We start from the raw sequence: 57455 nt of genomic DNA on the forward strand, positions 1-57455 counted from the left end.
GGCGCGGTCGCGCTGACCGGTCTCGGCACACCGAACCAGATGCGCGAGTACGTCGAGGACGGCACCGTCACCGCGTTCGCGCTGTGGAATCCGGAGGAGCTCGGCTACCTGTCGGCGTTCGCCGCTGCCGCCCTCATCGAGGGGGACATCACCGGCGCCGAGGGTGACACCTTCGACGCGGGCGACCTCGGTGAGTACACCGTCGGGGCAGACGGCGTCGTGCTGCTCGGCGACCCGTACGAGTTCAACGCGGAAAACATCGCCGACTTCGACTTCTGAGTCGGCGGCTGGACGCCCCTGCTGCTTACGCGGCAGGGGCGTCTTGCTGCGTGTGGGAGATGCCCGGGTGTGGAGGTGTCAGTGGTTGCAGTCTCGACGCGGGTCGAACCGCAGCGGAGGGTGGGTGCGGGCGACAAGCGAGCGCAGGTCCTCGATTGTCGCGGAGGCCGCGCCCAGAGCACGAGCCTGCACGAGCACGTTGCCCAGCGCGGTCGCCTCGACGGGACCTGCCAGCACAGGAATTCCCGAACGATCGGCAGTGGCCTGACAGAGGAGCCGATTGAGTGAGCCACCGCCGACAAGGTGGATGCTGTCGATGATCCGTCCCGACAGTTCCGCCGCCGTCTGCACCGCATCCGCGAAAGCCTCCGCGATCGACTCCACGATCATGCGCGCGAACGCTGCCCGTTCCTCGGGGACGGGTGCTCCTTGGCCCCGCAGCACAGCGGCGATGCGAGCGGGCATGTCACCCGGGGTGCTGAGCGAGGGATCATTCGCGTCGAACAACGGGATGTCCCCGGTCACAGCGGATGCCGCAGCCAGGAGGTCCGGCAGATCGATCGCCGCGGCGTCCTCGGCTTCCCACGCGCGCACGGTCTCGCTCAAAAGCCAGAGCCCAGTGACGTTGTGCAGGAAGCGGTAGCGGCTGTCGACGCCGAGCTCGTGCGTGAAGTTGGCCTCACGTGCGGCATCCGTCAGCACCGGCTCGTGAAGTTCCACGCCGACCAGGCCCCAGGTGCCACAGGAGATGTACGCCGCGTTCGGCGACGAGAGCGGGACCGCGACGACAGCGGATGCGGTGTCGTGTGAGCCGACTGCGATTACCGGGAGTTCACGGCCGATGCGCTCCGCGATCTCGGGACGCAGCACGCCGATCACTGTGCCGGGGTCGACGAGATCGGGGAGGACCGCGGCGGGAATGCCCAGACGCTCAGCCAGCTCGGTGTCCCATTCACCGCTGCGAACACCGAGGAGCCCGGTCGTGGACGCGTTCGTCCGCTCGGCAACGCGGGCGCCGGTGAGAAGGTGCGCCAGGAGATCCGGGATGAGCAGAGCGGTGTCAGCATCCGCGAGTCGCGCATCGACGCGGTATTGGTAAAGCGTGTTGAACGGCAGGAATTGCAAGCCGTTACGGGCGTACAGCTCGTCGAACGGGACGATCTCGTGCACCTCGGCGACGCCGCGCTCGGTGCGCTCATCGCGGTAGTGGAACGGCTGAGCAAGCAGTTCGTCGTCCCGAAGCAGGCCGTAGTCGACTGCCCACGAGTCGATGCCGATGCTCTCGATTGCAGGTTCGCGGCGCACAGCTTCGGCGAGCCCTTCAAGGACGTGTTCGTAGAGCGCGTCGAAGTCCCAGTGCAGGCCATCCGGTCCCTCGACAGGGCCGTTCGGGAACCGGGAGACGAGTTCGAGCTCGAGGGTGCCAGGGCCGACGCGCCCGATCATCACTCGCCCGCTGGTCGCCCCGAGATCGACGGCCGCGACCGCGCGGATTCCTCCTGTCATCGCAGGAACGCCGCCGCGACGCCGGAGTCGACCGGAATGTGCAGGCCCGTCGTGCGAGTCAGTTCCGGGCCGGTGAGCACGTACACGGCATCCGCGACGTTCTCCGGAACGACCTCGCGCTTGAGGATGGTGCGGTTCGCGTAGTACTGGCCGAGGTCCTCTTCGGCGACGCCGTAGGTCGCGGCGCGGTTCGCGCCCCAGCCGGAGGCGAAGATGCCGGAGCCGCGGACGACGCCGTCGGGGTTGATGCCGTTGACGCGGATGCCATGCTCGCCGAGTTCGACGGCCAGCAGCCGCACCTGGTGCGCCTGGTCGGCCTTGGTCGCGGAGTACGCGATGTTATTCGGGCCGGCGAAGACGGAGTTCTTCGACGAGATGTAGATGATGTCGCCGCCGAGCTTCTGGTCGATGAGCACGCGCGCCGCGGCCTTCGAGACGAGGAACGAGCCCTTCGCCATGACGTCGTGCTGCAGGTCCCAGTCCTTCTCGGTGGTCTCCAGCAGCGGCTTCGAGAGCGAAAGGCCGGCGTTGTTTACGACGAGGTCCACGCCGCCGAAGGCGAGGACAGCATCGTTGAGAGCGGCCTGCACGGCATCGCCATCCGCGACGTTGGCGGCCACGCCGATCGCGACATCCGTGTTTCCGAGCTCGGCGGCCGCAGCCTGCGCTTTCTCCAGATCGAGATCAGCGACGACGACGCACGCGCCCTCCGCTGCGAGCCGGGTGGCGATGGCCTTGCCGATGCCGGATGCGGCGCCGGTCACGAACGCGATGCGGCCCTGGTGGGACTTCGGCTTCGGCATCCGCTGCAGCTTGGCCTCCTCCAGCGCCCAGTACTCGATGTTGAACTTCTCGGCATCCGAGATGGGGGAGTAGGTGGAGAGCGACTCGGCGCCGCGCATGACGTTGATCGCGTTGACGTAGAACTCGCCGGCAACGCGCGCGGTCTGCTTGTTCGCGCCGTAGGAGAACATGCCGACACCGGGGATCAGAACGATGAGCGGGTCAGCGCCGCGGATCGCGGGCGACTCGGCGGTCGCGTGCGCGTCGTAGTACGCCTGGTAGTCCGCACGGTACTCGGTGTGCAGCTCGTGCAGGCGAGCGAGCTGGTCTTCGACGGATGCCGTGGCCGGCAGATCGAGGATGAGCGGCTTCACCTTGGTGCGCAGGAAGTGGTCGGGGCAGCTGGTTCCGAGCGCGGCCAGCGCGGGCGCGTTCTCGGATGCCAGGAAGTCAAGCACCACGTCAGCGTCGGTGAAGTGTCCGACCATGGGCTTGTCCGTGGAGGCGATGCCGCGGATCGTGCCGGCGAGGGCAGCGGCGCGCTCGCGGCGCTCGGCCGGGGCCAGCGCCTCGAAACCGGCGCGCACACCGCCGAAGGGCTGGGCCTTTGCGTTCGCCGCGATGTAATCCGCTGCGGTGTTGATGATCCACAGCGAGTTGGCTTCGGCCTCTTCGGAGGTGTCGCCCCACGCGGTGATGCCGTGCCCGCCGAGGATGCACCCGATCGCCAGCGGGTGGGCTTCCTTGATCGCGGCGATGTCGAGGCCGAGCTGGAAACCGGGACGGCGCCACGGCACCCAGACGACCTTCTCACCGAAGATGGTCGGGGTCAGCGCCTCACCATCCGCGGCTGTCGCGATCGCGATGCCGGAGTCGGGGTGCAGGTGGTCGACGTGCGCAGCATCCACCAGGCCGTGCATCGCGGTGTCGATCGAGGGGGCAGCGCCGCCCTTGCCGTGCAGGCAGTAGTCGAACGCGGCGACCATCTCATCTTCACGTTCGATGCCCGGGTACACGTCGACGAGTGCGCGGAAGCGGTCGAGGCGCAGCACCGCGAGGCCCTGTTCCTTCAGCGTGCCGAGGTCGCCGCCGGAGCCCTTGACCCACAGCAGCTCAACCGGCTGTCCCGTCACGGGGTCGGTTTCGGTGCCCTTGGCCGAGGTGTTGCCGCCGGCATAGTTCGTGTTCTTCGGGTCTGCGCCGAGGCGGTTGCTGCGCGCGATGAGCGCGGCTGCGGTGGGGTTGGTCATGATCATGCCCCCCAGCCAGCCTGGGTGCCGCCGACGCGATCGGCGGCGATCTTCTCCTGGTAACCGGATGCCGCGTACGCGGCCATCGGGTCGCCGGCGAGGCCGCGGGACTCACGCCACTCGGCGAGGGCCGGGCGGACATCCTTGTAGAACGCGTCCATGAAGACAGCGTTCGCAGCCAGTACGTCACCGCTCTTCTGCGCGACGGCCAGCGCCGCACGGTCGACGAGCAGCGCGCGCGCCGTCATCTCCTGGACGTTGAGCACGGAGCGGATCTGGCCGGGGATCTTTTCCTCGACGTTGTGGCACTGGTCGAGCATGAAGGCCACGTCGGGGTTGTTCAGACCGCCGCCGCGAACGACCTCGAAGAGGATCCGGAACAGCTGGAACGGGTCGGCCGCGCCCACGATGAGGTCATCGTCGGCGTAGAAGCGCGAGTTGAAGTCGAACGAGCCGAGCTTGCCGAGGCGCAGCAGTTGCATGACGATGAACTCGATGTTGGTGCCGGGGGCGTGGTGGCCGGTGTCCAGGCACACGAGCGCCTTGTCGCCGAGGGCGGATACCTGCGCGTACGAGGTACCCCAGTCCGGAACGTCCATGTGGTAAAAAGCCGGCTCGAAGAATTTGTACTCCAGCACCATGCGCTGGTCGTCGCCGAGGCGTGCGTAGATCTGCTGCAGCGACTCCTGTAGGCGGTCCTGGCGTCCGCGCATGTCGGCCTGGCCGGGGTAGTTCGAGCCCTCACCGAGCCAGATCTTCAGGTCACGGCTGCCCGTGGCATCCATCACATCGATGCAGTCGAAGTGATGGTCGATCGCCTTCTGGCGGATCGCCGCATCCTCGTGCGTGAGTGCACCGAACTTGTAGTCGTCGTCCTGGAAGGTGTTCGAGTTGACCGTGCCGAGGGATACGCCGTGCTCTTCCGCGTGCGTGCGCAGGTCGCCGAAGTCGCTCATGTCCCACGGGATGTGCAGTGCCACGACGGGGGCGAGCGCGGTGTATTTGTGCACCTGTGCGGCATCCGCGATCTTCTCGAACGGGTCGCGCGGCGTGCCGGGCGTGCCATATACCTTGAACCGGGTGCCCGAGTTGCCGAACGCCCAGCTGGGCAGCTCGATCGACTGCTTTTCGAGTTCGGCGAGGATGTCAGGGGTGAGGATGCTCATGATCGATCGCTTTCTGCGGATGTGGTGACGGCGGAGAGCTGCTCCGCCAGGTTGAAGACTTCGGTGAGGGCGCTGGCGGCCTGGTCGGGACGACCCTCGAGTCCGATGAAGAACCGCGCCATCTCGGCTTCCCAGCGAGTGGCGATATCGGATGCCGAGAGATACGCCTGCGCGGCCGCGTCATCGTCGGTCTCGTAGTAGCCGATGAGAGCGCCGCCGTCGCCCAAGAAGAGCGAGTAGTTGCGGCGGCCCGCGGCCTCGATCTCGGCGAGCATCTCCGGCCGTACTGGAGAATGGCGTTCCAGATACTCGTCCAGGAGGTCGGGGCGGACCTGTAGGTGGAAGCAATGGCGCGTCATCGTGTCATGGTTCTTTCGAATAGCTCTCAAATGGCGAATGAATCGTTTCATTGTATGCCCATTCGACCTCGTTCGCAATCGGAGGTGAAAGGATGAACCATCCCGATCGGAAGGGATGCCGATGACTCACGGTCATCGCAGAGGGAAGGGACCGCAGTTGGCAGTCAGCGTACGAGACGTTGCGGCAGCCGCCTCAGTGTCGGTGGGAACTGTGTCGAACGTGCTGAATCACCCGGAGAAGGTGTCGCCGGCGACTGTCGAGCGTGTGCTGGCCGTCATCAGTGAACTCGGCTTCGTGCGCAACGACGCCGCACGGCAGCTGCGCGCCGGGCGCAGTCGAAGCATCGGCATGGTCGTGCTCGATGCCAGCAACCCATTCTTCGCCGCAGTCGCACGCGGAGCCGAGTCGCGCGCTGAGGAAGACCGGCTCTCTGTGTTGCTGGGCAACAGCGACGACGATGTCGTACGCGAAGATTCCTACCTCGAACTCTTCCGTGAGCAGCGGGTGCGAGGCGTGCTCATCACGCCCGCATCACACGCCGCCGAGAAGCTGGCACGTCTGCAAGAGGCTGGGATCCCCGTGGTTCTCGTCGACCACGAGATCAGCGAATCCGAGTTCTGCTCCGTATCCGTTGATGACGTCGAAGGTGGATACCTGGCAGCATCCCATCTCCTCGAACAGGGCCGTCGCCGTCTGTGCTTCGTCGGAGGTTCGTCGTCGATCGCCCAGGTCGCTCATCGGCTCGAGGGCGCACGGCGTGCCGTCGCGACGGTGGACGACGCAACGCTGGAGGTGATCGAGATGCCTGCGCTCACGGTTCTCAACGGCCGCGCAGCCGGCGAGGTCATTGTCGGCCGCGAGCCCGACCAGCGACCCGACGCGATCTTCGCCGCGAATGATCTGCTCGCGGTCGGTCTTCTCCAGGGGCTCACGATCTTCAGCACCCTCCGGGTGCCGCAGGACATCGCCCTGATCGGCTACGACGACATCGACTTCGCGTCGGCCACCGTCGTTCCGCTGAGCTCGATCCGCCAGCCCGCGGAGACGATCGGGCACACGGCGGTGGAGCTGCTGCTTAAATCGATCGAGGATCCGGACGGTGACTACGAGCGTCGCGTGCGGTTCCGTCCGGAACTCGTGGTGCGCCAGTCCACTGTCGGCTGAGGCGAGTGCTGGAGTGGGCTCGGTGGAGGCGGAGCCACTCACCTGCGCCGACGTTCACCTCGAGCGGAGAGGTATCCGCTCCGGTGAGGCGCAGTGGACGTGAGGTTCGATCCAGGTTCGCGAGCAGGATGATGTCGCCATCCTCGCCGCGCGCGCCGATGGCCCAGAGCAGTCCGTCCGGACTGCCGCCCCAGAGAAGCGTCCGTCCGGCCAGGGCAGCCACCTTGGTGATGGCATCCGCCACAGGACGGGGCATCCCCGAGGCATCTCGAAGTCCACGCGGACCCCAGGTCTCGAACCAGGCGAGGCTTGCCACGCCTGGAACTGCGAGGGCCGCAGCGCTTGCGATCGTCCAGGCGGCGAGTTCCCGGGCATCCTGACGTTCGTCGTCGGCGCCGGTGAATTGCGCGCCGTAGCCCTGACTCAGATCGGTCAGCGTCGGCGCCGACTGTGGCGTCGTCGCCACATTGTTGAAGCGCGGACGCAGCGTCACCGGACCGATGTGCACAGGGAGACCGGCCGCCATTTCGACCGTCTGTGTCGCGATCAGTCGTTGCATCGCCAGCGCCTCAACGAGCTGTTCGGTGTCGAGGGAGTGGAAGAGCGGTGTCGTGGTGATGGTGATGCCCTCGACGTCGTCGGGGATTCGGCGATGTTCACGGTTGAGCTCGGTGAAATGCGATCGCGCGCCGCCTCGGATCGGGATGGCCAGTCCAGCTGCGCTGAGTGCTGTGCGAAGCCCCTCGACGGCGCTGCGCTCGCTCACATGCAGGATGCTGTCGAACGCTGTGATGGCGATCACCCGGTGATCGGCGAGCGCGTGAGCGGCCTCAGCGAGAGGCGCCGGGTCTGCATCGGTGACGAGACGTACGTCCAAGGGGAGCCCGTCGGCTGCGGCTCTGGCGAGGGCAGCGCGCCACGTCGGGGTCGTCAGGTTCAACTCGACGATACGGAAGTCTCCGACCGGGCTTGATGGCTGCGGGTTCGGCCCATCCGGCGCAGTCGAAGCCTCGACACCGACCAGCGGGAACGCGCCGCCCTCGACGAGCGAGATCTCCGCACGGCGCTTTTGTGCAGCGGGTGGCAACAGTGGTGCGTCGAGCGTGATCACCTGGTGCACGCGCTCCCCGGCACGCAACGCGTAGGGGTAGGGGAGTGCAAGCGGCCGGCTGTAGGTCTTGAACGAGGCATCCGACCAGTTGCGCTGATCTTCCATCTCGAACACATCGCCATCGAATCGGAGCATCGTCGCACCGTCACCGTCACCGTCACCGTCCCCGACCTGCAACGCGCAGATGTCCATGATCGGCTGATGCGGGCTGATCGCATCTGGCAGGGCGGTGCGCTCAAGCGAGCCGTCAGAATGCGTTGCCGTGATGGCACGCCCAGCGTCTGATGGCGGATGCAGGACGACGAGCCCCACGCGGCAGGTGTCGAAGTCTCGCAGGTTCTCCGCATCCCAGTCGATGCGCAGGGCATCTCCCTGGAGATCAACGGTAAGCGTGGATATCACTGCGGCACCGAGGCCCTCGTGTCGCAGCTGGAGCACAAGGGACTCGGCACCGAGGTTGGCGTCGATGACACTCACCGGTACGGTGTTCCACCCGGCATCGCGCACGACGGCGCGCACTGCGCGGAGGATCACGACGTCGCCTCTACGGATGTCTGCGAGCTCGTCGCCACGCAGCGCGATCGTCCACCCGCCGGCCCGCCAGGTGGGCGCCGTCTCGCGCCACCAGACCGGCGCGCCGCTCCCGCTGTGGGTCACAGCGAAGTCATCCCGCCGTCCACCGCGAACAGCGCGCCGGTCGCGAACTCTCCGTCGGCGCTGGCGAGAAACACCATGATGCCTTCGACATCAGTCGGCGTTCCCGCACGACCAAGCGGGATACGCCCGACGATGGCGGCACGAGACTCAGGGTCTTCGGAGATCGTCGAGACGAGCCCGGTCTCGGTGTAGGCGGGAACCACTGTGTTCACTCGAATGCCGTCCGCGGCATATGCCGCGGCGACGGTGCGTGTGAGGCCGTGGATGCCCGCCTTCGAAGCGCTGTACGCAGTGAAGTCGGCACCTTCACCGTTGAGGCCGGTGGGGCTCCCGGTGAGGATGATCGAGCCGCCGCCCGCAGCCAGCATCGCCCGGACGGAGTGCTTCACTGTCAGGAAGGTGCCCGTCAGGTTGATGTCGATCGTGCGTCGCCACACATCGAGGTCGAGGTCGGCGATCTTGGCATCCTGGCCGAAGAGCTGCACGCCGGCATTCGCGACCACGACATCCGGGCTCCAGCCTGCAGTGACCAGATCCGCGAATGCGGCGGCGACGGAGGTCTCATCCGAGATGTCCATAACTGCCGCACGTGCAGTCTCACCGATGGATGCGGCGACTGCCGCCGCAGCATCCGCATTTCGATCGGCGATGATCACGCGTGCGCCTTCGCGGGCAAAACGGTCGGCGACTGCGCGACCGATCCCGGAGGCGGATCCGGTGATCAGTGCGGTTTTCCCGTGAAGGCGTGTCATGTCAGCGTGTGATTTCGTCGAGGTGGAGCATGCGGGCGAGGTTCTTGTCGAGTTCATCATCGCGGAAGATCTTCTTCCAGTCGTCCTTGATGATGCTCTCGCGGCCGTAGTCCATCGCGATGAGGCACGCGTCAGAGAACGGATTGTCGCCGCGCAGGCCGTTTGCGAGGGCGACCTGCGTGTGGCCGTAGAGGATGCTGCGCGCTGCGGCCTCCGGCACACCCATGGTGTTCACTGTCTCTTGCAGAGCCTCGTTGAGGAGTGCGCCGATCATGCAGGCGATGGTTTCCACGAGGGTCGGCTCGAGCTGGGCGAGCTGCTTGATGGTGACCCAGTGCACATCGATGACCGGCGCATAGATCGCGCGTACGGTCGCTTCGACGATGGCCCGCTTGGCCGGATCATCCGATTCCACTGCGGCGATGGCGTCCTGCGGGGCGGCGATGCCGCCGAATGTGTCGGCCCACTGCTCCGGGGTCTCGCGCTGCAGGAAGATCGACGGGTGGCACGGGTGGGCGACGGCCTGGATGACATCCGCTCTTGTAGTGAGGAGGCCCGCGTAGGCGGCGGCGGGGTCTAGCGTGAGCACGATTGCTCCGGCGCGCAGCTGTGGGACGATGTCTGCGGTGACGGGGCCGAGCGCAAGGTCGGGGACGGCGAGGACGACGATGTCGGCGTCGGCAACGGCTGCCGTGGCATCCGTCAGTTCGCGGCCGGCGTCGATGGTGCGCTGCCGGCCCGCGGGGGAGTTCTCGACGTACCAGACGGTGTGGTCGGTCTTCACCAGGTTGTTGGACACGCGCATGCCCATCTTGCCGCCCGCGCCGATGACGGCGATCTTGTAGTTGTCGCTCATAGTGTGCTCCTCAGGTGGTCTAGCGTGGCGCGGGTCCATTCCCGCTCGGTTCGGATGGTGGTCGCTGGGTCGTCCTGCCACGGCAACCAGTGCTCGACGATTTCGTTGATGCCGCGCTCGCGCGGACGCACAGTCGCGAGCAGGTGTGCGTAATCGTGCAGACCGGTGCCCATCTGCGCGCCGCTGTATGTGAACCCCACCCAGCCCGGCTGTCGGGCGAAGGCGAAGTCCTTCACATGCACGTTCTTGGTGAGCGCAGCCGTTTGCTCGACGCACGTGCGCGGCTGCTCGAGCTGGGCCGTGACGTTGGCAGGGTCGAGGCAGATCCCGAGTCGGTCGCTGCCCACGCGTTCGATGACGCCGATCAGATCGAGGGTGGGGACCTGTTCGTAAGTCTCGAGGGCGAGCATGACGTTGGCGGACTCGTAATCTCGGATGCTGCTGCGCAGCCACGTCTCGGCTTCGGCGAGGCTGGGGCGGGAATCCGGGCCGTAGAGCATGCTGCGCACGAGGTGCGCGTCGAAGATCTCCGCGAGCTTCAGGAAGCGGCTCAAATGTTCGGGTGCGATGGCCTTGGTGCCCAGCTCGATGGTGAGGCCGAGGTCACGGGCGGCGGATGCGGCGTTGCGCAGCTCGGCGTCGTTCATCTGCTCCAGCGGCGCGTAGTCGCAGATCTGGAACAGGTCGATGCCCTGCGTGCGGGTGTCCTCGAACGCACCGATGAGGCTTAGCGGCTGGGGCGCGCGATCGGAGTGCTGCCAGAAGTAGGCATAGGTGCCGAGACCGATCATGTTGCTATTTTGACAAACCGGTTGACCAATTGCAAGCGCGATTCTGCGCTGTCGGAGTAAGTTGGCTCTATGCCCGCATTTCCCGGTGATGGAGTCGCCGACATCACAGCCGCCCTGGGTTCGCTGCCGTCAGGGTCTCCGGTGTCCGAGGTCGCGCGACGGCTGATGGACCTTTTCACCAGCGGATCCGTCGCCTCCGGTGCGCGGTTGCCACCAGAGAGGCAGCTCGCTGCAACGCTGGGGGTGGGTCGTTCGGCGGTGCGCGAGGCGCTGGCGGCGTTGGAGATTCTTGGAATCGTGGATGTGCGCCCCGGATCCGGTACCTATCTGCGCGGTGCTGCGAGTGAACTTCTCCCACAGACGCTTCGGTGGGGGCTCCTGATCGGCGAGCGTCGCACTGCTCAGCTGCTCGAGTTGCGTGAAGGGCTGGAGATCTACGTTGCACGCCTTGCGGCGACACGTGCGGACGACGCGATTCTCGAGCGAATGGCACAGATCGTCGAGCGTATGCGCGCGACCGTGACCGAGCTGGCGGCGTTCGCGCGCGCTGATCTGGATTTTCATCATGCATTGGCGGAGGCTGCTGGCAATGAGACGCTGACCGATCAGGTCCATGTCGTCCGTTCTCTGCTTCAGGTGTACGCGGATCGCGCAGTGCATGATCGTGAGCATGCTGAGCGGGCGGTTGCTGAGCATGAGGCAGTGCTTGAGGCGGTGCGCGCGAAGGATGCCGACGGTGCAGCATCGGCGATGGCGGTGCACATGGCGACGGCGAGTGCACGTCTGCTCGCGGATGCCGAGCCAGTACTCGAGTAGCCGGTTCGCTCCGCTCTCTCTGAGCGGTTATGCTTGCTGAGTGCATCCGAGTTTTGGCCTGGATGCCTGGAGACGTCGCATAGTGGCCTAGTGCACCACCCTGCTAAGGTGGAGTCCTCTTACGGGGACCGAGGGTTCAAATCCCTCCGTCTCCGCAGAAAATACCTGGTCAGAAGCCTATTCCTGAGTTTTCTTGATTCAGATATGCTGGGTTCTGATCAGGAATCGGGGCTTTAGTGTCCGTGTAGTGTCCCGACTTTTTCTGAGCGGTCTCCGCGATCGCGAGTCGACGGACGAAGTCGCGGCGTTGTCCTTCGCCGAGAATATGCGCGTAGATCTTGAGGACCGTGCGGGGATCGGCCCCGAGGTGCTCCGCCACTTCATGTACAGGCGTTCTGAGGCGCAACCAAGTCGACGCGGCGTAGTGGCGCAACGCATGGCGGCGAAAGCCAAGAGGGAATTTGCGAACGACGCCGACCTTCAGCTGTCCACCTTGCTTGTTGGTGAACAGATATGCGTCGCCCTTCTTGTCGGACGCGTGCTTTAGGAAGTGGTGCGCGCCATCCAGGAGCCGGAGGACGCCGGTTCGGTGCCCGCATTGAGGAACAGACCAAACCGATCCTGGTGGACATGACCGAATTCGGCGAGGCGATCGGTTCAACGTCGACCAGCTGTGGGATATCGGTGTCAACATCGTCACCTGGCCGGTGTCAATCCCGTGCATTGTGGTCGACGCGACCAGACGAGCACTCGACATGCTGCGCGTTGGCCAGTACGAGCAGCCCAACGCTACGCGAACTGGAGCAGCCCAAATCTCTAATAGACATATGCCGAGTTCAAAGGTACCTTCTAATAGAGGAAATGAGATGTGAGCTTAGGTACACAATAAGATCGCGCAGTCTCACGAGTGAAGCACGTCAACGATGTCTGCATCGCAACAAAGGGGTTCTATGAACATCAAGAAGAAGAGCCTGCTCTTCATCGGCATGGTTAGTACGGTCGCGTTACTGACGAGCGGTTGCGCCGCAGGAGAGAAGACTGATCCAGGTGGGGGATCGGGCTCCGGTGGGACAATCGCCGACATGGACCCGATCGTCTTGAAGGTAGCGGAGGCGAACGCCGAGGAAGCTGCACAGGGGCAGGCCGTCGTTGCTTTTATGGATTACATCGAGCAAGCGACAGATGGCAAGGTGACATTCGAACCGTATTGGTCCTCTTCTCTTTTCCCATACCTTGATGCGCTCGGCTCGACGGGTTCGGGATTGGCTGATATCTCCGCAATCTCTGGAGCCTTCACACCAGATGACACACCTGGCTTGGCATGGCTGAGCGGACTCGGAGCAGTGCAGGGTGAGAGCTGGCCAGCCTCGTATCTGCAGGCACAGGGCGCGACCGTCGAACTGGTTCAGGAGAGCGAAGACCTGCAACAGGAGCTGATCAACCACAACGTCAGGGCTCTCTGGATCGGTAATTCCCCGCGCGCCGACTTATACTGCAAGGAGCCACTCGGGGATCCTGCAGGTAAGCGAGTCCGTGTTGTCGGTGAGTTCTGGGCGGGCGAGGTTGAGTCCCTCGGGATGATCCCAGCTTCGCTTCCACTCACCGAGGCGTATGAGGCTCTTGAGCGTGGAATCATCGACTGTATCTCCACTGCATCAGGCTTCATGACCTTCCCGCAGATGGGAATTACCGAAGTGGCGCCATATTACTATGCCATGAACATGGCGAGCCTTCCCGGCAATGGATACATCATCAACCTCGATACTTGGAACTCGTTCTCCGACGAGCTCAAGCAGATTTTCAACGAGGGTGCGGCATACTTCGCTGCTGCGATGGCAGAGAAATTCATCGAGGGATACTCGACTGTCGCCGCTGACGCGGAATCGTTTGGAATCACAATCGAGGACGCATCGAGCGCGAATGCCACGATTGATGTGTACAACGAGGAAGCCATCTCCAAGCTTGCTGCGACCGCACCAGCCTCCATCAGTGATCCTGAAGCTCTCATCGCGCGTTACCAGGACCTTATTGAGGAGTGGCACGAATCGGTAACTAACGAGCTCGGAATTCCGACTGAACCAGTGGGGAGTACCGAGGAGCAGCTCGAATCTTATCGAACCGGTGTCGATGTCTTCGATGTCGATCGTTTCGGAGACTTGCTGATTCCGCTCTTCTAACAGCCGGGGGTCGAGACGAAGCACCTTCTTGCTCACTCGGCCCCAACAGCCTGTAGGGACAGCACGATTCGTGCGGTCCCTACAGGAGCCAGCACCCGGCGGGCTTCGCCCCCAGAGTCGTGTGGCCCGACAATGCCGTCGAGCTAAACAAGGAGCCTGATGAATCATCAGTCGTATCACGTGGGACGGAAGGCATCGTGACTGCATTCACAGTTCGCACGTCTAATAGACAGGGGGCGTCATCGCATGCCTAACACGACCACTCTCATAGTCACCGGTGTCGACCTGAATACGCCTGTTCCCCGCTGGGTCCGCGCGTTCGAGCGGCTCGGTCGCTGGGGTGCGGCGATTGCCGGTGTCGTCTGCGCCATCATGGCGGTTACTATTCTCGCCGATGTCGCCGGACGTTACTTCTGGAATCATCCGATCACGGGCACCCTGGAGATGGTGACCTACTGGTGGATGCCTGCCGTGGCGCTTCTTGCGCTGGGTGCCGCAGAGATTCGCAACGAGCACATCCGCGTGACAATCCTCGGAGAGGGGGCAGCCCCGTGGCTGCGTCGAATCATCGAAATCGTCGCAAGCGGTCTCACCTTCGCCGTTATCGTCTGGATGTGCTATCTGGCAGTCCTTGAGCTGCTCCATTCACTCGAAGTCGGGGAGAAGGCGCAGATCGCACCCTGGATCATTTTGTGGCCATCGCGACTCGTCGTCGTGGTTGCTTTTGTCTTATACGCGTTCGCGATCATCGCGCGTGCGTACCGAACCGTGCGCCAACTCGAAGCAGATCCGGAGGACATCGAATGACGTCCCTACTATCCAGAGCGTCCGAAGTCACGTCCGAGCAGCAGGCTGGGCGTGGACGAACGATCACTTACGCAGTAATCCTGCTGACGGTGGTTCTGAACGTTCTCGTGATTCTGCTCGTCGACTTCACTCGTGAAACCGTAGGCGGACTCGTCATCCTTCTTATGCTTCAGATGATGGCTTTGCAGGTTCCGATCGCGATCGCCATGATCGTGGCTGCTTCTTTCGGGCTATTTGTACTCGGCAATGTGAAGATCGTCGTCGACACTGTGCAGTCGTTGATGTTCGATGCTGTCGCAAGCTGGCAGATGAGCATCATTCCACTCTTCGTGCTCATGGGCATTGCAATGTGGAAGGGGGGGCTAACGACGAAGGCGTATGCTGCGGCAAACCAGTGGATGGCGAAGCTGCCCGGCGGGCTCGCGGTGGGGACGAACTTCGCTGGCGCAGGATTGGCTGCGGCGAGCGGGTCGACTGTGGGCATCTCGTATGCGCTCGGTCGAATGGCGATTCCGGAGATGCTTCGCGCGGGCTACAGTCCTGCTCTTGCGACCGGTGCTGTTGCGTCGGCAGGAACCTTGGGACAGATCATCCCTCCCAGTTTGTTGTTGGTAATCTTCGCCGGTATCGCTCAAGTTCCGGTAGGGCCGCAGCTTCTGGCCGGAATCATCCCCGGTATCCTCATCGCGCTCGGCTACGGAATTCTGATCGTCATCTGGGCTATGGTCCGTCCACAGGACGCACCGAAACTCTCCATGGACGGAATCACCTGGGCGACTCGTTTCCGATCGCTGCTCGGGATTCTGCCGATCGCGATCGTCGTCATCATTGTGCTCGGTGGCATCTACACCGGCATCTTCACCTCGACGGAGGCTGCGGCCATCGGTGCGATCGCGGCGCTTCTGGTCAGCTGGCTGACGTTCGGCAAGGGTAACCGAGGGTTCAAACGCACCTGGGGCTTCCTGAAGTCATCCTTTACTGAGACTGCCACCTCCGTGGCAGGAATCTTCCTTTTGCTTATCGGCGTCTACGCCTTGACTCGCGTAATGACGATCAGCGGCATCGCACAGTGGCTTTCGGCCACCATCCTTGATATGGACCTCAGCAGGATCGAGATATTGCTAATTCTGATCCTCGTGTATGTCGCACTGGGCACTTTCCTCGATCCCCTCGCGATGATTCTCCTGACTCTGCCCTTCCTTCAGGCGCCGCTCGCGGCAATGGGAGTGGATATGATCTGGTTCGGTATCTTCGTCGTGGTTCTCGGAGAGATTGCGATACTGTCGCCGCCTGTGGGAATGCTCACGTTCGTCGTCCATCGTCTGGCACAAAATCCGCAGGTCAACGGAGGAGTAAAGGTGAGTCTTCCAACGGTCTTCCTTGGGGTGACGCCATTCATCGGCGTGAGTCTACTGATGGTGCTGTTGTTCATCTTCTTCCCTCAGATCGTTACCTGGCTCCCCGATATCTCCCGCGCAGGCTAGCCCTGGCACATGCAACTGAGGAGGCCCCGGAGATCCGGGGCCTCCTCAGTTGCATGTGGGCCTCAGATAAAGCGAGCGAAGTGGCTGAGCATTTTAACGAAGCGAACGATCTCCCACGTTTGAGTGGAGCGTATGCCCGGGATGCGTCGGATCTCCTTCTGAATGGAGTCGACCAGCGCAGAGCGGCTGGATGTGCCGAGGTTTACCAGGAGCTGGCCGGTTCCACTGGTTCTGACACAACCGAGCACACTAGGCATCGCCACTAGCTGAGCGACCACCTCGTCGTCTTGTGTGCCTTCGAGAACGATAGAGACAATAGCTAGAGAACGGAGTTCCTGCGCTAATACCGGGTCCACCTGCCCCCTAATACGCAGGAGACCCGACTCCTCGAGGCGACGGAGGCGAGCGCGCACGGTGCCCTCTGACGAGCCGATCTGTCGCGCGAGCATGCGGTTTGACATCTGTCCATCGCGTAGCAGAACCTGCATGATTTCCCGATCCAGATCATCCAGGTCGTAGGCAGGATTGGGAAGACTGATTTCGTGCGAATCCTGTCGAAGTAGAGCGTAGCGGTGGCTGTACTTGAGCGCCTCGTACTGAACGTCTACCACCACACGATCTACGCCGGGCACCCGCTGAAAGCGTCGAGTGAGGTCATGAATGTCGGCATACCCGCTCCCCAGTGCGTAGACAATGATGTCCACCGTGCCGAGAGTGACACCGACGACATGGACCGTTTCGGCCTCAGCGATCTCGTCGGCGACTTTGACAGGGTCGCGACCTTCGACGGTGATCCAAAAGGTTAGCCCGTACGTGTACCCGGCTGCTGCCCAGTCCACAACGGCTCCGACGCGAAACACTCCGCTTTCTCGCAGACGACGCAACCGTGCGGCGATTGTCACCTCGGTCAAGCCGACTTGAGACCCTAGCTCGCGGTTGCTTATGCGTCCGTTCTCGGTGAGGAGGCCAATGAGTTGATGATCCGCATCGTCCAGTGTTATTGCCTTAACCAAGCACGTCCCCGTCTCGTCACTATCGCGTTCGCTTTGTGTCAAGCATAGGTGTATGGGCACTTGAAGCTTGGGGGTCGTTAATTGACATTACGATTTTCCTGGGTCCAGTACTCTGCGCGAAGCACCTTCTTGTCGACCTTCCCTGCCGGGGTGAGCGGGAGTGAATCTACGAAATCCACAGACTTCGGAGCAGCCACGCCTCCCTTGAGTGCCTTGACATGTGTAATGATCTCTTCCGCCGTGGCAGTCACGCCAGGGGTACGTACGACAATGGCCTTGACCGCCTCTCCCCAGTAATCGTCCGGGACTCCGATGGCGGCGGCGGAGTGCACACCGGTGTGAGCGGTGAGGGCATCCTCCACCTCACGCGAGAACACGCTGAATCCTCCCGTCATGATCACATCTTTCATACGATCGACGATCGTGAAATACCCTTGTTCGTCCATACGCGCTATGTCTCCGGTGTGGTACCAGCCGCCTTCCATGGCTTCGGCATAGGCATCGGGCATGTTCACGTAGCCCGCGAAGAGACCGTGGCCTCGGACCCAGATCTCACCGGTCTCGCCTGTCGGCATCGGGTTGCCCTTCGGGTCCATCACGAGCATCTGCACATGAGGCATCGCGCGACCGGCCGAGGCCAGGAGGGACGGATCGCTGAGGTCGTGCTCGTCGGCATGCAGGATTGAGCCGATGCCAGCAAGCTCCATGCCGGAATAGACCTGTACGAAGATCGATCCCCATCGCTCCTGTGCCGACGCCAAACGGGTCGGAGAAATTGGCGATGCCGCGTAGAGGAAGTGCTGAAGCGAGGAGAAATCGACGTTACGTCCCTCTGCATAATCCTGGATCGCGTAGATCATGGTTGGTACACCGACCGTGGAGTTCACGCCTCGGTGTTCGATGGCGTGTACGAACGAGTCCGGCGTGAACGTTGGTTCGACGATAACGGTGCCTCCACCGAGGAGCGTCGAACCAGTGATGGGATTGCCGGCGTGCGTCATAGGCGCGCTGACCAGGGATCGAGCTCTCCGCGGCATCCCATAAACCGCCAGGGGTAGAGATGAGTTACTCAGATCCACTTCCTGGGTGATGATGACCCCTTTGGGGCGTCCAGTGGTGCCGCCTGTGTATAGAATCTTGCTCGGCGTCTTTGCCTGAACCAACGGTGAAACGACGAGCCGAGTCGATCCGACGGATTCCGCGGCAGCGAGCAAGTCTGGCCCGATTGCGTCCCCTCCTAGGCCGAATACGCGCGGCTTGCGGTTACTCAGCTGTAGGACGGAGGATGCGAGGTCATCGAGTTCGGGATCGACGACGAGAACATCGATACCCGAGTCATCGCACATATATACGAGGTCCTCCGCGGAGTTTCGCGCGCCGAGTGCGACGAACTTGCCGCCTGCCATGGAAGTGGCGATTGCGGTCATCCATGCGTCGGAGCGATTCGTCGACAGTACGCCGACCGCCGCGCCATTGAGGTCCGTCGACTGCGACAGAACTCGCATGATCCGGGCGATGCGGTCGGCCGTTGCGCCGTACGTAATCTCGCGGCCATTTTCCTCGAAGGCCACGCGCTCGGGGCGGCGATGCAGCGCACCACGAATCGCGCCGGCATGGGTGCCATGCGTAGCTCCAACTGTTTCTAGCGACACATTATTCTCCTGATTTGTAGTATAAATGAAAATTTGCGTAGTATTTGATCAACTTAATGTCACACAAGTCAGTAGTGTTGCGAACAAGCGGCGAGTGAATGATCCGGGAATCCGGGTTATTCCTGGCGTAACGAGTGGAAGGACCACCATGAGTAATATGACCTGGAGCACTGCAATCGCGCAGGTGCGTGAGGATGAGGTAATCATCCGGGGCCATCGGCTTGATGATCTCGTCGGTCGGCTTACTTATACTGAGGCAAGCTATCTGATTCTCTCGGGGCGACTGCCAGAGCCGAATGAGACCAAGATGCTCGATGCGATCATGGTTTCTCTCTCCGATCATGGAATCTCGCCGTCCACGATCGTCGCTCGGATGCTTGCCTCTACCGGAACGCCGGTGCAGGCGAGCATCGCGGGTGGCGTGCTCACCATCGCGGACTACCATGGGGGTCCTGGAGAGCAGCTTGCGCAGTTGCTTATCGGTCTCATTGAGGCGCCTGAGCTGTCTGTGGCATGCGCCGAGCTTGTCGCGAGTTGTCGAGCTCAGCATCGACAGATTCCCGGGTTCGGACATCCTCAGCACCCCGAAGGGGATCCGCGAGCATTGCGGCTTCTCTCGCTCGCAGCAGAGCTTGGTGTGGCAGGGCAACACTGCGCTGCTCTGGAAGCTCTTGGCACACGGCTGGGGGAGTCGACTGGGCGTTCGTCGCTGGGGCAACCCAATGTCACGGGTGCGCTCGCAGGAATTCTGCTTGATTTCGGCTTCCCCTGGCAGACAATTCGCGGCATTGTCATTGCTTCGCGTTCCGTGGGGCTTGCGGCGCACGTCGCCGAGGAGATGGTGCAGGGCAACCGCTGGCGCCACGCTTCCGCGGAGGATGTGACCTACACGGGGCCATTGCCTGAGGACGAGTAGCGCTGACCGGGTCACGACTAGTAGACGATCGGTTCTCGGGCAAGTATGAAGAGGCCGCGTGCATCACTGAGAACGTTGCCGTCTGCGTCGGTGAGCTCGCACGAAGTGATGAGTTTTCGACCGTCCTGCTCGAGTAACTCGGCTTCGAACAACAACTTGGTGTCGGTCGGTACTAGCCGGCGGAAGTTCACCGACAGATTCGCTGTTCGCGCCTGGCGGATGCCCGCTACCGCAAGAGTCCGTCCCATAATTTCGTCGAAAACCATTGCGATCGCACCCCCATGGGCTGCGCCGTTCCCGATGTGAAACTTGCTGAAGCTGACCCATCCGCGAGTGCGGTGGCCTCCAGCGAACTCATAATGCACGGGCGGGACCAACGCCTGTCCACGTCCGGTGATCTCCCACAGCCGTCCGGCGATCCGGTCATGCTCACCCACTTGATGTGAGGCGGTGAGGTCGATCACGTCGCGAAGTCTCAGCTCCACCGCCGACAGGACTTCCTCTGGCGGACGCGACGCGCTTACGGCGGAAAGCGCATCCCGAAGCGTGGCGATCACACCCGCAAACTTGGCTTCATGCGGCGTGACATCGGTGTGGTTCGACGTGGCATTATGCAATGAGCCCCCGTTCGGCAATGGTGACGAGCCGGTCGATGAATCAGACATCTCAATCGGCCTCGCGACGCGGTGCCGCGCTGTAGTCGCCGTAGCGTCCGTCGCGCCATGCCAAGGCTCCCTTGAGCCCGTCTGCGGAGAGGTGGTCTCGCCATTCGTAGGCGGCTTCGGTGTGCTGAGCGGTCGCATCGAGATGGGTGAGAGTCTGCATCGACGACTGTAAGCCCATATTCTCGTAGAACGTGTTGATGCCGAGCTTGAGCACACCCAGGAAATCTGCACTCAGGTTCGCGATCCGATCTGCGAACGCAATAGTGCGCTCTTCCAGTTCATCCGCCGGCCACGCGTAATTGATCAGTCCGATTTCTTCGGCAGTCTTCCCCGTGACTGCGTCGCCTGTGAAGAAGAGTTCTTTTGCCTTACGCATGTTGAGGATGTACGGCAGAATCATTCCGTTCCGAGACACCCCGATTGCGCGGTGGCCTGGATGGCCGATTACCGCGTCTTCCGAGGCCGTGACGAGATCGCCCATCATCGCCAGTTCGAGACCACCCGCGAGCGCGAAGCCGTGGATCTGAATCACCGTCGGCTTGGAAACATGAAACAGGCGGAGTTGCGCGGCGGTGCCCCGGCCGATCTTGACGCCGTGGTTGAAGGTTAGGGGGCGATCAGCATCGTCCTTAGTGCGGATGCCCTCTCCGCCAGGCGTGTAACTGCGCGTCAGATCATAGCCAGACGAGAACCCGCTACCCGCTCCACGAAGGATGATCACGCGTACGTCTTGGTCCGTTTCGAACTGATCCAGCGCTTGGATGAGCTGCTCTAGCGTCTCCGGAGCGAGGGCGTTCCTCTTGTCAGGACGGTTGATGGTGATGCGTCCGATGCGTCCGTCCGTCCCCACTCGGTCAAGGAGCAGATGGTCAAATTCGAAAGTCACTCGGTATCCTCCCGGTCGGCAAACGGCGTTAGTGCAGACGCATCGGCGATGACGGTAGATCTGCACAGAATCTTAGCCGTAATTTGCCGCCAGCCTACACGGAAATGCGCTAGAAAGAGAAAAGAATGCGAGGAGGAGTTGCCTATCATGTACGCATACTCATAGAGTGTTGCTTGTTGACTGATAGTTCCTGTTTAATACTGAACTCCCTACGGAAAGGTAGTGCATCGTGCCTGAAGCTGTCATCGTGTCAGCAGCCCGCTCGCCCATAGGGCGAGCACACAAAGGGTCGTTCGCCGGCATGCGTGCTGACGAGCTTGCTGCGCAGATGGTGAAATCGGCAATCGACGCCCTGCCGGACTTTGATCCCACATGGATCGATGATCTGATGATCGGGAATTCTGCGCCAGTGGGGGAGGTCTTTCATAACCTCGGACGTGTTGTGACGGTGTTGGCGGGACTCGATTTCGTGCCGGGCACGACTGTGAACAGGTATTGCTCCTCGAGTCTGCAGACCACTCGGATGGCCATGCACGCGATTCGGGCCGGTGAGGGATCGGTGTTCATCTCTGCGGGGGCTGAGTCGGTGAGCCGCACGGCAGCGGGAATGGTCCAGGGCGATTTTAAGAATCCACGTTTCGCGGCTGCGATGGTGCGTTCCGCATCGATGTCCGCTTCCGACTCCGCATGGCGTGATCCGCGTGAGAATGGCGAACTCCCTGATGTGTACATCGGTATGGGGCTGACCGCAGAGAACGTGGCCAAGCTGCACGATGTCAGTCGCGAAGATCAGGACGCGTTCGCCGTTCGTAGTCAAAACCGTGTCGAGGCTGCGACGCGCACAGGGTTCTGGGAGCGAGAGATCACCCCGGTCACGCTGCCTGACGGAACCGTGGTCTCAAAGGATGACTCACCGCGGGCGGGTGTGACGCTCGAAGCAGTGTCGCAGCTTTCACCTGTCTTCCTCGAAGGAGGTACGGTAACTGCAGGTAACGCATGCCCGCTCAACGACGGCGCGGCCGCACTGGTGATTATGAGTGACACTCGAGCGAAGGAGCTCGGTTACACCCCGCTGGCGCGAGTAGTCTCGACCGGAGTCAGCGCACTTTCGCCAGAGATCATGGGTCTTGGTCCAGTGGAGGCGACTCGACGCGCTCTCGCAAATGCTCGCATGAATGTCTCCGACATAGATCTGTTCGAGATTAATGAGGCGTTTGCAGCACAGGTTATTGCGTCAGCCCGCGAGTTGGAGCTCGACGAGGACAGACTGAACGTCCGCGGTGGTGCCATCGCTCTTGGGCACCCCTTCGGAATGACCGGCGCGCGCATCACTACGACGCTGATCAACGCCATGCGCGACACCGATTCGCAATTCGGCGTCGAGACGATGTGTGTCGGCGGTGGCCAGGGCATGGCCATGATTCTCGAACGACTGTCCTGACAAAAGGAGCAGCAAATATGTCTCATCAACGTGTCGCCATCGTGACCGGTGCCGCCCGCGGAATTGGTGAGGCCATCGCCCGCCGATTGAGCAGAGACGGGCTGGCCGTCGCTGTGATTGACCTCGACGAGAACAGCGCCGTCAGCGCAGCGGAGCTCATCAATGCCGAGGGAGGACGGGCAATCGGACTCGCCGCTGACGTCGCCGTCGAGGCCACGGTCGAGAAAGCCGTCGCGGAAATCGTAGAACGCGTCGGTGCGCCGACGGTGCTCGTGAACAACGCGGGAATCTTACGGGATAACCTGCTGTTCAAGATGTCCACGACCGAGTGGGACTCCGTGATTGATGTGCATCTGCGTGGCGCTTTTCTGATGACCCGTGCGGTACAAACGCACATGGTCGAAGCGAGATTTGGGCGCATCGTAAATCTTTCGAGCTCATCCGCACTCGGCAATCGCGGTCAGGCCAACTACGCGGCAGCCAAGGCCGGGTTACAGGGCTTTACCAAGACGCTTGCTCTCGAACTCGGCCCGTTTGGGATCACCGCGAACGCGATCGCCCCGGGCTTCATCGCCACTGCGATGACCGAGGCGACCGCCGAGCGCATCGGAACTACGTTCGAAGAGCTCAAAGCCAAGGGCGCAGCTAGTATTCCGGTTCGGCGAGTAGGTGAACCAGATGACGTCGCCGCTGCCGCGTCATTCTTCATCCGAGAGGAAGCATCCTTCATCTCGGGCCAGGTGCTCTATGTCGCTGGCGGACCTCTTAACTGACGGGCAGGAAACTATGCAAGAGTTCACAATTGATCAATTTCGCGACCATGTCGGTCATGAGCTGGGAACCAGCGAGTGGATCACCGTTGACCAGCAGAGCATAGACAAGTTTGCAGATGCCACGGGTGACTTTCAGTGGATCCATATCGATCCCACACGTGCGGCTGAGGGGCCATTCGGCACCACAATCGCGCACGGCTTTCTGACGCTGGCATTGCTTCCGCAAATGCTCGGAGGACTCTACCGTGTCACCGGGCTCGCGATGACGATCAACTATGGCCTGAATCGTGTGCGCTTCCCTGCCGCGGTGGCGGCAGGTTCCCGGGTGCGCACGGTTGCACATTTGCTGAGGGTGGATGTAGTTGGCGACCGGTCCCAATCGGTGGTCCGGTGCACCATCGAGTTGGAGGGATCGACCAAGCCCGCCTGCGTCGCAGAGCTCGTCGGACTTCTCTTGCACGCACGCTGACCGATGAGATCGCACATGATGCGTACTCTAGCAATGCTCTAACTATTCCTTGTGTATGCGTAGCGAGTTTTGGACTACTGCTACGCGTTTTTCACATATGTACTAGTGTAAATTTAGAAGCCAAGTTTTGGCGAGGAAGGCGAAAATATGCGGAAACCCATTTCGATGTCCGTTGAAGAGTCATATGCGTTCGCGGGTCATTCATTGATCGGGACGCTGGCCACAATCGGACCGCGAGGATTCCCTCACCAGGTGAACATGATGCACGCGTTCACTGACAACACCCTCGAATTCACAGCATTCCGGAAGTCGCAGAAGGTCGTCAACCTTCTGCGCGACCCTCGTGCCTCCTTCTTGATTGAGAAGACCATGCCCTATTCCGAAATCAAGGGTGCGCTTTTTGTGGGTGAAATCGAGGTCCTCGATGACTACAACGAGGTCGTGCGGATCGCAAACAACGTCGCGCAGCGTTTCCAGCAATTGCATCCCGAGGACTGGGATCGTAATCCCCAGGTTGATATCGAGCTGACGGCTCAGAAGCGAATGGCCCTCAAGCTGAACCTCCGCAAGATCACCAGTTGGGATCACTCGAAGCTTGGCGGCGGGTACTGAGACGAATCCGTATTCGGTTCGAGAGGGAGAACGATGGAGTTTATTCCGACCAACAATGTCGCGCTCGCAAAGTCGCTGACTGAATGGATGGAGAGCGTACGCGTTGGGGAACCCGGCGCGTCCGCGACAGTGGAACCACTGGCGGGCGGCACGCAAAATCTGCTCTTTCAAGTCACCAAAGGAAGCTTCAGGGCCGTGTTGCGAGCTGCGGCTCCGGACTCCCCGAGCAAGATGAAATCGCTGATCAGGGAACTTACCCTGCTGCCAGCGTTGGAACACTCCGAAATCCCGCATGCGCGCTTCTTGGCTGGATGTGAGGATTCCGGCGTGATCGGATCACCGTTCTATCTGATGGAGCATGTCGACGGGTGGTCGCCTGAAATCGACAGATGGCCGGACGATATCAGCGGTGATCCCGTCCGGTTGCGGGAGATCGCGTTCAGTATCGTCGACTCAGCAGCAACCATGGCGAATTTTGACTGGAGATCCGCTGGGCTTGAGGAATTCGGCCATCCTGAGGGATTTCATGATCGACAAGTCGATCGGTGGTCCGCGTATTTCGATGGCTTCAAGTTTCGAGAGCTGCCCGGATGGGATGCCGCAACCGGATGGTTGCGCATGAATAGGCCCACGACCTGGGAGCCCGGTCTTATGCATGGCGACTTCCACTTCCATAATCTGATGTACAGCGGGGACAATCCGGTCGAGGTTGTGGCCGTCCTCGACTGGGAGATGGCGACGATAGGTGACCCGTTACTTGACCTGGGGTACATGCTCATCGCCTGGCACCCCGAAGGGGATGATATGCGGGCCGGAAGGAATCTTCCGATCGATCTCATGCCGAGTCGCGCCGAGATCTTGGACAGATACTCTGAGCGGACCGGTCGGTCGACGCAGGACATCGACTACTACGTCGTCCTTGCGCGCTGGAAGATGGCGATCATCCTCGAAGGTAGTTTCGCGCGATATTCCGCGGGAGAGTGGGACGATCCGGTCGGTGCCATCTTGGGGGTTCTCTCAGCGGATTACATGCGCAAGGCCGGTTCGCTCGCCGAGCACCTCGGTCGGGGCTCATTGGCGGTGACCCCCGATGAGTAGTCCGCTCGAACCTCAAAGCCTATTCTCGTTGGAAGGGCAGGTAGTGGTCGTCACGGGGGGTAGCCGTGGCCTTGGTCGCAGGATCGCCTTCGCCGCCGCCTACGCTGGCGCGTCGGTGGTGATCGCGAGCCGCAAGTGGGAAAGCTGTGTCGCGACGAGCGAGGAGATCGCGGCGGTGGTGGGCAGACCAACGATGCCGTACGCGCTCCACGTTGGTCACTGGGAAGAACTTGAGCCCTTTGTCGCTGCTGTTTATGAGCGGTTCGGCCGGGTCGACGTACTCGTCAACAACGCTGGCGCGTCGCCAGTATATGACAAGCCGACTGATATATCCGAGAAGCTGTTCGACGCGGTTTACGCGCTCAATGCGAAGGGCCCGTTTCGGCTGACCGCTCTCGTCGGTGAGCGCATGCAAAAAGCTGGTAGCGGCTCGATCATCAACATCAGCTCCCTCGCGAGCATCCGACCGTCTCCGCGCACCCTGCCATATGCGGCAGCCAAGGCGGCATTGAACGCGACCACGGTCGGGTTCGCGCAGGCCCTTGGCCCGGCTGTACGGGTCAATACCGTGATGCCGGGAACCATGGAGACCGACATTGCAGGTGCCTGGGATCGGAAAGTCATGGACCAGATTGTGCAGAAATTCGCGCTAAAGCGCACTGCGCAGCCAGACGAGGTGGTCGGTGCGGTGATGTACCTCGCGTCTAAGGCATCGACGTATACGACCGGCGCAACTATTCGAGTAGATGGAGGAGCACCATGAGCTGGGACTTTTCAACCGATCCAAAGTTTCGCCCTGCCCTAGATTGGGCCAAAGAGTTTGTTCGAGAGCGTGTCGAGCTCGTCGATACGCTCTGGCCACACGACGTGTATAAGCCACTCGTCGGGGTGCGCCGAGAGGTCATCGCCCCGCTTATGGAGGAAGTCCGCAGGCAGGGACTATGGGCATGTCACCTTACTCCGGAGCTGGGTGGCCAAGGCTTCGGGCAGAGGGAGCTTGCCGAACTGAACGAAATTCTCGGACCGACGCTCTGGGGTCCGCGCATCTTCGGTACCCAGGCACCCGATACCGGTAATGCCGAGATTCTCGCGAAGTACGGTACTCAAGAGCAACGGGATCGATATCTTCAGCCGTTGCTCGATGGCGAGATCTTCTCTGCCTACTCCATGACCGAGGTAGAAGGCGGTTCGGATCCCGGCGTCTTCACGACCCGAGCGACGCGGGATGGAGACGGTTGGGTGCTCTCGGGTCGAAAATTCTTCACCACGAACGCCCGACATGCCGAGTTCCTTATTGTGCTGGCCGTTACTGACCCTAATGCACCGCTGGCACAGCGCATGTCTATGTTCCTCGTTCCGGCGGACGCACCCGGTGTGTCGGTTGAACGTAACTTCTCGCACTGGACCGAACCGGTAGGCGAGGAGTCTGAGGGGCTTGTCGTATACAACGATGTGCGCTTGCCCGCCGATGCTCTGCTTGGCGAGATCGGACACGGGTTCATCGTGGCTCAGACGCGTCTGGGCGGTGGCCGAGTGCATCACGCCATGCGCTCGGTTGGTATGGCACAGCGATGCCTCGACATGATGGCCGAACGGGCTCTTTCTCGTCACACCAAGGGAGAGATGCTGGGTGAGAAGCAGGCTGTGCAACGCATGCTGGCGGATTCCTACGTGGCCGTACAGCAGTTCCGCCTGCTCGTAATGTATACCGCGTGGAAGATCGACACGACCGATGATCCACGCGCAGTGCGCAAGGACATCGCCGCCGTCAAGATCCAGCTGCCACGCATGTTCCAGGCAGTGGCCCGCGATGCAATCCAACTCCATGGCGCACTCGGTGTGACTCCTGAGCTTCCCCTCACGCGATTGTTCGAGAGCAGCGTCAAGCTCGGCATCGTGGACGGGCCCACGGAGGTCCATCTCACGACGCTAGCCCGCTTGTTGCTTCGTGAGTACGAACCCATCGAGGGTGACTGGCCGTCAGAATACATCCCAGCCAAGCGGCAACGCGCAGTGGACGTGCTGCTTGGCGGGGACCGATCGCGCCTCCAGTAAGACAGAAGACGATCAGTGAGGATTATCGAGTCATGAAGCAACTGAACGGGAATCACGCCGCGTATCTCATGCGCCGTGCCGCCACTTACGGGGATCGCGTCGCGCTCGTCGACGGCGACCGATCGCTGACATACAGTCAGCTCGATCGTCGGTCTAGTCAGTTCGGACGCCTGTTGCAGTCCCAAGGCGCCAAAGCCGGCGACCGGGTCGCGGTTTTCGTCTCGAATCGGCTGGAGTTCTTCGAGGTGGTGATAGGCGCCTGGCGAGCAGGCATGATCACCGTGCTCGTGAACCACCGGCTGACGGCAAAAGAGCTCAAGTATCAGATGGCGGACACCGCGGCTGCCGCGATCGTCCACAGCCCTGATCTTGCGCAGTTCGCGCAACAGGCGAACACTTCGGGGGTGCCGATGGTGACCTTCGATGCACACTACGAATCAGTGTTGGCCGAACAACCTGACGCACCGCTGGCTGTGGAGGTGGATGCAGATCATCCGATCGTCTTGGCCTATACATCAGGCACCACCGGGAAACCGAAGGGGGCGATGCAGACACACAGCAACTGGCACTGGCAATTGGCTGCTGCGCTCCTCTCGACGAACATCACCTCCGATGATCGTATTCTCGTAGCGGGCCCGTTGCCTTACATCGGGAGGGCTCTCGCCTTCAGCGCGCTGTACCGGGGGGCTCCGATCCACATCCTGGGCAAGTTCGAACCGGTCGACGTCTTGGAAGCGATTCAACAGCATCGGATCACCGCAACCTCAATGGTTCCGACCATGATCTACATGATCGAGGAACTGATCGAGAGTGAACAATACGATCTGTCATCGCTGCGTACCGTCTGGTACGGCGGGGCCCCGATCTCTCCCGGACGCCTGTCCCGACTTCTGGAGATTTTCGGCCCGATCTTTGTGGAGTCTTATGGCCAGACTGAAGCGCCTTCGATTGCCTTCCTGGACCGCGAAGACCACGTACCGGGTAGCCCTCGCCTGAGCTCGGTGGGACGACCCGCGATCGGCATGGAGATCTCTATCCGTGATGAGAGCAACCAGGAAGTCGCACCGACGGTGATCGGTGAGCTGTGCGTGAGAGGCGGAATCGTCGGCGCGGGCTACTGGAACGATGCCGAGAAGACAGCACGAACGATCGTCGACGGATGGCTGCACACCGGGGACATCGGATACATCGATGAAGCAGGATACATCTTCATTGCGGATCGACGTATCGACATGATCCTCACCGGCGGACACAACGTATATCCGAGAGAGGTAGAAGACTGCATCAGTGCGCTGCCCGCGGTGGCTGAGGTCTCGGTTGTCGGTGTCCGGGACGAGATCTGGGGCGAACGGGTCACGGCGGTCCTGCGAGTGAAGGCCGGAGCCACCCTGACGGAACGCGATATCGATGCTTTTTGCCGCACACACCTTTCCGGCTACAAGATTCCGCGCGCCTACCATTTCACGTTGCAACCGTTGCCGAAGAGCGCGAACGGTAAGGTCCTCGCGCGCGAGGTTCGAGTGATGATGGAGGGTGTTGAGGCATGACCAAGATGCGCGCATGGCAGATTTCCAAGATCGGGGTACCGCTGGAGTCGATGGTGTCCGCCACGATCGAGCGACCAGTGCCTGGACCTGGTCAGATTCTGGTGAAAGTACGGGCAGTGAGCTTGAACTTCCCTGATGTCCTCATGGCTATGGGCCAGTATCAGATGCAGCCTTCATTGCCTTTCGTGCCGGGTGTGGAACTGTGCGGCGACGTTGTGGATGGAACAACCGATCTCCCGGCAGGCACACGTGTGATGGGCATAGCGAAAGTTCCTGATGGTGCGCTCGCGGAGTACGCGATCTGCGAAGCAGGCAAGGTTTTTCCCGCGCCTGACGTCCTCAGCGACGCCGAGGCAGCGTCGTTCACGATCGCCTTTCATACTGCTTGGCTTGCGCTGCACCACCGAGGCCGGATCGTTTCCGGTGAGACCCTGCTCGTACATGCAGCGGCCGGCGGCGTGGGAAGCGCGGCGACGATCCTAGGCAAGGCCGCGGGGGCACGGGTGATTGCTGTCGTCGGTGGTGAGCAGAAGTCGGCCATCGCACTGAAACTCGGTGCCGACGAAGTCGTTGACCGGCTTACATGCGAAGACGAGGACGCACTCATTGCTGCTCTTCGAGAGCATATTCCTGCTCCAGGTGCCGATATCGCGTTCGACCCGGTTGGTGGATCTGCTTTCCGAGCTTCAATGAAACTGCTCGCACCCGATGGGCGACTGGCGGTCATCGGCTTCGCTGGTGGGGAGATCCCGTCGATCGGTGTGAACCGTGCGCTACTCAAGAATATCGACATTATGGGCATTTACTGGGGCGGTTACATCAATACCACGCCGAGCGTGGTCGCCGAAGCTGCTGCCGACCTGTCGAGACTCATCGTCGAAAAGAACATCCGCCCATACATTTCCGAGATCGTCGGGTTCCTGGACGCCGCAGCAGCTTGCGAAAAGCTCCGACAAGGCGCATCCAGCGGGCGAATTGTCGTCTCTCTTGGGTAATCGACGACCTCTGATCTGTTAGAACCCCACAACCGAAAGGATTCCCTATGGACTTCTCACTGAGCGATGAAGAAAAGGCGATCCGCCAGGCCACCCGCGATTTCATCAACCGCGAGGTGAAGCCGTACGAACCCATCATTCTTGAACGCGAACGCCGAGGCGAAAAGGCCCTGGAGCGTTCGGAGCTGCGCGAACTTCAGCTCAAGGCGCGAGAGTTCGGTTTCTGGGGTCTCGCCACGCCGGAGAAACTCGGTGGCATGGATCTGTCTGCCGTGATGCAGTCTCTGATTTGGACCGAGATCGGTCGCTCATTCGTTCCTTTTCGCTTCGGCGGCGAGGCAGATAACATCCTCTTCTTCGCGAATGATGAGCAACGTGAAGAGTTCCTGGTTCCGACGATCGAGGGAGAACGCATTTCGTGTTTTGCGCTGACCGAACCCGACGCTGGGTCAGACGCTGCGAACATCACATTTTCTGCGCGACGTGACGGTGACGACTGGATCCTCAACGGCGAGAAGACCTTCATCACGAACGGCAATGACGCGGATTTTGCAATCGTTATTGCGGTCACTGATCGGAAGAAGGACGTCCGTGATGGCGGCAGTACCGCTTTTCTTGTCGATCGAGCGATGGGCTGGACGTCATCGCCGCTCGTACCGATGGGGCCGAATGTCCCCGCGGCACTCAGCTTCCAAGATGTGCGAGTACCGAATCGCAACATCCTCGGTGAGGTGGGTCAGGGCTTCCAGCTTGCGATGAAATGGATCGGAAAGGGTCGATACATCATTCCGTCATACGCCGTCGGCATCGCCGAAGGACTGTTGAAGATGGGCGTCGAGTATTCAAATATTCGACAGACCTTTGGGAAGCCCATCGGTGAGAATCAGGCGATCGCCTGGATGCTAGCCGACTCAGCGACCGAGATCGAGGCGGCTCGATGGCTTACCCTGAACGCCGCGTGGGTTGCCGACCAGGGTATGGATCCGCGGCATACCTCTTCGATGGCGAAGTTGAACAGCGCGTCGATGGTGAACCAGGTCGTCGATCGAGTCATGCAGATACACGGTGGTATGGGATATATGAAGGAACTGGCGATCGAACGGTGGTACCGCCAGGTTCGACTGTTCAGGATTTTCGAAGGCACCGACGAGATGCAGCGACTGATCCTCTCACGCAACCTGTTGCGAGGTTACGAAAAGGTCGAGCCGCGTTGGTTCTGACCGGATTTCGAACGAATGTCAGGCATCTGAGGGAAGAGACACTATGGAACACTGGCTGACCGAATCGATCGATGACGGTGTGCTTACGCTGACCATCAACCGGCCGGACCGTCGCAACGCGATGAACACTGAGATTCTTACTCAACTAGGAACAAGTGTGCGTCGGGCGGCCGTGGACGACGATGTCGCTGCTGTCGTCCTCCGTGGCGCCGGTTCGGATTTCAGCGTCGGTGGCGACGTAGCGGCGATGGCAGGCGGTTCGCGCAGGGAGGTATCGCCGGACCAACGGATCTCTGACCTACGGGAGATGATGGAGGTCTCGTTGCTCTTGCACGAGATGCCCAAGCCTACGATCGCTGCTGTCCGCGGCGCCGCGGCCGGTGCAGGACTCGCGCTCGCGATGGCCTGCGACTTTCGTATCGCAACGCCAGCGGTCAAGCTCACCACTGCGTTCGCAAAGGTTGCGTTGTCGGGCGATTATGGCGGAAGCTGGCTGCTCACCAGGATCGTGGGCCCGGCTCGTGCTCGTGAAATGTATCTGCTTCCCGAGGTCATCAGCGGTGAACGTGCCTTGGAACTCGGCCTGGTCACCCGGCTGGCAGAGGATGCTCAGCTGGAATCCGAAGCAGAGGCCATGGCCCGCCATTTCGCCGACGGACCTCGGTTGGCCTTCAGCCTCATCAAGGAGAACCTGAACCTGGCCGTCAGTGCAACGCTGGGGGAGAGTCTTGATCGTGAGGCGGCGAATCACATTTGCGCGTCGCTGTCCGACGATCATCGCGAGGCCGCCACCGCGTTCGTGGAGAAGCGTCCGCCTCGTTTCCGGATTCGCGGTTGACGGTCCAGACTATGGCGATGCGCGTTATGCTAATTTTAATCTGAAGAGGTTATAAAACGCGACGCATTAGATTGAGTGTTTCGCAAACTATAGAAATAACTATGCTGGCGAACGGCTTAGGAAGGAACTGAGACATGCAACTCGAACGAGCAGACCTGTACCTAGCCGGTCGGTGGCGCCCGCCCGCACAGGCGAAGTCAATCGCCCTGACCAACCCCGCTACCCAGGAATATCTCGGGTCTGTGCCCGAGGCGGGGCCGACCGACATCGATGTGGCACTCGCTGGCGCGCGGTCCGCGCTGACCGATTCACGTTGGGCCGATCTAATTCCCGCCACGCGGGCCGATCTTTTGGATCGATTCGCTGATGAGCTCGAACGACGAGCCGAGGCTACGGCGAGGATCGTCACGGCGGAGAATGGGATGCCGTCCAGCCTGGCGCTGCCGGCCGAAGGTATGTTTCCGGCCGAGGTCATCCGATATTACGCACAGCTCTGCCGGGAGACTCCGCTGGAGGAATGGCGTGCAGCCATCCATGGACGCGGCACCACGCTGGTCCGTCGTGAACCTGTCGGAGTTGTCGCCGCGATCACACCGTGGAACTACCCCCAGTCGCTGGCAGTGTTCAAGATCGCGCCAGCGCTCGCGGCGGGGTGCGTCGTAATTTTGAAGCCTGCGCCTGAGACGGCGCTGGATGCCTTTCAGCTCGCCGATGCGGCCGAAGCGGCGGGTCTGCCGGACGGCGTACTGAGCATCGTTCCCGGATACGGTGATCTCGGTGAGTATCTGGTGACGCATCCCGGTGTGGACAAGGTCGCCTTCACTGGTTCGACGACTGCGGGTCGGCATATCGCCGAGGCCTGCGGGAGGCTGCTCCGCCCGGTCACTTTGGAACTCGGAGGTAAGTCTGCCGCGATCGTCCTTGAGGATGCGGACAGTGAACGGCTGGCCCGAGGGTTGGCCTGGGCCGGGCTGCAGAATCAGGGACAGACCTGTCATCTGAGCACAAGGATCGTGGTCCCCAGAAGTCGCTATGCAGAGATTGTTGACTCGATCGCGGCGATGGCTTCGTCGCTCTCCGTGGGTGACCCTACCGATCCCAACACCCGGATCGGGCCGCTTGTCTCGGAGCGTCAGCGCACGAGTGTTGAGGGGTATCTTGCGCAAGCTCGCGAGGATGGCACAATCGTCACCGGAGGCAGGCGGCCTCCAGGGCTGGCGCGCGGGTGGTATGTGGAGCCGACGATTATCTCGGATATAGATCCGCGTTCGTCGGTAGTGACTGAGGAGATCTTCGGTCCTGTTCTCGCGGTGCTTCCGTATGACACCGTCGACGAGGCCGTGGCCATCGCGAACGACTCGAGGTACGGACTCGCGGGCACCGTCTGGACCGCTGACATCGAGCGAGGGGTTGATTTCGCTCGTCGGATCAAGACGGGAACGGTAGGGATCAACAGCTTCGACATTGACATCGGCGCGCCCTTCGGGGGCGTAAAGGACAGCGGTATGGGCCGGGAACTCGGGCCGGAAGGCTTGGCCGCGTACTTTGATCTCAAGTCGATTTATACACGTATGAAGCAAGAGCAGGGAGCCTCGAATGCTTAGCCCATCTCAGTCGGCGGAAGAGAACGTGCTTCGGCCGATTCCGCTGGCCGACGACCTTACTGAGCCGTACTGGTCTGCCGCGAGGGAAGGGCGACTCGTCATTCAGCGGTGCACCAACTGTGGAAATTACCAGCACCCTCCTCGGATCTATTGCTCAAGTTGCCAAGAGGGCGCATTGGAGTTCAGTGCGGTCAGCGGCGAGGCGACAGTCTACAGCTACTCGAAGGTTGTGGAAGCGAACACCCCGGGCCTGAAGCCGCCCTACGCGGTGATCTTCGCAGAACTCGTCGAGCAAGCTGGCCTGTGGATTCTTTCGGACTGCCCGGGTGACTTTGAGATTCGAGTGGGTGACCCGCTTGAGCTGTCCTTCCAGGAGATCCGAGAAGGTGTGGTGCTCCCGCAGTTCCGCCCGGTCGGCTATCAAACGCTTCAGTAGTCGGACGCACGTTTCCCATCAGTGTTCAAGAGGAATAGAGATCACGTGACCGTAAACAACCCAACGATCGCCATTGTCGGGACCGGGTACTCGAGGCTTGAACGACGATCCGCTCGTCCGCTCGTGCTTCTTGCGCGAGACGCTGCGATGGCGGCCATCGCGGACGCAGGGCTGAACCGCGCCGACATTGATGGCCTCAGCACTTATCCGGTGCTCGCACCATTCACTGAACCGGACAAGGAGATCATTACAGTTCCTTCGATGCAACGGGCAATGGAGCTGACTGGTCGTGTGAAGTGGTTCTCCGAGTCACAGGAGGGAATGATCGGCGCTGGAGTCGCGGCTGCCTATCACGCACTGCGTTCCGGAGCCTGTGACTACGCACTCGTGTGGCGTGCGCTCTATATGCCAAAGAACGGCCGTTATAATCAATCGCCGCCTTCCGCGGTCGGCGGGCATGCTCAGTTCACTGGTCCGTACGGAATGAGTTCGTACAACGGTCTCTTCTCAGCCCTGTACTCGCGCTACTTCGATCTGTATCAGGGAAACCGAGAGAAGCTCTCTACGATCGCTACCGCTCAGCGAAGCTGGGCGAATAAGAATCCTGATGCTCTGTTCAAGGACATCGCGCTCTCCAAGGACGAGTACATGAATGCGCGGATGCTCTCCGATGCGGTGTGTCTGTTCGACTGTGACATCCCCCTCGACGGTGCGAGCGCGATCGTGATGACAACCGCAGATCGTGCGAAGGATCTCGACTCTCCCGCGGCGTTCGTGACGGGGATCGTCCAGGGCGGACCGCAGGAAGCTGAGCTTTGGGATCTCGAAGCGGTGCAGAGTTCGATGGCTCACCTCGGAGGCAGGATCTGGTCGGAATCCGGGTTGTCGCCGGCGGACATGGATGCTGCCATGCTCTATGACGGTTTCAGTCTGTTCCCCGTGCTGTGGGCCGAAGGCCTCGGCTTCTGCGGCGCAGGTGAGGGGCTCGATTTCATTCAGGACGGACGGATCGCTCCCGGAGGTGCGTTGCCCATGAACACCGGCGGCGGCTCCCTCAGCCAGGGTAGGCTTCACGGTCTTGGACACGTTATCGAGGCCGCTCGTCAGGTCACGGGACGGGCGGGCGACCGACAGGTTCCCGGAGCCAAGCACGCGGTCGCGACGGTGGCATTCAACATCAACGGAATGGCGCTGACTGTCAGCAGTGACGCGCCCTGACGATCGATGTGCCGGACAAAGAGACAGAGGTCGACCGGCAGGCGCTTGACCGAGCTGGAGCGTGAGAATCGTGAATTGCGCCGCGCGAGTGCGGCCTAGGAGATGGAGATCTGGGCCCAGCAGCGTGCCGGTGTCGTCGGCAGCGCGTTTAGGTCGAAAGAGTGTGTAGTGGGACGCGCTTGGGCATCACGGGATCACTGGTGGTCCTCGCTGCGGGCATTTCATACTGGTGCAGATCACCTCACCGACAAGCCGACCGCCTGCCTGTCCGCGCTGTCCCTAGGCGATGGGCATGTCGAGGTTGAAACGACCTGGGGTATCCGCCAACGCGTTGTCGCCGCATGCCGGGAACCCGACAAGACCAAGGGCATGCATCTGATGCACACGGTAATCGGTTCAGTCTCAGTGGCGTCCCTGGCGCGTTGAAAGAGATCCGACGCCTGGGCGCGCACGCTCAAGCAACGTGCCGCCGACATCATCGCGTATTTCGACCGGCCGGGCACCAGCAACGGCCCCGCCGAAGCAGGTAGCGGCCGTCTCGAACACCTCCGCGGCGCAGCCCTCGGCTTCCGCAACTTCACGAACTGCATCGTCAGATTGCTCTCGAAGCGGGCGGAATCAGTCCTCAAATACACCCTGGATCGCGATGTGTCAGTAATCCCTAATTCAAGTGTGACAGGGAGAGGAAAAAGGTTCGGGGACGAGTCCATCACTGAGATCGTCCCGGAACCTCGACGGCCTCAGCGCTTCCCAGCGTCTCGCATCTTTCGGTAATCAAGAGCAGCCTGTCGCATGACAGGGTGTGGTGGGTTGCCGATGACTGACGTCGCACCGCCGTCGACAGGAAGCGTGATCCCCGAGATCCAACTCGATTCGTCGCTGGCTAGGAACAGCGCTGCGTGGGCTATATCGATCGGCTTACCCACTCGCCCGAGTGGCTGCAGGATCGCGGCGCGTTTGCCGACAAACTCGACATACTTGGCGGCTTCATCGCGCGGTACCCCGTTGGCTGCTGCATTCATCGGGCCCATCGTGACACCAGGGGAGATCACGTTGGAGCGAATCCCGTGTGGAGCGAGCTCAGCGGTCGCCGCTTTTGCGAGACCGGAAATCGCATGCTTGGCCGAGGTATAAGCGAGGGGTGCGTAGCCACCCAACAGACCGGCTGCGCTGCTGGTCGAGATGATCGACCCGCCGGTTCCTTGTTTGCGGAACTGGCGAGCCGCGTACTTGTGACCGGAGACATACGCCCCCAATAGCAGGCGCATCATCTCATCGAAGCGCTCTGCCTCAATATCGTAGAAGCCCGCTAGCTCGCCTTGAACGCCGGCGTTGTTGAAGAACACGTCGAGCCGTCCGAACTTCTCAACTGTGAAGTCGACGAGTGCTTCGATTTGCGCATCGTCGCTAATTTCGGTCTGCTTGAAGTAGAGCGCTCCCGGATGGATCTCTTCTAACGCTGTGCCAGCGGGCTTATTCCGGCCTGCAACGACGACTCGAGCTCCTTCCTTCACGAAAAGTTTGGCCGAAGCCTTGCCGATTCCGCTCGTGCCGCCTGTGATAATCGCGACCTTGCCGTCTAATCGAGCCGTCATGACAGTCCTTCCCCTTGCAATCAGTTGGTGTTGAGACAGAGCGCCCTAGTCGCCCGGTCTTCTCGTAGTAAGACTTTTGGTCGATTACGCGTCTTGTTTTGCGTCGTGTGCTGCACGGTATTCGGCGGCGGCTCGTTGCATGACTGGGTGAGGCGGATTCCCGATGACTGAGGTCGCCCCGCCGTCAACTGGGAGCGTCACGCCCGAGATCCAGGCAGACTCGTCGCTAGCGAGAAAGAGCGCTGCGTACGCAATGTCGATCGGCCAGCCTGCGCGCCCCAGCGGCTGAAGAACGGCTGCGTGTTGCGCGACAAAGTCGAGATACTCAGCGGCGTCCTCGGGGGGCACCCCATTCGATGCCGGAATGATCGGCCCTAATGTAATGCCTGGAGCAATGACATTTGAACGGATACCGTGTGGTGCGAGTTCGGCCGTCGCGGCCTTTGCGAGGCCAGAGATGGCATGCTTGGCGGATGTGTAGGACAGCGGCGCATAACCGCCCTGAATACCTGCGGCGCTGCTTGTTGAGATGATCGATCCGCCAGTGCCTTGCTTACGGAATTGGCGGGCCGCATACTTGTGGCCCGATACGTAAGCCCCCAGCAACAGGCGCATCATCTCATCGAAACGCGTGGCCTCAATGTCGAAGAAGCCGGCTGCCTCGCCTCTGATGCCAGCATTGTTGAAGAACACGTCGAGTCGTTCGAACTTCTCTACTGTGAAGTCGACGAGTGCTTCGATCTGCGTATCGTCGCTAACTTCGGTCTGCTTGAAGTAGAGAACTCCCGGATGGTCTCTCTCGAGTGCGGCCCCGGCGGCCTCGTTACGCCCTGCAATGACGACGCGTGCGCCTTCTGCAACGAACAGCTCGGCCGATGCCGCGCCGATGCCGCTTGTACCGCCTGTGATGATAGCAACCTTGCCATCGAGTCGACCTGCCATGGTTTTTCTCCTAGTGAGTATTGGTGATAGTTAGAGTGCGAACAACGCGTTGAGGGAGCTGGTCATGCACTGCGCCCACCATCAATCACGAAATCTGCACCGCTGACGAAACTGGACTCCTCAGTGGCGAGGAATAAGACAACCTGGCTGAGATCTTCTACCCTCCCGGAACGGCCGATCGGTGGGAGATTCTTTGCGTTCTCCTCTGCAGTTCGTGAGGCGCGCACAGCGAGTGCAAGTGGCGTGTCCACTCCGCCCGGTAGCACGCAGTTAACACGCACGCCGCGGGGGCCGAGATCGACCGCTGCTTGGCGGGTAAGTCCGCGGACAGCGAATTTGGCTGCTGTATAGCCGATATTTGGGGACGTTCCGTTGGCGAGAATGCCGGCGACTGACGAGATGTTGACGATCGATCCGCCGCCTGCAGCGATCATGCCGGGTGCTACAGCTCGCATTCCATAGAGGATTCCGTGCTGGTCGACGGCGACGGTCGACATATAGTCCTCGACCGACAGGGTGAGGATATCTGCGACTGGTCCTGTGCGGCCTGCATTGTTAATGAGCACATTGACGGTTCCGTACCGGGCCTCTGCAGCTCGAACGACCTCAGTCCAAGCCTGCTCATCCGTGACATCGTGCTCGATGAAGAGCGCGTTCTGCCCGAGTCGAGCCGCTAGTGCTTCCCCTTGCTTGGTTTGGAGATCAGTCAACACCACCTGTGCGCCTTCTCGAACGAAGCGCTCCGCATGCGCCTCCCCCATGCCTTGCGCGGCACCTGTGATGATTGCGATCTTGCCGTCCAGACGTCCAGACATGTGTATTCCTCTCTATCAATGCTTCCTTGCATTGTTCATTGCGGGCAGACTACCGCACGAATTTCGGAAGATGGTTGTCTTGAGCTCTAGTCTTTCTATTTTGCGAAGATGATGGTAGAAATCTAACGGATAATAGATGCGTTTGCCATCAAAAATTCATCTTTTGCGAAGTTTTCTAACCAATAGAGTGCTGGGCGAGGCGCAGATGCCAGCACCCAAAATCCACACTGACTCACTGGTGAGCAGTGCATATCGGTGGGATCGTCGAAGATCCGCGCCAAGAAAGGAACGTGAATCAACAATGATCCGCATCCAGAACGGTCAACAGCGACGACGGGTGGTTCCTGTCACGATGGCGGCAGTGCTCGTCTTGGGGGGTTGCGCAGCAGGTGGCAGCGACACGAATGACGAGGCATCTCAGCCAGTAGAAGACAGTATTAGCACGATGGAGCCCATCGTGCTGAGCTTGGCTGAGGCAAACGTTGAGCAGTCCGCGGTTGGCGCAGCGCTCACCGAGTACATGGATTACATCGAGGAGCGCACCGACGGCAAGGTCACTTTCGAACCTTACTGGGCGACTTCACTCGCGCCACTCGCGCAGACTCTGAACGCTGTGTCGACGGGGCTGGCCGATATTGGCGTCTTCGTGAATTCCTATTATCCGGATGAGATGCCGGGCGCTGCTTGGCTGAGTAACCTCGGCACCATGTCGATGAAGGGCTGGCCGCACTCTTACCTTCAGAGCCACGCCGCGACGATCGAATTCGTTGCGACGAGCGATGAGCTCCAGGCAGAGTTCACTGCGCAGAACGTGCGTCCAATCTATCTGGGCAGCTCACCGATGGCCGATATGTTCTGCACGAGGCCGATCGTTACTCTCGAGGATGCAGAGGGGAAGCGCGCTCGCGTCGGTGGACCACCTTGGAGCACGTCGGTCGAAGCCCTTGGGATGACAGCGGTCAGCTTTTCGAGTGCTGAATCGTATGAGGGTTTGCAGCGCGGCATAGCCGACTGCACGCTCTTCTCCGCAGCACCGAATGTCGCGGTGCCAATGGGGATTTCCGATGTCGCGCCCTATTATTCGTCGACGCACACTGCTGGTATCCCGGGTAATGGTCACATCATGAACCTCGACGTCTGGAACTCGCTGCCGGTGGATGTGCAGCAGATATTCACCGATGCGTCCGCTCTGCTGGCCACCAGCATGGCGACTGAAATGATTCGTGTTTACTCCGAGTTCGCTGCGTCTGCGGAGGCTGACGGCTACGTATTTGTCGACACCAGACAGCTCAATGAGGTGCTGGATGCACACAATACTGAGGTCGAGGCGGGACTCGCCGCCACCGCTCCTGCGGTGATCAGTGATCCGGAGGGGGAATTCAAACGATATCGTGAGCTGCTTGCAAAATGGGAGGCCGCGATCACTTCGGAACTCGGTCTAGAACTGGAAGAGGATCTTGCACCGGAAGCGGTGCTTGCTTCATACATCGCGGGCACGGACTTCGACGTGGATCGCTATCGAAAGTTTCTCGAGGAGGTGCTCCAGGACGGCGGGGGCTGAGCTGCGGCCGGAACTGGTTGTGGGTGGCGACTCCAAGTCGGAATCGCCACCCACAACGTAGCGGATACGCGCCGCGAACGGTGAAGTTCACATTATTGGTTCGCTGGATTGCATCAATACTGCAATGCGAGGAGCGAGCGATGACATCTTTTGGTGGTGTATCGCGAGGAAGGTACGTTCATGAAAGGTGTAATGCCGAAGGAGGCTGAACCCTCATCAAGCACAGGTGAAATCTACTCGTTCGCGCCGATGGAACGAATCCGTTGGGGGGAGCCCGCGTCACTCGCCACGCGTGATGAAGTTGAACGACTCGGTGCTAAGCGCGTGCTGATCGTATCCTCAGCGACGTTGTCGCGCGAGACTGACGTCATAGATGAGCTCAGAGCAACGCTCGGAGACCGCGTTGTCGGAGTATTCGATCGGTGCGTGGCACACACGCCACTGGAAAGCGTCGAGGAATTGCTGGCGGAGGCGCGCTCACTCGTGCCGAATCTTTTCGTCACAGTCGGTGGCGGTACGCCGATCGACACCGTGAAGCTTACACAGTTCGCGCTGGGGCGCGGGCTTCGGACGCGAGATGAGATTCTGGCCGAGCGAGGCGTCGGTTCGAGCCAACGATCATCAATTCGTCAAATCGTTGTTCCGACAACTCTGTCCGGGAGCGAGTATACGAACGTTGGGGGAGCGACGGACACAGTCAGGAAGGTCAAAGACAGCTATCCTGGTTCGGATCTGTGTGCACAGACTGTTCTCCTCGACCCACTGCTGACGGTTCACACCCCGGAGTGGTTGTGGTTGTCAACGGGCATTCGAGCGATGGATCATGCGGTGGAGAGCTATCTCTCGACATCACCGAACCCGTACGTCGATATACCCGCACTCGGATCGCTGTCGTCGCTCTCATCGGCACTGCGTCGAACCAGGAATCAGCCGGGAGATCTCGAAGCGAGACTCACCGCGCTGCAGTCGGTTGCGCTCGCAACAGCCGGGTTGGGACGGGTGCCGCTGGGCGCGAGCCATGGGATCAGTTATGTTCTCGGAGCCGTTGCCGATGTGCCGCACGGCTATACCTCGTGCGTGCTGCTTCCGGCAGTGCTCCAATGGAACGAGTCAGTCACGACATTGCGACAGCAGAATATCTCCGATGCGCTGGGGGCCCCGGACCAGTCCGCGGCCGATGCGATGCGAGGTCTCATCGCTGGTCTCGGATTGCCGACGACACTTCGCGAAATCGGTATCGAACGCACTGAGTTCAGGAAGATCGCCGAGAGATCGCTGGATAATCCGCTGGTGCAAGCGAATCCGCGTACTATCTCTGACGTTCGGGATCTCGAGACGATTCTCGAGTATGCGTACTGACTGAGCCAGCCCACGCATTCGTGATGAGGTCATCACATAACGGTCTCTGTTGCCTGCTTTATGGTGTCGACACCCATCAATGAATGGGCGGCCGTCCGCATCAGGCACTTCGCGCTTTCCCTCCATGCTGATAGCCAGGTCAGGCTCGACGCTGAGCTCGTACTGAGGCGTCGTTGGCGAGGAAATCGGTGACTACGTAATCTGTAATATGGACACCGATTAGAATGCATTTTCTTTCCGAAATATCCGTAATAGGTGATCTAAGTAACGGTTGAGTGTGCCTCAAGGAATATCTTGCAGTAATATCTCGACTCAGTCGAGTGAAGTTGGAGTTGGAGACACACCGTGAGCGCAAAGTTGACAAGTAGGTTGCCTGGTGTCCTTCGGGATCATCTGGCGGTTCCCGTGCTGGGCGCTCCGATGTTTCTCGTGTCGGGCCCGAAGCTAGTGCTCGCTCAGTGTCGCGCGGGAATTATCGGCGCCTATCCAGCACTGAACTCGCGTCCGGCAGCACAGCTGAGCCAGGATCTGAAGCACATTATTGACGGCCGCGATACGTACGATGCAGTGCATCCCGATTCTCCCTCCGCGGCTTTCGCGGTCAACCTCATCGCCCACGCCAGCAATGCTCGACTGCAGGAGGATCTGGAGACGTGCGTGGAGTTCGAAGTGCCGATCGTCATCACTTCGCTGGGTGTGCGGGCTGAGGTTAACGCTGCGGTGCAGTCATACGGAGGTGTTGTCCTTCATGATGTCACCAACAATAGGCATGCCCGAAAGGCCATCGAGCAAGGCGCAGACGGGGTGATCGCAGTGGCCGCGGGTGCCGGTGGTCACGCTGGGGCACAGTCGCCGTTCGCGCTCACCCAGGAGATCCGCGAATGGTTTGATGGGCCACTTGTTCTCGGTGGCGCCATCTCGACCGGTCGAGCGGTTGCTGCGGCACAGACGCTCGGCGCGGACCTTGCCTACGTGGGCACGCCGTTTATCGCAACGCACGAGTCGAGTGCCTCCGCAGCATACAAAGCGATGGTGGTCGATGGGAGTGCCGAGGACATCGTATACACCGACGCGTTCACGGGAGTGAACGCCAACTGGTTACGGGAGAGCATCATCGCGTCCGGCGTCGCACCACAAGAGCTCCCGCATATGGCTCGAGGAACGATCCAGGTCAATCGAGACGAAGAGCAGCGCGCGTGGCGGGACGTATGGAGTGGGGGCCAAGGGATCGGCGCTGTCGACGAGATCGTGACGGTTGCCCATCTGGTCCAGCGACTGCGCGAGCAGTATGGTCGCGCTGAAGGGCGTGATGTCAAGTAGAATACGCAAACTATCTATTCATCGGTCATCGCGCTTTGATTAAATGTGTGCTTTCGTTCCATGGGTCTTCCATGTATGGTGTGAAAGAACCGTTCGATACCATTTATCGTGAATCCACGACAGCGAGGAACTCAGCTCAATGATGACAGTCCAGGAGCAGGAAGAGGCCAACGGCGCTCATGCGACCTTCCAGGTTCTGAGCCCGGTAGATGGCTCCGTTGTCGGTGAGTTCCGTGAATCTGACGCGGCGGATGTGGATGCGGCGGTTCAGCGCGCGGCCGCGGCGTTCCCTCAATGGCGTGATTTGCCCGTCCGCGAGCGTGCGAAGCATCTTTGGCGTCTCGCCGATGTCATCGAGCGACACCATGAGGAACTCGCGCGCCTTGATACGCAGTGCATGGGCAAGGCAATTCGTGACAGCCTTGTCGAGGCTCGGCGGTGTGCCGACGATGTTCGTTTTTGGGCGGGTGCTACGGACAAGATTTTCGGCAAGGAGCTTGCCGACATCAAGGGGCGGCTGACCTACACGAAGCACGAACCGCTGGGCGTGTATGGCGTGATCATCCCCTGGAATGCGCCTACCATCTCGTTCGTGAATCGCAGCGTGCCTGCACTAGCCGCTGGCAACACGGTGGTCATTAAACCGTCCGAACTCGCGCCTCTCTCCGCGCTGAGGCTGGCCGAGCTTTTCGCTGAGGCAGAACTTCCGGCTGGCATCCTTCAAGTTGTCACTGGTTCCGGCGGCACCGGCGATCTACTCGTTCGGCACCCGGACGTTCGCGGTATCTCTTTTACTGGTTCAGTGGCGACCGGTGAAAGGATCTCGCTCGCAGCGGCCGCGACATTCAAGAAGGTCACGCTTGAACTTGGTGGCAAATCACCGATTGTCATCTTTGACGACGCAGACTTGAACGCCGCAGCCGACGCCGCCATCCTGGGTGTCGCCTTCAATGCTGGTCAAATTTGCTCCGCAGGAACGCGTCTCATCGTCCACGAGGATGCCCAAGACGCGGTCATCGAGCGGATGCTCGCAACATCCAAGAAGATTCGAGTCGGCGACCCGATGGATCCCGCAACCCACATCGGACCGATCTCGTGTCAGCGTCAATATGACAAGGTTCAAGGGTTCATCGACCGAAGTTCAGGTCAAGGTCGGATTGTCACGGGCGGTGGGCGCCCCGCACACCTTGCGGATACCCCGGGGCTATACATCGAGCCGACAATTATTGCCGACGTCGGAGTTGACGCAGAGGTGTTCCGACAGGAGATCTTCGGCCCGGTGATAACTGTGACGACCTTCCGTACCGAAGCAGAAGCGCTAACGATCGCCAACGACACCGAGTTCGGCCTCTCCTCATACGTCTGGACAAAAGACCTAGGTCGGATGTTCCGAATGATTGACGGAATCGATGCGGGCGTTGTGCAGGGCAACACTCCGCAAGTGATGAATGCCGCGTTCCCGTTTTCTGGACATAAGAACAGTGGCTTCGGCACCGCGTATGGAGTCGACGCGATCGAGGGTCTTACCCAGATCAAACGAGTGACACTTAACTTCAGTGACGAGCCCGCGCAGTTGCCGTGGGCAGACCTTGAGTAAAAGCAATACCCCAGTTGAATAAACCGACAGAAAGCAGAGTAGCGAGATGTCTGACACAGCGAGCGCGACAGTCGTGATCGACGTTCCAAGCCACGAAGAAATCCTTGAGAAGGCGCGAGCGCTGGTGCCTCTCCTTCGCGAACATGCTGCGGAGGTGGACCAGATTCGTCGCCCCGTCGACTCGGTCATCCAAGCGATCGAAGATGCTGGGCTTTTTAAGCTTGCGGTTCCTAGGCGCGTCGGCGGCTGGGAGGCTCCATTCCGAACCTGGATGGAAGTCGCTGCCATCCTCGGCGAGGGATGCGCATCGACATCGTGGGCGTTGATCCAGTCCACTCAGGCCACCGGATTCATGTTCTCCCTCAATGAACAGGGTCAGCAGGAGATCCTTTCTCGGGGCGGTGCACTCCGTGCGGCAGGCGCGAACGCGCCGACGGGCACAGTTACGCCCGTCGACGGCGGATGGACTGTGTCGGGGGAGTGGCCCTATGCATCCGGAATCGTGCACGCCGATTGGGCTCTCGTCGGATTCATGATCACGAACGAAGAAGGAAACCCTGACGCAGTGATCGGGTTTGCACCGGTCGGCGGGGGCAAGGGTGAGGCAACATGGAAAGACACATGGTTCGTCGGCGGACTCCGTGGCACTGGTAGTAACACGGTCGTACTCGACGAGGTATTCATACCGTCGTATCGCGCGCTTCGCGCCGGAGAGTTGGCCAGAGGCATCCACCGCACGCCATACGACGATGAGCTGATGTTCCGTTCGCCGTTGGGGACGCTCGGCGCGATGGTCTGCGTTCCGGCTGCGCTAGGGGCCACACGTGAGGCGTTACGTCTCGTCGCGGAGAAAGCACCCAGTCGTCGCATCACTTATTCAACGCACAAGGTTCAGGCGGAGACGCCCGGTGTTCAGATTGGGCTCGGCTCGGCGAGTGCGAAGCTTCGTGTCGCCGAATACGCTCTCTTCGGCGCAGCAGATGAGCTGTGGAACGCTCTGGAAAACAACACACCATTGACCGCGGCGGAAACGACCCGTTTTCGCGCGGTCGCGACACAGTCAGCCCAGCTCGCGCTCTCCGCGATGCAGGACATTATGTCCGCTGCCTCGTCTTCGAGCTTCGCGGACGGCAATCCGCTTCAGCGCATCTATCGCGATGTCCAGCAGGCGGCGCTACACGGCACCCTTATCCCCGGCACTGGATTTGAGTTGCACGGAAAGGCCGTCATTGGGGTTGAGTAACCCAGGGCGGACACCGAATCAGATCACCTTGAGAAGTGCTGGGAGTAGCCGATGACCACATCAGATGAATCTCTAGTTTTCCCCGTGGATGTCCCCGAAGAGTTGCTCGAACTCCAAGGATACGTCCGCAAGATCGTCACGAACGAGGTCATTCCTTACGAGAAAGAAGGGGAACTGCCTCCGGACGTTCAGGCGCGCGTTCACGACAAGCTTCGTGAGATCGGCACGTGGGGGCTCGGTGTTCCTGCTGAGCATGGCGGATCCGGGCTCAGCGCGCTCGGCTTTGTGATGGTGTGCGAGGAGTACTGCCGCACGACGCTGTGGGAACCGCTGTACAACGCGGGTAATGCGTTCCCCGGCTTCATCAATGGCTCCCAGGACCTGCTGGAACGGTACTATCTGCCGACAGTTCGAGGTGAGCTTAGTCCGCCTTCGTTCGCGCTGACTGAACCCCAAGGCGGCTCGGATCCTGGCGGGATGATGCAGACTACGGCCGTCCGAGAGGGCGACGACTGGATTCTGGACGGACGAAAAACGTTCATCTCGTATGGCGATAAAAGCGACTACGTTCTGGTTTTTGCGATCACAGACAAGAAACTTCGTCAGCGCGGTGGGATCTCACTGTTTGTCGTCGACCGTGATAACCCCGGGATGTCGGTTGTGCGGAAGATTCCGACTATGGGAAGTCACACTCCTGTTGAGCTGGACTTCACTGACTGTCGAGTCTCAGACGCAAACCGTCTGGGCGATGTCGGGCAGGGATTCGCTTTGGCGCAGAGTGCTCTCGGCAAATACAGGCTGATGTTCGGTGGCTACGCAGTCGGAGCTGCCGGTCGACTACTGGAGATGGCGCTCGATTATGCATCCGCTCGTGAAGCGTTCGGGAAAACTTTGTCCGAGCAAGGGCAGATACAGGCAATGCTCGCCGATATCGCCATCGACATCGAGACGTGCCGCTGGATGACCTATCGTGCGGCGGTTCTGCACGATCGAGGTGAAGACACTCGGATCATCGACTCGATGGTGAAGGTGTATGCATCGGAGATGATCGGCCGCGTCTCGGACAAGGTGATGCAGATTCACGGCGGCTGGGGATACTCGCAGGACTTTCCCATTGAGCGCTTCCTGCGGGATTCGCGCTTCGCGCGTATCGTCGAGGGCCCGAACGAGATGCACCGGTGGTTGATCTCGCGCGAACTCGTCAAGCGTCGCGCGGCGGGCAAGTCCGTTACTCGTCACTGAAAATCTAGGTTGCCCATGTCACCGTTATCGGTCGAGTACGCTCACCCATTGTTCGACAACGCGGTCAGCCGCGCGCTCGGAGTCGCGGTCCCTGTCGTTCAAGCGCCGATGGGCTGGGTTGCTCGCAGTGAGTTAGCTTCCGCTGTGAGAGCTGCGGGTGCCTTCGGGGTTATTGAGACCTCGTCGGGTGAGATCGTATCCATCATCGAAGCGATCCGGCGGATGGGTGAGCTGGGTACAGGGCCGTTCGGTGTAAATCTCGCGCTGAACGTGATCGCCGAGACCACTGTGGTTGAGGAAGTCATCGCGAGTGGCGTCAAATTTGTCACGACGTCTGCAGGCTCGCCGACACGCTTTACTGAAACGCTCAAGGCGGCAGGGATCACGGTGTATCACGTGGTTCCGTCCCTGGAAGGGGCCCTCAAGGCGGTCGACGCCGGAGTGGATGGGCTCATCGTCGAGGGTGGCGAGGGCGGTGGCGTGAAGTCTCCTGATCGTGTTTCCACGATGGTGTTGCTTCCGTTAGTACGTTCTCGGGTTGACGTTCCGATCATTGCTGCAGGCGGGATCGTCGACGGTGTGTCGATGGCTGCGGCATTCGCGCTGGGGGCTGAAGGCGTCCAGATGGGGACGCGGCTGCTGGCTTCCGCTGAGTCCCCGGTGCACCCCAACTGGAAGCATGCGATCGTCGCTGCCAAGGAAACCGACACGATCATCCTGAACGGGGGTCGGTCGCCGGCGCTGAGGGTGCTGCGAACGGCCCATACCGAGGAGCTACTGGGCGCGACGCACAATGTCATGGGCGACTTCACCGATCGTGCGTCGCTCATGGAACAGTACTTTGGCGGACGAATGGACGTCTCGATTCCGTTCAGCGGTCAAGTTGTCGGACGGATTGACTCGATCGATACTGTCGGCGCCATCATCAGCCAAACCATTCACGAATTCACCCACACGATCAGCCGCCTCGCTCGGTGAGGAGGAAGCGAAGATCGTATGCAAACGCCCAGAAGGAGAGCATTGTGAGTACAGCAGTTTCGCACGCAACGTTCGCGCAGCTGATCGCCCGTGCGCTGACCGGAAACACCGCCCAGACAGCACTCACCGATGAGCACGGACGGTCCTACTCTTATGGCGAAGCGTCCGACACCGTGATGCGGATGGGAACCTCGATCATTGATGAGCGGAGCGCCCAGGGTAAAGGAATCGGCATACTCGCGTACAACCGACCGGATGCATGGATGGCAATGCAGGGGTCGATCCTTCGCGGGGGCTTTGTCGGGGCTCTGCCCTACCGCAGCTCTCTTGAGGACCTGATCCAGATGAGCGCGGATGCGCAACTGGATGCACTCATCGTGGATCCGGCGCACGCCGAGATGGGGCAGCGGATGAAAGAGGCCGGAGTGGTATCCGAGGTGCTCGTTCTCGGCGACGCTGAGGTCGGCCCCAATCTCCTCGCTCGCGCTGCATCAGCCCCATCGCGGCGGCTGGCCGCGGCCAACAATGACGGCGATTCGCTCTCGCGTCTGGTTTATACCGGTGGGTCCACGGGACGTCCTAAGGCGATTACGTACACGCAGCGAGCGGAAGCAGAAGCAGCGCTCCGCCTGCTCTGGGTTGCTGAGATGCCCGTCGACATTCGTTATCTGTTGATGGCGCCGATGACCCACGGCGGATGGATGAGCATGCTGCCGGCGTTGCTCAAGAACGGATCGATCCACTTCATCGAACAATTCGATGCAGAGGTTCTGCCGGAGATGATCGAGCGTCATGCGATCACCTATATCGCTGGAGTGCCGAATCATCTATACGGGCTACTGGACGCAATGAAGACGGCCTCGGCTGACGTCTCATCCCTTAAACGGTTGCTTTATGGTGGGTCGGCGATCGCTCCCGATCGCCTCGCCGACGCCCTCGAAGTGTTCGGACCGGTCATGACGGGGATGTACGGAATGCAGGAAGCAGGAGGCGGCATTAGCGTCCTCTGGGGGTCGGATCACCGCACCGACCGTCCTGACATTCTGTCGACTTCGGGACGGTTCCTGCCCGGCGTCATTCCCCGACTTGTCACGCACGAAGGCCAGGATGTTGAGCCGGGACAAGTCGGCGAGATCATCATTAAATCACCGACTGTCTGTGCCGGATACTGGAATCAGCCGGAGCAGACAGCCGAACTTCTGATGGATGGTTGGCTACGAACTGGTGATTTGGGGCGCGTCGATGATGAGGGATATCTCACCATCGTGGGTCGTTCAAAGGACATGGTGGTCACGGGTGGATTCAATATTTTCCCGATCGAAGTGGAGAACGTTCTCGCCGGACACCCCGATGTGGGTGGCGTTGCAGTCTTCGGTGTACCGCATGAGAAGTGGGGCGAAGCCGTGCATGCAGTTGTTCAGCTCCGCCCTGGAGCCGCTGCCGACGCCGAGTCGCTGATCGCGCTGGTAAAGGACCGAAAAGGATCTATCTACGCACCGAAATCGATCGAGTTCCGCGACTCGCTTCCAGTGACCAGTGCTGGCAAAGTCGACAAAACTTTGCTTCGCGCTGCATTCTGGCCGTCTACGAACTGAGGATCCATTGATGTCAGACACGTCTTCACGAACCGGACCGCTGCGCGGCGTGCGGGTGATCGAACTCGCAGGCCTCGGCCCCACGCCGTTTGGTGCCATGTTGCTCGCCGATCTCGGAGCCGACGTCATCCGAATCGACCGGGCAAAAGGGGCTGTGAACCTCGGCAGGCTGAATCGGGAGCAAGGTAAATTCGAACTCGGTGCGGAGGTCGATGTGCGCACTGAGTTGCTTAATCGTGGCCGTCGTTCCCTTGCTGTGGATCTGAAGAATCCCGCCGGTGTGGAGCTTCTTCTAGACCTCGTCGCGTCTGCGGACGCGTTCGTCGAGGGTTTCCGTCCTGGTGTGGCCGAGCGCATAGGTATAGGGCCTGAGGTCTGCCTCGCCCGAAACCCGAGGCTCGTCTACGCGCGAATGAGCGGGTACGGGCAGACTGGTCCTTTGCGGGACGTCGTTGGTCATGATCTGAACTACATTGCACAAACTGGAGTCCTTTCGATGATCGGGCGGAAGGATCAACCTCCGACGCCGCCGCTGGCTCTGGTCGGTGATTTCGGCGGCGGAGGCATGTCGCTCGCGCTGGGTGTGGTGTCCGCGCTCTTCGAAGCACAGCGGTCCGGACACGGGCAAGTGGTGGACGCGTCGATTGCGGATGCCGCGGCCCTCATCGCCACAGCCTTCTACGGTTTTGCGCAGACTGGAGACTGGTCCGAGGAACGCGGAACCAACATCGTCGATGGTGGAGCGCCCTTCTACGACGTGTATGAGACCTCTGATGGGGGTTGGCTCGCGATTGCCGCGATCGAACCCCCATTCTTCGCCGAAGCGCTGGACGTTCTTGGTATCTCTGCCGAAGAAGTGTCAGACCAGTTCGACATCGCGGGATGGCCAGCGTTGCGGGAACGAATCGTGACTGCTGTCAAGACGCGAACGCGGATGCAATGGCATGAGGCCGCTGCGGGACGTAACGCATGCATCAACGTTGTCTTGACGCCGTCAGAGGCGCTCGTGGATGAAGACAATCGCGCCCGCGGAACCTTCGTCGACGTGGAAGGACTTGGACAACCGGGTCCCACTCCGCGATTCAGCGGGACGCCGACCAGGATTGCATCTCCGCCTCCGCGAGTGGGCGAACACTCCGATCAGGTACTCGCGGACTGGGGGATGCCTGCGCACAAGGTGCGCGATTGGAAGGAGAACGGCGCCTATGTGTGACGTGCAGTCGTTTTCGGCCATACCCGGATCAGTAATCCAGGCATTGAAGCCGCTCACCCGAACTGATCCATCAGGGTCGCGTTGAACGTGACCGAATCGAATCCGTCTGGAGGAACCTATGCACGCTCTGTCATCTAAGGCATTGAAAGAGTTTCGTGATGAAGCGCGAACCTGGTTGGAAGAGAATGTGCCCCGTGAGCCGCAGCCGAAAGACCCGGTCGCTGGTCGTGCTTTTGACTGTGCCTGGCAGGCGAAGCAGTACGAGGGTGGCTGGGCGGGTGTTGCGTGGCCCAAGGAACATGGCGGCCGAGGACTGTCGCCGGTCGAGCAGATCATCTGGTTCGAAGAGATGGCCCGCGCGAATGCTCCTCGAATGGGTGCTTTCACCATAGCTCTCGGCCACGCCGGCCCCACGATTATAGAGAACGGTACTGTCGAGCAGCAGCAGAAATACCTGGAGCCGATTCTTGCCGGACGCACGCCCTGGTGCCAGGGATTTTCAGAGCCGGATGCTGGCTCTGATCTTGCGTCGCTTCGGACTTCGGCGGTGATCGATGGCGATCACCTCGTCGTCAATGGGTCGAAGATCTGGACCAGCTTCGCGCTTATGGCGGATTATCAGGAGCTTCTCGTCAGGACGGATCCAGCGTTGCCGCGACACAAGGGCCTGTCATGGGTTGTTATGGACATGAAGACAGAAGGATTGACCGTCCGACCGATCAGATCTCTTGAGGGACATGCCCCTCTGAACCAGTGCACATATGACAACGTGCGCATTCCGCTGGAGAACGTCGTTGGCGGGCTGAATAATGGCTGGCGGGTTGCCCTCTCGACGCTCGCATATGAGCGCGGCAGTGGATATCTTGCGAGCAGGATGCTTGTACTCAATGAGATCGATGAGCTTATCGAACTGGCGAGGAAGAAAGACAGACTCGAAGGGACCGAGTTCGCGTACGAGCTTGCGACCCTGCGGGCAGAGGCGCAGGTCATCCCTGCGTTGGCATACGACGGAATCGCGGATGGACGCAACAGCGATCTGTCCGCGGCTGTGAACCAGGTCTACTACGGCGAGGTCATCACGCGGCTGTACCGAGTCGCCGTGGCTGTGCTCGAAGACGAGGGCCTGGTGGCGAACAAGTGGATGTCTGGCTATCTTGCAGCGTATGCGTTCACTATCGCCGGCGGCACGAAGGATATCCAGAAGAACATTCTCGGAGAACGCGTATTGGGGCTTCCACGATGATCGATCTCAGCCTGACCGCCACGCAACAATCTTTCGTCGATGCCTCCCGCGAGAGTGCGCGGCGATTGTTTCCTCGGACTGAGCTCACCGAGGCATCCCGCGACAACGCCCCGATCGATCTCGGTGATCAGCGGTGGGCGCAGGTCGCCGCGTCTGGGATTCTTGGCGTGGCGGCAAGCAAAGAGTTGGGTGGACTCGGCATGGGAATCGCCGAGGAAGTGCTGCTCCAGCTCGAACTAGGCGCCCAACCGTCGAGCGGGCCGATCATCGCCACCATCCTCGCTGTACACGTGGCCGAGGCGGTCGACGAGTTGGAGCTGGCATCGGATCTCATCGAGGGGCGTACGCGCGCCACGTTCGTTGTCAATGGGCGTGCACTGGATGCGCGGCAGGGGAATCTCGCACTGCATGTTGATGAGAATGGAGCGACGTTGAGTCATATTGACGCAGTTGAGCCCGACCCATCTTTCGATTCGACCGTCAGCGTCGCCACGATCTCTAGCGACGCCATCCGACCGAGCAGCCACGTCGACAACAAGGATATCCTCGGACGTGCGCGACTTCTCGTCGCCGGATATTTGGTGGGTCTTGCGGAAGCTGCGACCGAGACATCTGTCGACTATGTGAAGGTGCGCGAGCAATTTGGCAAGCCCATCGGTGCATTCCAGGCGGTGAAGCATCGCTGTGCAGAGATGGCGATTCGCGCATACGGCGCCAGGGTGGAACTCCTAGTTGCGGCCGCTCTTTCTTCGACAGGAGTTCCGCGAGCTGCAGAGTTGGAGGTCCCGTCTGCGTACCTCCTCGCCATGCGCGCAGCGAAGCAGAACGCGGATGACAACGTGCAGAACCATGGCGGAGTCGGTATGACGGCTGAGAGCATCCCCGGTGTCCTGGTCAAGCGCGCGCATCTGTACTCGCGCCTGGTGGGTAGTGAGCGGTCGCTCGTACCGCTGATCCTGAATGCACCGCGCATGATCGGTGTTTGAATCAGGAATATCTCCCTCAAGGAGGCATCTAATGCCAATTTGCGTGATAATTGCTTTGACAATTCTGCAAAGTGGCACAATAATGAGAACAGGAATTAAAGTATGCGTACACCTTAGGAGCGGTCAAAATGTCCTCATTTGAAACGGTGCTTCTCAGCGTCGACGGCCCCACCGCTACACTCACGCTGAATCGTCCGCAGGCCGCTAATGCGCTCAGCCGTCAGCTGCTGCGTGAGGCAGTCGAGGCGGTGGACGAGGTCGCGGCCAACGACGATGTCCGCGTCCTTATCGTTACGGGGGCGGGCGATCGCACATTCTGCGGGGGAGCAGATCTGCGCGACATGGCGGATATGACGCGCGGCAAAAAGTTCCACAATCATGGCCGGATTATCACCGACGTCATCGATGATTTGCCGAAGCCCGTCATCGCAGCAATTAATGGTGCTGCGCTGGGTGGGGGCTGTGAACTGTCGATCGCGGCGGACTTCCGAATCATGGCTGATACCGCGGTGATCGGTACCACAGAGATCCTTTTCGGACAGTTGCCGGGTGCGGGCGGGACAGTGCGACTTCCGCGCCTCATCGGCCCGGCTCGCGCGAAGGAAATGCTATATCTGGGCCGCAAGCTCGATGCTGAAACGGCTCTTCGATATGGGCTCGTCAATGAGGTTGTTCCCCTGGATGAGCTGATGACTCGAGCGCACGAGCTCGCGAATGAACTCGCGCTGAAGGCACCATTCGCTCTGGCGGCGGCAAAGCACTTGGTAAACGAAGGATCGCTGGTGGACAAGCACACTGCCCTGAAGATGGAAACCCGCACGGTTCGCAGCATGGCGACCCCCGAACAGCGTCAGATAGCAATTGACGAAGCTTCGGCACGCTCGGAAACCTATCGCAAGATCTTCGCAGGCATGAGTTCGTGAGGTCCTGCGAGCCGCTGAGGTGAAGGGGGAAGCACGGTATGGCCGAATCGCCTCGTCGGTTGAGGACCGACATCGCCTCGAGTACAAGCGAGCGCATAACGATCAGGGGGCTGGACTTCTCGGCTGAGATTCTCGGTCATATGGACCTCGCCAGCTTTTCATTCCTTCAGCTGACGGGTAGAAGGGCCACAGCATCGCAGGCCAAAGTCTACGAGGCGATGCTGATGACGCTGGTCGAGCATGGTATTACTCCGAGCTCTCTGGCGGCGCGGCTCACTTACGTTGGCGCGCCAGAAGCGATGCAGGGCGCCGTAGCGGCGGGTCTACTTGGGCTCGGCGGCGTTTTCGTCGGCAGCGCGGAAGGCGCGGCGCGGATACTCTCCGAAGCGGATATCTCGAGCGATGCGGTGAAAATTCGTCGGGAGGCAAAACGGATCGTGTCCCAGTTCGCCGAACGGCGCGAACCGATCCCGGGAATTGGACATCATCTCCACAAACCGGTCGACCCTCGCACCGTCCGACTGTGGGAGATCGCGCAGGAGAGCGGGCTGAGCGGACCATACGTCGCGCTGATGAAAGAGATCTCCGTGGTCGCCGAAGCGACGAAGGGCGCGCCGATGCCGGTCAATGCGACTGGCGCGGTCGGAGCGCTTGCCTGTGAACTCGGGCTGAGCTGGCACGTGGTACGTGGTATCGGAGTGATGTCGCGAGCGATCGGATTGGTCGGTCATATTTTGGAAGAGAGCGAGAGCCCCATGGCAATTGAGATCTGGCGCCGGGCCGAAGAAGAAGCAACGGCACATGTGCGCCCCCAGAGTGCGGGGCGCAGCGGGGCACAGCCATGAGCGTCATTAGGGCCGACGGCGTAGGAGCACTCCTTCAAGCGAAGTCGATTGCGATCATCGGGGCATCTGATGATCCCACTCGTATTGGTGGGCGTCCGCTGGCGTACCTTGTGCGTGCCGGATTCTCTGGTCGGATCTACCCGGTAAACCCCAACCGGACCACGATACAAGGCATGCCGGCATTTGGATCGATCAGTGAGCTCCCGGAGACGCCGGACGTCGCCATGATCGCAGTGCCAGCGTCGCTGACACTCGACGCGCTTAAAGCCTGTGCTGAACGCGGAGTTCGCGTCGCTTTCATCGCTTCGGCGGGCTTCTCTGAGACAGGTGAGGACGGACAGCGCGCTCAAGACGAACTCCTCGCTGTCGCCCGAGCAGCGGGCATGCGACTTTTGGGCCCGAACTGCTTGGGCGCCTTCAACTCGGAGACTGGATTCTTTCCGACCTTTGCGACCGCGATCAGCCGAGATCTCCCGGTTCCTGGCCCAATCGGAGTAGTCAGCCAGAGTGGAGCCTACGGTGCGCACGCGGTTTATCTGGCGCATCGGCGTGGCATCGGTGTCCGGTACATGGTCACCACTGGCAACGAAGCAGATGTCGATATCGCGGATGCGATTGCATGGATGGCGTCGCGACCAGAGGTAGAAGTGATCCTTGCTTACGCCGAAGGAATCTCGGACGGATCACGATTTATCGAGGCGTTACGGCTTGCGCAGGAGACTGGAACGAAGATCGTGCTGCTCAAGGTCGGCACGTCTGACGCCGGAGCCCGTGCAGCACAGTCCCACACCAATTCGCTTGCCGGAGCGGATGAAGTGCTTGAGGGTATCTGTGCACAGTACGGCGTCTACCGTGCTACAAGTGCGGAAGAGCAGATCGATGTCGTCTACGCGCTCGCGAAATCCCGCCCACCTCGGGGGCGTCGACTCGGCGTCGTATCCGTGAGTGGCGGGGCGGGGGTGCACATCTGCGATGCGGCCGAGCGGTTCGGGCTGGAGGTGCCGACGCTGGGGGTTGAGACTCAACGCTCGATCCTCGATCTACTTCCCTACGCGTCAGCGACAAATCCTGTCGACGTGACGGCGCAGTCGCTACAGAAAGTAGAGCTGCTCTCCCACGCGTTGCGAGGTGTGCTGGAATCCGGCGAGGTGGATATTCTTATCGCGTACTTCACGACCACGCTGTTGGCTAGAGCATTCTCCGACGTGTTGAAGGAAGCGATCCTTAGCGGTACCGCTGGCCTTCGGAATGTGCCGATGATCCTCGTGATGGTCGCCGATCCAGAGATTATCCGTGAGTTTACGGATGCAGGCTTCCTCGTGTACGAGGACAGCGAGCGCGCCGTGCGGGCGATCGCAGCGGCTCAATGGTTGTGGGAGGACCGTCCAGTCGGGCCGCAGCCTGCGACACCGGCCGAGGTCCGACTCGACGGGCCGTTCACGGAGTACACGGCGGGGCAGATCCTTGCGGATGCTGGTGTCCCAATGTTGCCACAGCAACTAGCGCGTACGGCGGAAGAAGCAATCCTCGCAGCCGACCGTATCGGGTACCCACTCGCAATGAAGATATGTTCGCCTGATCTTCAGCATAAGTCCGACATAGGCGGCGTTGCGCTCGGTGTATCGTCGGCCGACGATGTCCGGGTCGCCTTTGCGAAGATCAGCTCCAATGTCGCCCAAGCTGCGCCCGATGCTCAGGTTGATGGTGTTCTGCTCAGCCCCATGGCGCCGACGGGCGTTGAAGTCGTAATTGGTCTTGTCGATGACCCGGTTTTCGGACCGGTCGTGATGGCGGGACTCGGTGGTGTTCTCGTGGAGGTCCTCGGCGACGTCAGCTTCCGTCTGGCGCCGATTGATGAGCACGAGGCTACGCGGATGCTCGATGCGTTGGGCGGGCGAAAGCTCCTCGACGGCGTCAGAGGCGCGCCACCTTCGGATGTGGCTGCGGTTAGCCAGGCTATCGCCGCGCTGTCGCAATTCGGGGCATCACATCGGGGGTCTGTGGCGACAGCTGAGGTGAACCCGCTGCTGGCGCTTCCCGATGGCGCCATAGGGCTTGACGCGGTGATCGTCAACGATCACCTCTAGAACATCACGGCGTGACCGGCGCCATCGATACAAGCTTAGGAGACAACATGAACGAATCGATACTCCGTCCTCGACGCTCGAATCTGGCGGTTCCAGGTTCCAGCGTGAAGATGATCGACAAGGCCCGTGGATTGTCGGTGGATCAGATCTTTCTCGACTTAGAAGACGCGGTTGCGCCGATAGCCAAACCCGAAGCTCGCAAGAACATCGTGGCGGAGCTGAACCGTGGCGGCTTTGAAGACAAAGTGCGCACAGTTCGGATCAACGACTGGACATCACCTTGGACATACATTGACGTTACTGAGATCGTCGCGGGTGCCGGAGCGAACCTCGATTGCCTCATGCTCCCGAAGGTGCAGTCGGGAGCTCAAGTGGAGGCACTTGACATGCTGCTTACTCAGGTTGAGCAGGCCGCTGGTCTGCCAGTCGGCAGGATCGGAATCGAAGCGCAGATTGAGAACGCTGCTGGGTTGATCGCATTGGATGCAATCGCCAAGGCCAGCCCGCGGGTGGA

52 protein-coding genes, 1 tRNA gene and 1 pseudogene (2 of these 54 cut by a window edge) are annotated in these 57455 nt (G+C 60.7%); 39 read left to right on the forward strand and 15 right to left on the reverse strand.

What is annotated here, in order from left to right:
• Positions 1-279 carry the 3' portion of a rhamnose ABC transporter substrate-binding protein gene (gene rhaS / locus ACSU1G_RS13065; RefSeq protein WP_439280384.1) on the forward strand. The gene continues 771 nt to the left of window position 1, outside the view, so 279 of the gene's 1050 nt are visible here — the last part of the coding sequence; its start codon lies beyond the left edge, outside the window; its stop codon occupies positions 277-279.
• Between the two features lie 78 nt (positions 280-357).
• On the opposite strand, the gene ACSU1G_RS13070 is transcribed toward rhaS, so the two are convergent.
• Genes ACSU1G_RS13070 through ACSU1G_RS13085 form a run of 4 tightly spaced genes read right to left on the reverse strand, consistent with a single transcriptional unit; the run spans position 358 to position 5343 of the window.
• Positions 358-1785: a rhamnulokinase gene (locus ACSU1G_RS13070; RefSeq protein WP_439280385.1), complete on the reverse strand. Its 1428-nt coding sequence runs from the start codon at positions 1783-1785 to the stop codon at positions 358-360.
• Positions 1782-3818 (reverse strand): bifunctional aldolase/short-chain dehydrogenase, encoded by a 2037-nt coding sequence (locus ACSU1G_RS13075; protein WP_439280386.1) that lies wholly within the window; start codon positions 3816-3818, stop codon positions 1782-1784. The genes ACSU1G_RS13070 and ACSU1G_RS13075 overlap by 4 nt, the downstream gene beginning before the upstream one ends.
• Positions 3819-3820: 2 nt before the next feature.
• The gene (gene rhaI, locus ACSU1G_RS13080; protein ID WP_439280387.1) at positions 3821-4984 is read right to left on the reverse strand and encodes an L-rhamnose isomerase; all 1164 of its coding nucleotides are present in this window, start codon (positions 4982-4984) and stop codon (positions 3821-3823) included.
• On the reverse strand, positions 4981-5343 hold the full coding sequence (locus ACSU1G_RS13085; RefSeq protein WP_439280388.1) for an L-rhamnose mutarotase: 363 nt from the start codon (positions 5341-5343) through the stop codon (positions 4981-4983). The genes rhaI and ACSU1G_RS13085 overlap by 4 nt, the downstream gene beginning before the upstream one ends.
• Before the next feature lie 157 nt (positions 5344-5500).
• Between ACSU1G_RS13085 and ACSU1G_RS13090 the strand changes: the two genes are divergently transcribed.
• Entirely contained in the window at positions 5501-6508 is a 1008-nt protein-coding gene (locus tag ACSU1G_RS13090) for a LacI family DNA-binding transcriptional regulator (RefSeq protein WP_439280389.1), read from the forward strand.
• Here the strand turns inward: ACSU1G_RS13090 and ACSU1G_RS13095 are convergent.
• Genes ACSU1G_RS13095 through ACSU1G_RS13110 form a run of 4 tightly spaced genes read right to left on the reverse strand, consistent with a single transcriptional unit; the run spans position 6420 to position 10675 of the window.
• A complete protein-coding gene (locus ACSU1G_RS13095; protein ID WP_439280390.1) occupies positions 6420-8276 on the reverse strand; it encodes a hypothetical protein in 1857 nt (618 codons plus the stop codon). The two genes, ACSU1G_RS13090 and ACSU1G_RS13095, sit on opposite strands and share 89 nt — an antisense overlap.
• The gene (locus tag ACSU1G_RS13100) at positions 8273-9028 is read right to left on the reverse strand and encodes an SDR family NAD(P)-dependent oxidoreductase (protein ID WP_439280391.1); all 756 of its coding nucleotides are present in this window, start codon (positions 9026-9028) and stop codon (positions 8273-8275) included. Before ACSU1G_RS13100 ends, ACSU1G_RS13095 begins: the two co-directional genes overlap by 4 nt.
• A 1-nt stretch (position 9029) precedes the next feature.
• Positions 9030-9884 carry a phosphogluconate dehydrogenase C-terminal domain-containing protein gene (locus ACSU1G_RS13105; protein ID WP_439280392.1) on the reverse strand — a complete coding sequence of 285 codons (855 nt, stop codon included), beginning with the start codon at positions 9882-9884 and terminating at the stop codon, positions 9030-9032.
• Positions 9881-10675 carry a sugar phosphate isomerase/epimerase family protein gene (locus ACSU1G_RS13110; protein ID WP_439280393.1) on the reverse strand — a complete coding sequence of 265 codons (795 nt, stop codon included), beginning with the start codon at positions 10673-10675 and terminating at the stop codon, positions 9881-9883. Before ACSU1G_RS13110 ends, ACSU1G_RS13105 begins: the two co-directional genes overlap by 4 nt.
• A gap of 69 nt (positions 10676-10744) precedes the next feature.
• Here ACSU1G_RS13110 and ACSU1G_RS13115 point away from each other — a divergent pair, with 69 nt between their 5' ends.
• The 6 genes from ACSU1G_RS13115 to ACSU1G_RS13140 all read left to right on the forward strand — a co-directional run bounded on the left by ACSU1G_RS13115 (position 10745) and on the right by ACSU1G_RS13140 (position 15959).
• A complete protein-coding gene (locus ACSU1G_RS13115; RefSeq protein ID WP_439280394.1) occupies positions 10745-11491 on the forward strand; it encodes a FadR/GntR family transcriptional regulator in 747 nt (248 codons plus the stop codon).
• Between the two features lie 68 nt (positions 11492-11559).
• Positions 11560-11646, forward strand: a tRNA-Ser gene (locus ACSU1G_RS13120).
• A gap of 92 nt (positions 11647-11738) precedes the next feature.
• Complete coding sequence (locus tag ACSU1G_RS13125) at positions 11739-12038, forward strand: hypothetical protein (RefSeq protein ID WP_439280395.1); 300 nt, start codon at positions 11739-11741, stop codon at positions 12036-12038.
• Positions 12039-12441: 403 nt separating this feature from the next.
• Positions 12442-13668, forward strand: coding sequence for a hypothetical protein (locus ACSU1G_RS13130; protein WP_439280396.1), 1227 nt, complete (start codon positions 12442-12444; stop codon positions 13666-13668).
• A gap of 246 nt (positions 13669-13914) precedes the next feature.
• Positions 13915-14475 (forward strand): TRAP transporter small permease subunit, encoded by a 561-nt coding sequence (locus tag ACSU1G_RS13135; protein WP_439280397.1) that lies wholly within the window; start codon positions 13915-13917, stop codon positions 14473-14475.
• Between the two features lie 89 nt (positions 14476-14564).
• Positions 14565-15959: a TRAP transporter large permease gene (locus tag ACSU1G_RS13140; protein ID WP_439280398.1), complete on the forward strand. Its 1395-nt coding sequence runs from the start codon at positions 14565-14567 to the stop codon at positions 15957-15959.
• 62 nt (positions 15960-16021) lie between these two features.
• On the opposite strand, the gene ACSU1G_RS13145 is transcribed toward ACSU1G_RS13140, so the two are convergent.
• Positions 16022-17032: an Lrp/AsnC family transcriptional regulator gene (locus ACSU1G_RS13145; protein ID WP_439280399.1), complete on the reverse strand. Its 1011-nt coding sequence runs from the start codon at positions 17030-17032 to the stop codon at positions 16022-16024.
• 17 nt (positions 17033-17049) lie between these two features.
• Complete coding sequence (locus tag ACSU1G_RS13150; RefSeq protein WP_439280400.1) at positions 17050-18624, reverse strand: AMP-binding protein; 1575 nt, start codon at positions 18622-18624, stop codon at positions 17050-17052.
• 148 nt (positions 18625-18772) lie between these two features.
• Here ACSU1G_RS13150 and ACSU1G_RS13155 point away from each other — a divergent pair, with 148 nt between their 5' ends.
• The gene (locus ACSU1G_RS13155) at positions 18773-19540 is read left to right on the forward strand and encodes a citryl-CoA lyase (RefSeq protein ID WP_439280401.1); all 768 of its coding nucleotides are present in this window, start codon (positions 18773-18775) and stop codon (positions 19538-19540) included.
• A 17-nt stretch (positions 19541-19557) separates the two neighbouring features.
• On the opposite strand, the gene ACSU1G_RS13160 is transcribed toward ACSU1G_RS13155, so the two are convergent.
• Together ACSU1G_RS13160 and ACSU1G_RS13165 are read right to left on the reverse strand one after the other, a co-directional pair.
• The gene (locus tag ACSU1G_RS13160; RefSeq protein ID WP_439280402.1) at positions 19558-20205 is read right to left on the reverse strand and encodes a PaaI family thioesterase; all 648 of its coding nucleotides are present in this window, start codon (positions 20203-20205) and stop codon (positions 19558-19560) included.
• 1 nt (position 20206) lies between these two features.
• Entirely contained in the window at positions 20207-21091 is an 885-nt protein-coding gene (locus tag ACSU1G_RS13165) for an enoyl-CoA hydratase-related protein (RefSeq protein ID WP_439280403.1), read from the reverse strand.
• A 229-nt stretch (positions 21092-21320) separates the two neighbouring features.
• On the opposite strand from ACSU1G_RS13165, the gene ACSU1G_RS13170 reads away from it, so the two are divergent.
• The 15 genes and pseudogenes from ACSU1G_RS13170 to ACSU1G_RS13240 form a co-directional block, all read left to right on the forward strand.
• Positions 21321-22532, forward strand: a complete 1212-nt coding sequence (locus ACSU1G_RS13170; RefSeq protein ID WP_439280404.1) for an acetyl-CoA C-acetyltransferase — start codon at positions 21321-21323, stop codon at positions 22530-22532.
• A 17-nt stretch (positions 22533-22549) separates the two neighbouring features.
• Positions 22550-23305 carry a 3-oxoacyl-ACP reductase FabG gene (gene fabG, locus ACSU1G_RS13175; protein WP_439280405.1) on the forward strand — a complete coding sequence of 252 codons (756 nt, stop codon included), beginning with the start codon at positions 22550-22552 and terminating at the stop codon, positions 23303-23305.
• A 13-nt stretch (positions 23306-23318) separates the two neighbouring features.
• Entirely contained in the window at positions 23319-23774 is a 456-nt protein-coding gene (locus ACSU1G_RS13180) for a MaoC family dehydratase (protein ID WP_439280406.1), read from the forward strand.
• Between the two features lie 165 nt (positions 23775-23939).
• Positions 23940-24386: a pyridoxamine 5'-phosphate oxidase family protein gene (locus ACSU1G_RS13185; RefSeq protein WP_439280457.1), complete on the forward strand. Its 447-nt coding sequence runs from the start codon at positions 23940-23942 to the stop codon at positions 24384-24386.
• 33 nt (positions 24387-24419) lie between these two features.
• Entirely contained in the window at positions 24420-25484 is a 1065-nt protein-coding gene (locus tag ACSU1G_RS13190) for a phosphotransferase family protein (protein WP_439280407.1), read from the forward strand.
• On the forward strand, positions 25477-26247 hold the full coding sequence (locus ACSU1G_RS13195; RefSeq protein ID WP_439280408.1) for an SDR family oxidoreductase: 771 nt from the start codon (positions 25477-25479) through the stop codon (positions 26245-26247). The genes ACSU1G_RS13190 and ACSU1G_RS13195 overlap by 8 nt, the downstream gene beginning before the upstream one ends.
• Complete coding sequence (locus ACSU1G_RS13200; protein ID WP_439280409.1) at positions 26244-27539, forward strand: acyl-CoA dehydrogenase family protein; 1296 nt, start codon at positions 26244-26246, stop codon at positions 27537-27539. The genes ACSU1G_RS13195 and ACSU1G_RS13200 overlap by 4 nt, the downstream gene beginning before the upstream one ends.
• A gap of 68 nt (positions 27540-27607) precedes the next feature.
• Positions 27608-29086 carry a class I adenylate-forming enzyme family protein gene (locus ACSU1G_RS13205; RefSeq protein ID WP_439280410.1) on the forward strand — a complete coding sequence of 493 codons (1479 nt, stop codon included), beginning with the start codon at positions 27608-27610 and terminating at the stop codon, positions 29084-29086.
• Positions 29083-30081, forward strand: coding sequence for an NADPH:quinone oxidoreductase family protein (locus tag ACSU1G_RS13210; protein WP_439280411.1), 999 nt, complete (start codon positions 29083-29085; stop codon positions 30079-30081). The genes ACSU1G_RS13205 and ACSU1G_RS13210 overlap by 4 nt, the downstream gene beginning before the upstream one ends.
• 47 nt (positions 30082-30128) lie before the next feature.
• Complete coding sequence (locus ACSU1G_RS13215; protein WP_439280412.1) at positions 30129-31301, forward strand: acyl-CoA dehydrogenase family protein; 1173 nt, start codon at positions 30129-30131, stop codon at positions 31299-31301.
• A 43-nt stretch (positions 31302-31344) separates the two neighbouring features.
• Entirely contained in the window at positions 31345-32139 is a 795-nt protein-coding gene (locus tag ACSU1G_RS13220) for an enoyl-CoA hydratase-related protein (protein ID WP_439280413.1), read from the forward strand.
• Between the two features lie 134 nt (positions 32140-32273).
• Positions 32274-33743, forward strand: a complete 1470-nt coding sequence (locus ACSU1G_RS13225) for an aldehyde dehydrogenase (protein WP_439280414.1) — start codon at positions 32274-32276, stop codon at positions 33741-33743.
• The gene (locus ACSU1G_RS13230) at positions 33736-34179 is read left to right on the forward strand and encodes a Zn-ribbon domain-containing OB-fold protein (RefSeq protein ID WP_439280415.1); all 444 of its coding nucleotides are present in this window, start codon (positions 33736-33738) and stop codon (positions 34177-34179) included. The genes ACSU1G_RS13225 and ACSU1G_RS13230 overlap by 8 nt, the downstream gene beginning before the upstream one ends.
• A gap of 147 nt (positions 34180-34326) precedes the next feature.
• A complete protein-coding gene (locus ACSU1G_RS13235) occupies positions 34327-35397 on the forward strand; it encodes a thiolase C-terminal domain-containing protein (protein ID WP_439280416.1) in 1071 nt (356 codons plus the stop codon).
• Between the two features lie 172 nt (positions 35398-35569).
• Positions 35570-36062: pseudogene (locus ACSU1G_RS13240) on the forward strand (transposase); the annotation flags it as partial.
• A 75-nt stretch (positions 36063-36137) separates the two neighbouring features.
• Here the strand turns inward: ACSU1G_RS13240 and ACSU1G_RS13245 are convergent.
• The 3 genes from ACSU1G_RS13245 to ACSU1G_RS13255 all read right to left on the reverse strand — a co-directional run bounded on the left by ACSU1G_RS13245 (position 36138) and on the right by ACSU1G_RS13255 (position 38749).
• Complete coding sequence (locus ACSU1G_RS13245) at positions 36138-36992, reverse strand: SDR family NAD(P)-dependent oxidoreductase (protein WP_439280417.1); 855 nt, start codon at positions 36990-36992, stop codon at positions 36138-36140.
• 84 nt (positions 36993-37076) lie between these two features.
• Positions 37077-37934 carry an SDR family NAD(P)-dependent oxidoreductase gene (locus tag ACSU1G_RS13250; protein WP_439280418.1) on the reverse strand — a complete coding sequence of 286 codons (858 nt, stop codon included), beginning with the start codon at positions 37932-37934 and terminating at the stop codon, positions 37077-37079.
• 62 nt (positions 37935-37996) lie between these two features.
• Positions 37997-38749: an SDR family NAD(P)-dependent oxidoreductase gene (locus ACSU1G_RS13255; RefSeq protein ID WP_439280419.1), complete on the reverse strand. Its 753-nt coding sequence runs from the start codon at positions 38747-38749 to the stop codon at positions 37997-37999.
• 301 nt (positions 38750-39050) lie between these two features.
• Between ACSU1G_RS13255 and dctP the strand changes: the two genes are divergently transcribed.
• The 15 genes from dctP to ACSU1G_RS13330 form a co-directional block, all read left to right on the forward strand.
• Positions 39051-40310 carry a TRAP transporter substrate-binding protein DctP gene (gene dctP, locus ACSU1G_RS13260; protein WP_439280420.1) on the forward strand — a complete coding sequence of 420 codons (1260 nt, stop codon included), beginning with the start codon at positions 39051-39053 and terminating at the stop codon, positions 40308-40310.
• A 153-nt stretch (positions 40311-40463) separates the two neighbouring features.
• Positions 40464-41669, forward strand: a complete 1206-nt coding sequence (locus ACSU1G_RS13265) for an iron-containing alcohol dehydrogenase (RefSeq protein WP_439280421.1) — start codon at positions 40464-40466, stop codon at positions 41667-41669.
• 405 nt (positions 41670-42074) lie between these two features.
• Positions 42075-42989, forward strand: coding sequence for an NAD(P)H-dependent flavin oxidoreductase (locus ACSU1G_RS13270; RefSeq protein WP_439280422.1), 915 nt, complete (start codon positions 42075-42077; stop codon positions 42987-42989).
• A 139-nt stretch (positions 42990-43128) separates the two neighbouring features.
• Positions 43129-44586, forward strand: a complete 1458-nt coding sequence (locus ACSU1G_RS13275; protein WP_439280423.1) for an aldehyde dehydrogenase family protein — start codon at positions 43129-43131, stop codon at positions 44584-44586.
• 46 nt (positions 44587-44632) lie between these two features.
• Positions 44633-45829, forward strand: coding sequence for an acyl-CoA dehydrogenase family protein (locus ACSU1G_RS13280; protein ID WP_439280424.1), 1197 nt, complete (start codon positions 44633-44635; stop codon positions 45827-45829).
• A gap of 51 nt (positions 45830-45880) precedes the next feature.
• Positions 45881-47071: an acyl-CoA dehydrogenase family protein gene (locus ACSU1G_RS13285; protein ID WP_439280425.1), complete on the forward strand. Its 1191-nt coding sequence runs from the start codon at positions 45881-45883 to the stop codon at positions 47069-47071.
• 48 nt (positions 47072-47119) lie between these two features.
• Positions 47120-48049 carry an NAD(P)H-dependent flavin oxidoreductase gene (locus tag ACSU1G_RS13290; RefSeq protein WP_439280426.1) on the forward strand — a complete coding sequence of 310 codons (930 nt, stop codon included), beginning with the start codon at positions 47120-47122 and terminating at the stop codon, positions 48047-48049.
• Positions 48050-48093: 44 nt separating this feature from the next.
• Complete coding sequence (locus tag ACSU1G_RS13295; protein ID WP_439280427.1) at positions 48094-49644, forward strand: AMP-binding protein; 1551 nt, start codon at positions 48094-48096, stop codon at positions 49642-49644.
• 10 nt (positions 49645-49654) lie between these two features.
• Positions 49655-50857, forward strand: a complete 1203-nt coding sequence (locus ACSU1G_RS13300; protein ID WP_439280458.1) for a CaiB/BaiF CoA transferase family protein — start codon at positions 49655-49657, stop codon at positions 50855-50857.
• A 118-nt stretch (positions 50858-50975) separates the two neighbouring features.
• The gene (locus ACSU1G_RS13305; RefSeq protein WP_439280428.1) at positions 50976-52100 is read left to right on the forward strand and encodes an acyl-CoA dehydrogenase family protein; all 1125 of its coding nucleotides are present in this window, start codon (positions 50976-50978) and stop codon (positions 52098-52100) included.
• Positions 52097-53086, forward strand: a complete 990-nt coding sequence (locus ACSU1G_RS13310) for an acyl-CoA dehydrogenase family protein (RefSeq protein WP_439280429.1) — start codon at positions 52097-52099, stop codon at positions 53084-53086. The genes ACSU1G_RS13305 and ACSU1G_RS13310 overlap by 4 nt, the downstream gene beginning before the upstream one ends.
• Positions 53087-53214: 128 nt before the next feature.
• Positions 53215-54009 carry an enoyl-CoA hydratase/isomerase family protein gene (locus ACSU1G_RS13315; protein WP_439280430.1) on the forward strand — a complete coding sequence of 265 codons (795 nt, stop codon included), beginning with the start codon at positions 53215-53217 and terminating at the stop codon, positions 54007-54009.
• Positions 54010-54047: 38 nt separating this feature from the next.
• Positions 54048-54854, forward strand: a complete 807-nt coding sequence (locus ACSU1G_RS13320) for a citryl-CoA lyase (RefSeq protein WP_439280431.1) — start codon at positions 54048-54050, stop codon at positions 54852-54854.
• The gene (locus tag ACSU1G_RS13325; RefSeq protein WP_439280432.1) at positions 54851-56941 is read left to right on the forward strand and encodes an acetate--CoA ligase family protein; all 2091 of its coding nucleotides are present in this window, start codon (positions 54851-54853) and stop codon (positions 56939-56941) included. Before ACSU1G_RS13320 ends, ACSU1G_RS13325 begins: the two co-directional genes overlap by 4 nt.
• Before the next feature lie 11 nt (positions 56942-56952).
• Positions 56953-57455, forward strand: partial view of an HpcH/HpaI aldolase/citrate lyase family protein gene (locus tag ACSU1G_RS13330; RefSeq protein WP_439280433.1) — the 5' portion only. Its footprint extends 496 nt past the window's final position; the window shows 503 of its 999 coding nt (coding positions 1-503); the start codon lies at positions 56953-56955; its stop codon lies beyond the right edge, outside the window.

Source organism: Microbacterium sp. A93, from assembly GCF_051842835.1.

What these genes read in the sequence shown, in the direction of transcription:
- ACSU1G_RS13310 (WP_439280429.1), top strand. Translation starts at nt 52,097, where the DNA reads ATGATCGATCTCAGCCTGACCGCCACGCAACAATCTTTCGTCGATGCC.
- ACSU1G_RS13250 (WP_439280418.1), bottom strand. Translation starts at nt 37,934, where the DNA reads ATGGCAGGTCGACTCGATGGCAAGGTTGCTATCATCACAGGCGGTACA.
- ACSU1G_RS13245 (WP_439280417.1), bottom strand. Translation starts at nt 36,992, where the DNA reads ATGACGGCTCGATTAGACGGCAAGGTCGCGATTATCACAGGCGGCACG.
- ACSU1G_RS13160 (WP_439280402.1), bottom strand. Translation starts at nt 20,205, where the DNA reads ATGTCTGATTCATCGACCGGCTCGTCACCATTGCCGAACGGGGGCTCA.
- ACSU1G_RS13180 (WP_439280406.1), top strand. Translation starts at nt 23,319, where the DNA reads ATGCAAGAGTTCACAATTGATCAATTTCGCGACCATGTCGGTCATGAG.
- ACSU1G_RS13215 (WP_439280412.1), top strand. Translation starts at nt 30,129, where the DNA reads ATGGACTTCTCACTGAGCGATGAAGAAAAGGCGATCCGCCAGGCCACC.
- ACSU1G_RS13200 (WP_439280409.1), top strand. Translation starts at nt 26,244, where the DNA reads ATGAGCTGGGACTTTTCAACCGATCCAAAGTTTCGCCCTGCCCTAGAT.
- ACSU1G_RS13220 (WP_439280413.1), top strand. Translation starts at nt 31,345, where the DNA reads ATGGAACACTGGCTGACCGAATCGATCGATGACGGTGTGCTTACGCTG.
- ACSU1G_RS13085 (WP_439280388.1), bottom strand. Translation starts at nt 5,343, where the DNA reads ATGACGCGCCATTGCTTCCACCTACAGGTCCGCCCCGACCTCCTGGAC.
- ACSU1G_RS13325 (WP_439280432.1), top strand. Translation starts at nt 54,851, where the DNA reads ATGAGCGTCATTAGGGCCGACGGCGTAGGAGCACTCCTTCAAGCGAAG.
- ACSU1G_RS13105 (WP_439280392.1), bottom strand. Translation starts at nt 9,884, where the DNA reads ATGAGCGACAACTACAAGATCGCCGTCATCGGCGCGGGCGGCAAGATG.
- rhaI (WP_439280387.1), bottom strand. Translation starts at nt 4,984, where the DNA reads ATGAGCATCCTCACCCCTGACATCCTCGCCGAACTCGAAAAGCAGTCG.
- ACSU1G_RS13225 (WP_439280414.1), top strand. Translation starts at nt 32,274, where the DNA reads ATGCAACTCGAACGAGCAGACCTGTACCTAGCCGGTCGGTGGCGCCCG.
- ACSU1G_RS13315 (WP_439280430.1), top strand. Translation starts at nt 53,215, where the DNA reads ATGTCCTCATTTGAAACGGTGCTTCTCAGCGTCGACGGCCCCACCGCT.
- ACSU1G_RS13285 (WP_439280425.1), top strand. Translation starts at nt 45,881, where the DNA reads ATGACCACATCAGATGAATCTCTAGTTTTCCCCGTGGATGTCCCCGAA.
- ACSU1G_RS13205 (WP_439280410.1), top strand. Translation starts at nt 27,608, where the DNA reads ATGCGCCGTGCCGCCACTTACGGGGATCGCGTCGCGCTCGTCGACGGC.
- ACSU1G_RS13280 (WP_439280424.1), top strand. Translation starts at nt 44,633, where the DNA reads ATGTCTGACACAGCGAGCGCGACAGTCGTGATCGACGTTCCAAGCCAC.
- ACSU1G_RS13155 (WP_439280401.1), top strand. Translation starts at nt 18,773, where the DNA reads ATGAGTAATATGACCTGGAGCACTGCAATCGCGCAGGTGCGTGAGGAT.
- ACSU1G_RS13100 (WP_439280391.1), bottom strand. Translation starts at nt 9,028, where the DNA reads ATGACACGCCTTCACGGGAAAACCGCACTGATCACCGGATCCGCCTCC.
- ACSU1G_RS13195 (WP_439280408.1), top strand. Translation starts at nt 25,477, where the DNA reads ATGAGTAGTCCGCTCGAACCTCAAAGCCTATTCTCGTTGGAAGGGCAG.
- ACSU1G_RS13210 (WP_439280411.1), top strand. Translation starts at nt 29,083, where the DNA reads ATGACCAAGATGCGCGCATGGCAGATTTCCAAGATCGGGGTACCGCTG.
- ACSU1G_RS13275 (WP_439280423.1), top strand. Translation starts at nt 43,129, where the DNA reads ATGATGACAGTCCAGGAGCAGGAAGAGGCCAACGGCGCTCATGCGACC.
- ACSU1G_RS13190 (WP_439280407.1), top strand. Translation starts at nt 24,420, where the DNA reads ATGGAGTTTATTCCGACCAACAATGTCGCGCTCGCAAAGTCGCTGACT.
- ACSU1G_RS13130 (WP_439280396.1), top strand. Translation starts at nt 12,442, where the DNA reads ATGAACATCAAGAAGAAGAGCCTGCTCTTCATCGGCATGGTTAGTACG.
- ACSU1G_RS13230 (WP_439280415.1), top strand. Translation starts at nt 33,736, where the DNA reads ATGCTTAGCCCATCTCAGTCGGCGGAAGAGAACGTGCTTCGGCCGATT.
- ACSU1G_RS13305 (WP_439280428.1), top strand. Translation starts at nt 50,976, where the DNA reads ATGCACGCTCTGTCATCTAAGGCATTGAAAGAGTTTCGTGATGAAGCG.
- ACSU1G_RS13185 (WP_439280457.1), top strand. Translation starts at nt 23,940, where the DNA reads ATGTCCGTTGAAGAGTCATATGCGTTCGCGGGTCATTCATTGATCGGG.
- ACSU1G_RS13135 (WP_439280397.1), top strand. Translation starts at nt 13,915, where the DNA reads ATGCCTAACACGACCACTCTCATAGTCACCGGTGTCGACCTGAATACG.
- ACSU1G_RS13300 (WP_439280458.1), top strand. Translation starts at nt 49,655, where the DNA reads ATGTCAGACACGTCTTCACGAACCGGACCGCTGCGCGGCGTGCGGGTG.
- ACSU1G_RS13320 (WP_439280431.1), top strand. Translation starts at nt 54,048, where the DNA reads ATGGCCGAATCGCCTCGTCGGTTGAGGACCGACATCGCCTCGAGTACA.
- dctP (WP_439280420.1), top strand. Translation starts at nt 39,051, where the DNA reads ATGATCCGCATCCAGAACGGTCAACAGCGACGACGGGTGGTTCCTGTC.
- fabG (WP_439280405.1), top strand. Translation starts at nt 22,550, where the DNA reads ATGTCTCATCAACGTGTCGCCATCGTGACCGGTGCCGCCCGCGGAATT.
- ACSU1G_RS13110 (WP_439280393.1), bottom strand. Translation starts at nt 10,675, where the DNA reads ATGATCGGTCTCGGCACCTATGCCTACTTCTGGCAGCACTCCGATCGC.
- ACSU1G_RS13255 (WP_439280419.1), bottom strand. Translation starts at nt 38,749, where the DNA reads ATGTCTGGACGTCTGGACGGCAAGATCGCAATCATCACAGGTGCCGCG.
- ACSU1G_RS13235 (WP_439280416.1), top strand. Translation starts at nt 34,327, where the DNA reads ATGGCGGCCATCGCGGACGCAGGGCTGAACCGCGCCGACATTGATGGC.
- ACSU1G_RS13115 (WP_439280394.1), top strand. Translation starts at nt 10,745, where the DNA reads ATGCCCGCATTTCCCGGTGATGGAGTCGCCGACATCACAGCCGCCCTG.
- ACSU1G_RS13075 (WP_439280386.1), bottom strand. Translation starts at nt 3,818, where the DNA reads ATGACCAACCCCACCGCAGCCGCGCTCATCGCGCGCAGCAACCGCCTC.
- ACSU1G_RS13070 (WP_439280385.1), bottom strand. Translation starts at nt 1,785, where the DNA reads ATGACAGGAGGAATCCGCGCGGTCGCGGCCGTCGATCTCGGGGCGACC.